48 protein-coding genes, 1 tRNA gene and 1 pseudogene (1 of these 50 running past the window's edge) are annotated in these 57,671 nt (G+C 55.8%); 18 read left to right on the top strand and 32 right to left on the bottom strand.

Annotated features, from left to right (window positions below; all coding sequences use genetic code 11):
- A protein-coding gene (locus ACQQ2Q_RS08105) for an FAD/NAD(P)-binding protein (protein WP_428186559.1) crosses the window boundary here: on the top strand, positions 1-647 show its 3' end. Its footprint begins 1,045 nt before the window's first position; the window shows 647 of its 1,692 coding nt (coding positions 1,046-1,692); the start codon falls outside the window, past its left edge; the stop codon is at positions 645-647.
- On the opposite strand, the gene ACQQ2Q_RS08100 is transcribed toward ACQQ2Q_RS08105, so the two are convergent.
- The 5 genes from ACQQ2Q_RS08100 to ACQQ2Q_RS08080 form a co-directional block, all read right to left on the bottom strand.
- Complete coding sequence (locus tag ACQQ2Q_RS08100; protein WP_428186558.1) at positions 632-1,372, bottom strand: MOSC domain-containing protein; 741 nt, start codon at positions 1,370-1,372, stop codon at positions 632-634. The genes ACQQ2Q_RS08105 and ACQQ2Q_RS08100 overlap by 16 nt on opposite strands.
- Before the next feature lie 133 nt (positions 1,373-1,505).
- Positions 1,506-2,993, bottom strand: coding sequence for a trigger factor (tig, locus tag ACQQ2Q_RS08095; protein ID WP_428186557.1), 1,488 nt, complete (start codon positions 2,991-2,993; stop codon positions 1,506-1,508).
- Positions 2,994-3,200: 207 nt separating this feature from the next.
- Positions 3,201-3,285: transfer RNA gene (locus ACQQ2Q_RS08090), tRNA-Leu, on the bottom strand.
- A gap of 140 nt (positions 3,286-3,425) precedes the next feature.
- Positions 3,426-4,016 carry a GDYXXLXY domain-containing protein gene (locus tag ACQQ2Q_RS08085; RefSeq protein WP_428186556.1) on the bottom strand — a complete coding sequence of 197 codons (591 nt, stop codon included), beginning with the start codon at positions 4,014-4,016 and terminating at the stop codon, positions 3,426-3,428.
- Positions 4,013-5,128, bottom strand: coding sequence for a DUF2157 domain-containing protein (locus ACQQ2Q_RS08080; RefSeq protein ID WP_428186555.1), 1,116 nt, complete (start codon positions 5,126-5,128; stop codon positions 4,013-4,015). Before ACQQ2Q_RS08080 ends, ACQQ2Q_RS08085 begins: the two co-directional genes overlap by 4 nt.
- A gap of 599 nt (positions 5,129-5,727) precedes the next feature.
- Here ACQQ2Q_RS08080 and ACQQ2Q_RS08075 point away from each other — a divergent pair.
- From ACQQ2Q_RS08075 to trmFO, 3 genes are all read left to right on the top strand, one after another.
- Positions 5,728-5,874 (top strand): DUF1127 domain-containing protein, encoded by a 147-nt coding sequence (locus ACQQ2Q_RS08075; protein WP_428186554.1) that lies wholly within the window; start codon positions 5,728-5,730, stop codon positions 5,872-5,874.
- 295 nt (positions 5,875-6,169) lie between these two features.
- The gene (locus ACQQ2Q_RS08070) at positions 6,170-6,313 is read left to right on the top strand and encodes a DUF1127 domain-containing protein (RefSeq protein ID WP_428186553.1); all 144 of its coding nucleotides are present in this window, start codon (positions 6,170-6,172) and stop codon (positions 6,311-6,313) included.
- Positions 6,314-6,593: 280 nt separating this feature from the next.
- Complete coding sequence (trmFO, locus tag ACQQ2Q_RS08065) at positions 6,594-8,021, top strand: methylenetetrahydrofolate--tRNA-(uracil(54)-C(5))-methyltransferase (FADH(2)-oxidizing) TrmFO (RefSeq protein ID WP_428186552.1); 1,428 nt, start codon at positions 6,594-6,596, stop codon at positions 8,019-8,021.
- A gap of 60 nt (positions 8,022-8,081) precedes the next feature.
- Here trmFO and ACQQ2Q_RS08060 read toward each other — a convergent pair whose 3' ends face one another.
- The 5 genes from ACQQ2Q_RS08060 to yajC all read right to left on the bottom strand — a co-directional run bounded on the left by ACQQ2Q_RS08060 (position 8,082) and on the right by yajC (position 12,934).
- Positions 8,082-8,534 carry a hypothetical protein gene (locus ACQQ2Q_RS08060; protein WP_428186551.1) on the bottom strand — a complete coding sequence of 151 codons (453 nt, stop codon included), beginning with the start codon at positions 8,532-8,534 and terminating at the stop codon, positions 8,082-8,084.
- A 173-nt stretch (positions 8,535-8,707) separates the two neighbouring features.
- On the bottom strand, positions 8,708-9,562 hold the full coding sequence (locus tag ACQQ2Q_RS08055; protein WP_428186550.1) for a phytoene/squalene synthase family protein: 855 nt from the start codon (positions 9,560-9,562) through the stop codon (positions 8,708-8,710).
- A 13-nt stretch (positions 9,563-9,575) separates the two neighbouring features.
- Positions 9,576-9,962, bottom strand: a complete 387-nt coding sequence (locus tag ACQQ2Q_RS08050; RefSeq protein WP_428186549.1) for an Mth938-like domain-containing protein — start codon at positions 9,960-9,962, stop codon at positions 9,576-9,578.
- 4 nt (positions 9,963-9,966) lie between these two features.
- Positions 9,967-12,522 carry a protein translocase subunit SecDF gene (gene secDF, locus ACQQ2Q_RS08045; RefSeq protein ID WP_428186548.1) on the bottom strand — a complete coding sequence of 852 codons (2,556 nt, stop codon included), beginning with the start codon at positions 12,520-12,522 and terminating at the stop codon, positions 9,967-9,969.
- A gap of 64 nt (positions 12,523-12,586) precedes the next feature.
- Complete coding sequence (gene yajC, locus ACQQ2Q_RS08040) at positions 12,587-12,934, bottom strand: preprotein translocase subunit YajC (RefSeq protein WP_428186547.1); 348 nt, start codon at positions 12,932-12,934, stop codon at positions 12,587-12,589.
- A 223-nt stretch (positions 12,935-13,157) separates the two neighbouring features.
- On the opposite strand from yajC, the gene ACQQ2Q_RS08035 reads away from it, so the two are divergent.
- Positions 13,158-14,036 (top strand): ATP-binding protein, encoded by an 879-nt coding sequence (locus tag ACQQ2Q_RS08035; protein ID WP_428186546.1) that lies wholly within the window; start codon positions 13,158-13,160, stop codon positions 14,034-14,036.
- Positions 14,037-14,099: 63 nt separating this feature from the next.
- On the opposite strand, the gene ACQQ2Q_RS08030 is transcribed toward ACQQ2Q_RS08035, so the two are convergent.
- From ACQQ2Q_RS08030 to ACQQ2Q_RS07965, 14 genes are all read right to left on the bottom strand, one after another.
- Positions 14,100-15,491, bottom strand: coding sequence for a peptidoglycan DD-metalloendopeptidase family protein (locus tag ACQQ2Q_RS08030; protein WP_428186545.1), 1,392 nt, complete (start codon positions 15,489-15,491; stop codon positions 14,100-14,102).
- 145 nt (positions 15,492-15,636) lie between these two features.
- The gene (locus ACQQ2Q_RS08025; protein WP_428186544.1) at positions 15,637-16,290 is read right to left on the bottom strand and encodes a protein-L-isoaspartate(D-aspartate) O-methyltransferase; all 654 of its coding nucleotides are present in this window, start codon (positions 16,288-16,290) and stop codon (positions 15,637-15,639) included.
- Positions 16,287-17,060 carry a 5'/3'-nucleotidase SurE gene (surE, locus tag ACQQ2Q_RS08020; RefSeq protein ID WP_428186543.1) on the bottom strand — a complete coding sequence of 258 codons (774 nt, stop codon included), beginning with the start codon at positions 17,058-17,060 and terminating at the stop codon, positions 16,287-16,289. Before surE ends, ACQQ2Q_RS08025 begins: the two co-directional genes overlap by 4 nt.
- Before the next feature lie 5 nt (positions 17,061-17,065).
- Entirely contained in the window at positions 17,066-18,349 is a 1,284-nt protein-coding gene (gene serS / locus ACQQ2Q_RS08015; RefSeq protein WP_428186542.1) for a serine--tRNA ligase, read from the bottom strand.
- Between the two features lie 114 nt (positions 18,350-18,463).
- The gene (gene tatC, locus ACQQ2Q_RS08010) at positions 18,464-19,291 is read right to left on the bottom strand and encodes a twin-arginine translocase subunit TatC (RefSeq protein WP_428186541.1); all 828 of its coding nucleotides are present in this window, start codon (positions 19,289-19,291) and stop codon (positions 18,464-18,466) included.
- On the bottom strand, positions 19,288-20,067 hold the full coding sequence (gene tatB, locus ACQQ2Q_RS08005) for a Sec-independent protein translocase protein TatB (protein ID WP_428186540.1): 780 nt from the start codon (positions 20,065-20,067) through the stop codon (positions 19,288-19,290). The genes tatC and tatB overlap by 4 nt, the downstream gene beginning before the upstream one ends.
- 65 nt (positions 20,068-20,132) lie before the next feature.
- Positions 20,133-20,327 (bottom strand): twin-arginine translocase TatA/TatE family subunit, encoded by a 195-nt coding sequence (locus ACQQ2Q_RS08000; protein ID WP_428186539.1) that lies wholly within the window; start codon positions 20,325-20,327, stop codon positions 20,133-20,135.
- Positions 20,328-20,374: 47 nt separating this feature from the next.
- On the bottom strand, positions 20,375-21,445 hold the full coding sequence (locus ACQQ2Q_RS07995) for an ABC transporter ATP-binding protein (RefSeq protein WP_428186538.1): 1,071 nt from the start codon (positions 21,443-21,445) through the stop codon (positions 20,375-20,377).
- A gap of 109 nt (positions 21,446-21,554) precedes the next feature.
- A complete protein-coding gene (gene scpB / locus ACQQ2Q_RS07990) occupies positions 21,555-22,202 on the bottom strand; it encodes an SMC-Scp complex subunit ScpB (RefSeq protein WP_428186785.1) in 648 nt (215 codons plus the stop codon).
- Positions 22,203-22,294: 92 nt separating this feature from the next.
- Positions 22,295-23,089, bottom strand: coding sequence for a segregation and condensation protein A (locus tag ACQQ2Q_RS07985; protein WP_428186784.1), 795 nt, complete (start codon positions 23,087-23,089; stop codon positions 22,295-22,297).
- 74 nt (positions 23,090-23,163) lie between these two features.
- Positions 23,164-24,180 carry a beta-N-acetylhexosaminidase gene (nagZ, locus tag ACQQ2Q_RS07980; protein WP_428186537.1) on the bottom strand — a complete coding sequence of 339 codons (1,017 nt, stop codon included), beginning with the start codon at positions 24,178-24,180 and terminating at the stop codon, positions 23,164-23,166.
- A gap of 118 nt (positions 24,181-24,298) precedes the next feature.
- Positions 24,299-27,319 (bottom strand): SPOR domain-containing protein, encoded by a 3,021-nt coding sequence (locus ACQQ2Q_RS07975; RefSeq protein ID WP_428186536.1) that lies wholly within the window; start codon positions 27,317-27,319, stop codon positions 24,299-24,301.
- A 59-nt stretch (positions 27,320-27,378) separates the two neighbouring features.
- Positions 27,379-29,139 carry an arginine--tRNA ligase gene (argS, locus tag ACQQ2Q_RS07970; RefSeq protein WP_428186535.1) on the bottom strand — a complete coding sequence of 587 codons (1,761 nt, stop codon included), beginning with the start codon at positions 29,137-29,139 and terminating at the stop codon, positions 27,379-27,381.
- A 62-nt stretch (positions 29,140-29,201) separates the two neighbouring features.
- Positions 29,202-30,419 (bottom strand): deoxyguanosinetriphosphate triphosphohydrolase, encoded by a 1,218-nt coding sequence (locus tag ACQQ2Q_RS07965; RefSeq protein ID WP_428186534.1) that lies wholly within the window; start codon positions 30,417-30,419, stop codon positions 29,202-29,204.
- A 216-nt stretch (positions 30,420-30,635) separates the two neighbouring features.
- Here ACQQ2Q_RS07965 and erpA point away from each other — a divergent pair, with 216 nt between their 5' ends.
- Positions 30,636-30,968 (top strand): iron-sulfur cluster insertion protein ErpA, encoded by a 333-nt coding sequence (erpA, locus tag ACQQ2Q_RS07960; RefSeq protein WP_428186533.1) that lies wholly within the window; start codon positions 30,636-30,638, stop codon positions 30,966-30,968.
- Between the two features lie 61 nt (positions 30,969-31,029).
- Here erpA and ACQQ2Q_RS07955 read toward each other — a convergent pair whose 3' ends face one another.
- Positions 31,030-32,400, bottom strand: coding sequence for a uracil-xanthine permease family protein (locus ACQQ2Q_RS07955; protein ID WP_428186532.1), 1,371 nt, complete (start codon positions 32,398-32,400; stop codon positions 31,030-31,032).
- Between the two features lie 246 nt (positions 32,401-32,646).
- Here ACQQ2Q_RS07955 and xth point away from each other — a divergent pair, with 246 nt between their 5' ends.
- Positions 32,647-33,438 (top strand): exodeoxyribonuclease III, encoded by a 792-nt coding sequence (gene xth, locus ACQQ2Q_RS07950; protein ID WP_428186531.1) that lies wholly within the window; start codon positions 32,647-32,649, stop codon positions 33,436-33,438.
- 212 nt (positions 33,439-33,650) lie between these two features.
- Entirely contained in the window at positions 33,651-34,277 is a 627-nt protein-coding gene (locus ACQQ2Q_RS07945) for a hypothetical protein (protein WP_428186530.1), read from the top strand.
- Positions 34,278-34,318: 41 nt separating this feature from the next.
- Here ACQQ2Q_RS07945 and exoR read toward each other — a convergent pair whose 3' ends face one another.
- The 5 genes from exoR to ACQQ2Q_RS07920 all read right to left on the bottom strand — a co-directional run bounded on the left by exoR (position 34,319) and on the right by ACQQ2Q_RS07920 (position 42,034).
- Positions 34,319-35,110: an exopolysaccharide production regulator ExoR gene (exoR, locus tag ACQQ2Q_RS07940; RefSeq protein WP_428186529.1), complete on the bottom strand. Its 792-nt coding sequence runs from the start codon at positions 35,108-35,110 to the stop codon at positions 34,319-34,321.
- Between the two features lie 544 nt (positions 35,111-35,654).
- Positions 35,655-36,830 carry an OmpP1/FadL family transporter gene (locus ACQQ2Q_RS07935; protein WP_428186528.1) on the bottom strand — a complete coding sequence of 392 codons (1,176 nt, stop codon included), beginning with the start codon at positions 36,828-36,830 and terminating at the stop codon, positions 35,655-35,657.
- A gap of 363 nt (positions 36,831-37,193) precedes the next feature.
- Positions 37,194-40,121: a valine--tRNA ligase gene (locus ACQQ2Q_RS07930; protein WP_428186527.1), complete on the bottom strand. Its 2,928-nt coding sequence runs from the start codon at positions 40,119-40,121 to the stop codon at positions 37,194-37,196.
- A 119-nt stretch (positions 40,122-40,240) separates the two neighbouring features.
- A complete protein-coding gene (locus tag ACQQ2Q_RS07925; RefSeq protein ID WP_428186526.1) occupies positions 40,241-41,083 on the bottom strand; it encodes a PopZ family protein in 843 nt (280 codons plus the stop codon).
- A gap of 300 nt (positions 41,084-41,383) precedes the next feature.
- Positions 41,384-42,034, bottom strand: coding sequence for a protein-L-isoaspartate O-methyltransferase family protein (locus tag ACQQ2Q_RS07920; protein ID WP_428186783.1), 651 nt, complete (start codon positions 42,032-42,034; stop codon positions 41,384-41,386).
- A gap of 2,515 nt (positions 42,035-44,549) precedes the next feature.
- Between ACQQ2Q_RS07920 and ACQQ2Q_RS07915 the strand changes: the two genes are divergently transcribed.
- The 8 genes from ACQQ2Q_RS07915 (at position 44,550) to ACQQ2Q_RS07880 (ending at position 53,656) form a co-directional block, all read left to right on the top strand.
- Positions 44,550-45,254: an outer membrane beta-barrel protein gene (locus tag ACQQ2Q_RS07915; protein WP_428186525.1), complete on the top strand. Its 705-nt coding sequence runs from the start codon at positions 44,550-44,552 to the stop codon at positions 45,252-45,254.
- Positions 45,255-45,621: 367 nt separating this feature from the next.
- The gene (locus tag ACQQ2Q_RS07910; protein ID WP_428186524.1) at positions 45,622-46,332 is read left to right on the top strand and encodes a YoaK family protein; all 711 of its coding nucleotides are present in this window, start codon (positions 45,622-45,624) and stop codon (positions 46,330-46,332) included.
- Between the two features lie 152 nt (positions 46,333-46,484).
- Positions 46,485-48,089, top strand: a complete 1,605-nt coding sequence (locus ACQQ2Q_RS07905) for a phosphoethanolamine transferase (RefSeq protein WP_428186782.1) — start codon at positions 46,485-46,487, stop codon at positions 48,087-48,089.
- A 373-nt stretch (positions 48,090-48,462) separates the two neighbouring features.
- Complete coding sequence (gene glf / locus ACQQ2Q_RS07900) at positions 48,463-49,638, top strand: UDP-galactopyranose mutase (protein WP_428186781.1); 1,176 nt, start codon at positions 48,463-48,465, stop codon at positions 49,636-49,638.
- Between the two features lie 132 nt (positions 49,639-49,770).
- A complete protein-coding gene (locus ACQQ2Q_RS07895) occupies positions 49,771-50,754 on the top strand; it encodes a hypothetical protein (RefSeq protein WP_428186523.1) in 984 nt (327 codons plus the stop codon).
- 195 nt (positions 50,755-50,949) lie between these two features.
- A complete protein-coding gene (locus tag ACQQ2Q_RS07890; protein WP_428186522.1) occupies positions 50,950-51,720 on the top strand; it encodes an ABC transporter permease in 771 nt (256 codons plus the stop codon).
- Positions 51,717-52,376, top strand: coding sequence for an ABC transporter ATP-binding protein (locus ACQQ2Q_RS07885; RefSeq protein WP_428186521.1), 660 nt, complete (start codon positions 51,717-51,719; stop codon positions 52,374-52,376). Before ACQQ2Q_RS07890 ends, ACQQ2Q_RS07885 begins: the two co-directional genes overlap by 4 nt.
- Complete coding sequence (locus ACQQ2Q_RS07880; protein ID WP_428186520.1) at positions 52,376-53,656, top strand: RkpR, polysaccharide export protein; 1,281 nt, start codon at positions 52,376-52,378, stop codon at positions 53,654-53,656. Before ACQQ2Q_RS07885 ends, ACQQ2Q_RS07880 begins: the two co-directional genes overlap by 1 nt.
- 15 nt (positions 53,657-53,671) lie before the next feature.
- Here the strand turns inward: ACQQ2Q_RS07880 and ACQQ2Q_RS07875 are convergent, their stop codons facing one another.
- Entirely contained in the window at positions 53,672-54,619 is a 948-nt protein-coding gene (locus tag ACQQ2Q_RS07875) for a DUF707 domain-containing protein (protein WP_428186519.1), read from the bottom strand.
- Between the two features lie 444 nt (positions 54,620-55,063).
- Between ACQQ2Q_RS07875 and ACQQ2Q_RS07870 the strand changes: the two genes are divergently transcribed.
- Both ACQQ2Q_RS07870 and ACQQ2Q_RS07865 read left to right on the top strand, forming a co-directional pair.
- Positions 55,064-55,768 (top strand): inositol monophosphatase family protein, encoded by a 705-nt coding sequence (locus ACQQ2Q_RS07870; RefSeq protein WP_428186518.1) that lies wholly within the window; start codon positions 55,064-55,066, stop codon positions 55,766-55,768.
- Positions 55,695-57,218 carry an N-acetylneuraminate synthase family protein gene (locus ACQQ2Q_RS07865; protein WP_428186517.1) on the top strand — a complete coding sequence of 508 codons (1,524 nt, stop codon included), beginning with the start codon at positions 55,695-55,697 and terminating at the stop codon, positions 57,216-57,218. The genes ACQQ2Q_RS07870 and ACQQ2Q_RS07865 overlap by 74 nt, the downstream gene beginning before the upstream one ends.
- Before the next feature lie 273 nt (positions 57,219-57,491).
- On the opposite strand, the pseudogene ACQQ2Q_RS07860 reads toward ACQQ2Q_RS07865, so the two are convergent.
- Positions 57,492-57,671, bottom strand: a pseudogene (locus ACQQ2Q_RS07860) (IS3 family transposase); the annotation flags it as partial.

The raw sequence follows: 57,671 nt of genomic DNA, 5'->3' as shown, positions 1-57,671 counted from the left end.
AATACACTGTGCCGTGGCGTTACTCGATTTTGCGCATGCATGAGATTATTGCCCGCGCGGTACCCCATCTCAACGAAGACGATCTGAAGCGCTTTCACCGTTATTTCAAAACCGTGTTCGTCGATAATTATGCCACCGTCCCGCATGCGTCGATCCAGCGGCTTCTGGCGCTTCACCGGGCCAACAAGCTTGAGATTGCAGCCCTGGGCGATGAATACGATATCCGCACCGACGGGGTCAAAACAGGTGTCGTGATTTCCCATCATGGCGAGGACCATGCATATGGCGCCTTTATCGACGCCACAGGTCAAAGCTCCCTGTCGGCCCGCGACCTTCCTTTTCCGACATTGGTCGCGCAAGGCGGCGTGCGCGAATCGGCAACCGCCAAAGCTGTCACCTGGCTGGACGTGGAAGCAGATGTGGAGATTGTGCGAACCGGCGGTATCGATCTGGACGACAGATTTCGACCCTTGCAGACGGGCAATCTGAGCAACAGGCTTTATTGTGCCGCCATCTCATTTCTGCTGCACAAGCTTCCCTTCGTTCAGGGCATCACCAGCGCGCGCGATATCGGTGAGGTGGTGGCTGCAGCCATCATAGAAGACGTCGATGCGACTGAGGCGCCTATGCTTCAGGCCTCGGCGTAGACGTCGAGGCCGACGGACAAGGTCGCGGCATTCTGTACGGCGCAATAGACACCGAGATTGCGCCGGTTATAGCGCAAGATGTGGCGCAAGACCTCCGGCTGCTCGGCAATGCCGGGCTGGGCGATCATTGTCATGCCACATCGCTTGGCAGGTTCCGTGACTTTCAGCACCGTGTCACCGATGTGGAGCGTCCGGCCGATCCAGTCATTTTCGACAAAGCCGTCCGCCTCCGGTGTCTCAACCAGAATGGTGGGGCGAAAGCGCCGTTGATCCAGTTCTGCAAAGGCACCGATATCCGCCAATTGCGTGAGCGATGCCGTGGTGACGATATGGATATCGCTCACATCATAGCGGTTGGAAACCACAGGCAACTGCCGGTCCAGAGGTTCGTCGGTTGCTTCATAAGAGCCGATATTGACGGAGAAGCCGAAATATCCAGACAGCGCATCCGGCAGGGCCGGGTCATTAAGCCTCATGGCCGTTTCGCCCGGTAGCCCAATGCAAACATGTCCCGTCTCATCATGTCCGCACGTGAGAAACAGGGCCGGGCGCCAACGCGGTTCGCGCTCCGGGGAAGCAGCAAGACCGGTCTCGGCATCGAAAAGCGCAAAACGCCGGTCACCGATGATACCGCCCGGCTGTGCATCCAGCGCCTGGCACAGCTCGCCTGGCAGCGAGCTTACGGGGTAGCGCCACAGTTCCAGAATACGGCCGATGCTTTTCATGAAATTCCTGCGCAGTTTGAAGCGATGAGGTGAGCATAGACCCAAGTGCTTGAAGCGCGGAAGGGTTCCCTCAATACATACGAAAAAGGCCGCCCCGAGGGACGGCCTTTTCAAGATAATGTTTGTCCGAAGATTACTCGGCGTCGGCTTCGTCAGCCTTCTTCTTCTTCGGAGCAGCCTTTTTCTTCGGGGCCGCCTTTTCGTCGCCTTCAGCGGCTTCTGCCTTGGGCTCAGCCTTTTTCTTCGGAGCAGCCTTTTTCTTGGCTGGCTTGTCGTCGCCTTCATCCTCGTCTTCGGCTGTCAGCTCTTCCTTGGTGACAGTCTTGTCGGTGACGGAGACTTCGCTCAGCAGGTGATCGACGACCTTTTCTTCAAAGATCGGAGCGCGCAGCGATGCCGATGCGCCGGGGGTGTTGCGGAAGAAATCGAGGATTTCCTTCTGCTGGCCCGGGAACTGCTGCAGCTGCGCGTAGAGGGCACGCTGCATTTCGTCTTCGGTGACTTCAACGCCGGCCTTCTCGCCGATTTCGGAGAGAACGAGGCCCAGACGAACGCGACGCTCTGCGAGCTTGCGATATTCGTCGCGTGCTTCTTCTTCGGTCGTGTCTTCGTCTGCGAAGGTCTTGCCCGACTGGGCAAGATCGGTGTTGATCTGACGCCAGATATTTTCGAATTCGGCATCAACCAGCTTCGACGGGGTGTCGAACTGATACATTTCGTCGAGCTGGTCGAGAACCTGACGCTTGACCTTCTGACGTGTGATGTTGCCGTACTGGCTTTCGATCTGGCCGCGAACAACTTCCTTCAGCTTTTCCAGCGATTCGAGGCCGAGATTGGTGGCCAGCTCGTCGTTCAGCTCAAGCGCTGCAGGGGCTGCCACTTCCTTGACGGTGATGTCGAAGGTTGCTTCCTTGCCGGCCAGATTGGCAGCAGGATATTCAGCCGGGAAGTTGACGGTGATGACCTTTTCGTCACCGGCCTTCAGACCAACCAGCTGCTCTTCAAAGCCCGGGATGAAGCGGTTCGAGCCGATGACCAGCTCTGCGTCTTCGTCCTTGCCGCCGTCGAAGGCTACGCCCTCGACCTTGCCGAGGTAATCCATGGTGACGCGGTCGCCGTCGGCGGCCTTGCCCTTCTTGGTCTCGTAGGAGCGGGCGTTTTCAGCGATCTTTTCGATCTGCTCGTTGACTTCGTCTTCGGAGACTTCAACGACTTCGCGGGTGACCTTGATCTTGTCGACCGGCTTCAGCTCGATCGGCGGGATCACTTCATAGGCAACCGTGAATTCGAGATCGGCCTGACCGTCGAGAATCTTGTTGGCTTCTGCCTCGTCCTCAGTCATCGCGATTTCCGGCTGGGTAGCGGACTTTTCGCCACGCTCGGAAATGATGGAGGTCGGCTTGTCGCGAACGATCTCGTTGACCAGTTCAGCCATGATGGATTTGCCGTACATCTTCTTGATGTGCGAAACCGGCACCTTGCCCGGGCGGAAGCCGTTGATCCGGACCTTGTCCTTCACATCAGCCAGACGCTCGTTCATCTGCTGTTCCATGTCCTTGGCCGGAATTACGACCTTGATTTCGCGCTTCAGCCCTTCAGCGAGCGTTTCGATAACCTGCATGTTCCTACCTTCATGTCGTGGCGACCGTGCCCGGACTACCATGTTGTTCTTAGAGCACGGAGCCGGAAACTGTTTCCCGGACGTGGCGATGCACATTCCAAAGCCATACGGCCAAAAGCCCATTGCCCCAGGAAGCCAATGCCGTAAACGGCGCGAACAGCATCGACTTCTTTCGAAGACCGATCGTCCTACGCCGTCTGGCATCCTTGGTGCGGGTAGAGAGACTTGAACTCCCACGCCTTGCGGCACCAGAACCTAAATCTGGCGTGTCTACCAATTTCACCATACCCGCGTCTCAAGACCGCATGCCACCGCATGCGCAAGGCCCCCTTCGGAGCGCGCGTCTCTATATCACCCGTTTTCGTGTGCGCAAAGGAAAAATGAAAAGGTTCAACCGGCATTTCACGAAAGGTCCGGCGGTATCGGCAGTATTCAGTACAGGGGCTCGTCATAGATAGCGGTGCCGTCCAGCATCAAGCTGCGGATCTGGGCCACGCCGGAGGAAGACACGCGCACGACAACAGAAACGCGTTGTTCGTTGCGCGCCTCTTCGATTGCCAGCCCCTCGCCTTCTGGCACATAGAATCGTTCAATGCCGTAATCGAGACGATAATTACCGTAGGCCTCGGCTGGATCGCGTCGATCGAAAGTCTGACTGCGGATGACCGCACTGCCTTCTTTCGAATACAGAGGCTCGAAGGAGGCTTCCGCTGCCTGCCAGTATCCATCATCGGCGGGCTTTAAGCGCACCCAGACGGAGCCCCAGCCGCTCTTGCCCTTGTCGGCGCTCAGCAACTCCGACGGTATCCTGCCAATGTCGTAGCTCAAGATCACGTAGTCCCCGCGCATCAGGTCGCGGGGATCGACGGGCGCTGTGCGCAACAGCACCTCAGTGCCGTTGCGCAGGATCGATGCACGGCTTTCGATCTGGAATGCGATGAAACCGGTCATCAGAGTGGCCACCACAAGGGCAGACAATAATGCGCGGCGTGCAGGGCTTGCGAGAGAAAGCGGCATCCTCATGGTCGTGCCCCTCTCCGTTCCGCCGCGCGGGCCGAAAACAGCTTCTCCAATCTTATGGCAATGAAAGCGAGCGCGGCGAGCACGAAGCCGGAGATAAAGAAGAAGCCGGATGTTTCGAGCATCGAATCGATCGTTTCATAGGAGAGGTAGAGAATTTCGGCAGAGAAACAGGCATAGGCGAGCGCACGGACTGCGCCATTGTCCCGGCCCGACACCACCAAGGCCAACACTGCAACGCCCAGGGTCACGACCGCCAGAACAACACTCGCCAGGCCGTCTCCATCGAAATCGACATGCAGAAAGAGAAGGCCCATCATGCAGGCGGCCAGACTATAGAATGGCAATGCGGGTCCGATCCTGGCCGCAATAGGTGACAGTGGCGAAGCTCTCAGCGTGGCAGCCAGAAAAAGCAGCAGCGCCACCAGAGCAATTGTCAGGGCGGTGCCCTCCCCGCCATTTGCGACGTAGCGCCAGAAAAGAAGTGCCAGCACCAGCAGATAGACAAAATGCTGCACATGGATTGCTTTCGTCCAGGCGATCAGTGCCGAGAGCAGCATGGCCGACAGGACCAGTATGCCAGCATATCCCGCAGACCAGTTGAAATTACTCTGGTCGATCACTGCGACCAGAATAGACCAGAGCAGAATACCGGCCATGGTCGTCAGGGCTATAGAGCGGAACAGCGCGGCCGAGAGCATCGTCATGGCAAACCATAACAAGGCTGCCTGCACCGCATCGCCCGACAGATGATATAATTGACCGACCAGCGCAATCGCACCGCCGAAACTGGCAGCGCCGAGCACAAGCAGCGCGCCGGCAAGGCGGACAAAGCCACGGGCGACGGCGAGTGCTGCTCCCAGGTGAAAGATCCAGATCATCGCCAGAACGGCAACGATCCGCGCAAGACGAGGTATCGTTTCCCAATTGGCAGCAATGACCATAGCGATCGAGGCCGACAGCAAAACCGCCGCCAGCATGGTGAGCACCGTGCCAATACTGAAGGCTGACTTGCGCGCATCATACTCGGCCAGCATCGCCTCAGCTGCGTCAGTCCGGATGATGCCCTGGCTCGCCCAGAGGTCGAGATCCCGTTTCAGTCTACCACGATACATCTCCGCCCCCCGGCACTGGCATTTGTCACAAGACACCGCATTTTAGTGAAGGCGGCGCGTAAAAGACAAGCATCAGAGAACCGCATGAAGAGGCCATGCTAAATCTGCATGGCTTCCATGAAATTATTGCACTGCACAAGTGGTGAGAACTGGGCTACATTCAAAATCAACAAGGGTCGGGAACGAAGATGTTCACCGAATATCTGATCCAGACCCAGAATTTCGCGTTGGCACTCCTCCTCCCAAAGGCCATCGCGATACGGTCGGCAGCACTCCTCCTCCCAGTTGCTGACCACCTCAAATGACGCCCACCGGATCTCCTCCCCCGGTGGGCGTTATTGTTTTCAGCCCTTCCCTGCTCGACTTCAAATTCCGTCCGCAGCGCAGGAGCCAAGCCAAGGCTCGCTACGGCGTCTTTTCGTCTCTGAAATGCTCAATTTTGAGGCGAACGAGACACAAGACACTCGCCGCTATGCAGATGACGCATGGGTGATCTACGGGATTAGCGCTTTTATTTTTCGCAGCGCAACATACATTAGCCCCATCAGATTGAAGCGCACGCAACGAGGGCGATGCGCACAACTCAAAAGAGGTACATCATGAACTTTGCACGCTCGCTCAACAATTGGCGCAAGTATCGTCAGACCGTCACAGAACTTGGCCGCATGTCCGACCGCGAACTTCGCGACCTCGGTATTGGCCGTGGCGAAATCAACCGCATTGCCCGTGACGCCGTTCGCGGCTGATCAGCGGACTTCCCGGCCCCACCCATCGGGTGAAAGCCGATCAAAAAGCCTCCCTTCCGGGAGGCTTTTTTTGTGCCTTGCGTTAAGCAGCCTCAGCAGAATGTCATGAGGTCATTTTTTACCCACCGACCCTAAGTCGCCTGTTTATTGCGCAAGCGCCTGCACAAATGCATGGCAGTCGCTCAAAAATTGCACTGCACAATTTATTTGTACGGGTGTATTACAGCGCTCAAGGCTGGAGCACAAAGAAACAGCCCAGCCACCAGAAAATCAAAAGTCTATAGAGGAAACACCCATGAACCCTGTACGTATCGCTAAGCATTGGCTCTCTTACCGCCGCACCATGTCGGAACTGAGCAACCTGTCCAACCACGCTCTGTCGGATATCGGTATCACCCGCTACGACATTCGCAATATCGCGAGCCGTTCTTACCGCTAAGACCACCGCGCTGCGGCACCGCCTGCGACCCAGCCCATCCTTGTTCAAGGTATGGCGCGAGCCGAAGATGACGAGGCAACGCAGATGGTCACAGAGCTGGAACCCGGCCTGGAAAACATCCAAAACGGCACCCTTGAGGTGCCGTTTTTCGTTTGAGGAGAAACCAGTCATTCCGCCTGGATCTCGCTCCCCCTCCGTCGCTTGCAAAAAATGCCGATCGTGCCTGTCTTTGTCGTGACGTGACTGACACTTTTCCGCGACATGCGCGAGATGACATGTTATGGCAGCCGCCATGCAAAACACTGAATATTCCCCCATTCACGTCATTGGCGGCGGACTTGCCGGCTCGGAAGCCGCATGGCAGATCGCGCGCGCGGGCGTGCCGGTCATTCTTCATGAAATGCGTGGCGTACGCGGCACGGATGCACACAAGACAGATACCCTGGCAGAGCTTGTCTGCTCAAACTCCTTCCGCTCGGATGATGCGACTTCCAACGCTGTGGGCGTTATTCATGCGGAGATGCGACTTGCCAATTCGCTGATCATGGCTTGCGCTGACAGGCATCAGGTGCCGGCCGGCGGCGCGCTTGCCGTGGACCGCGACGGTTTTGCTCTGGCTGTGCAAAAAGAAATCGAAGCCGAACCGCTGATTACGGTGGTGCGCGAAGAAGTACCGGTCTTGCCGCCGGAAGACTGGGACCAGGCGATTATCGCAACCGGTCCACTGACCTCTCCCGATCTGGCTGAAGCGATCCGGGCCAAGACCGGCGAGGAGGCACTCGCCTTCTTTGACGCCATCGCGCCGATCGTTCACCGCGACAGTATCGACATGGATATATGCTGGTATCAGTCACGCTACGACAAGGTGGGACCGGGCGGCACGGGCAAGGACTATATCAACTGCCCAATGGATGAGGCGCAGTATAATGCCTTCATCGATGCTCTGATCGAAGCCGATACAGTCGGTTTTCACGAATGGGAAGGCACCCCCTATTTCGACGGTTGCCTGCCGATCGAGATCATGGCGGCGCGCGGTCGCGAGACGTTGCGTCACGGCCCGATGAAGCCCATGGGGCTCACCAATGCGCATAACCCGACCGTCAAGGCCTATGCGGTCGTACAGCTGCGGCAGGACAATGCGCTGGGCACGCTCTACAACATGGTCGGCTTCCAGACGAAGATGCGCTACGGCGCACAAAGCGAAATCCTCAAGATGATCCCCGGCTTGCAGAATGCCGAATTTGCACGGCTCGGCGGTCTGCATCGCAACACCTATATCAACTCTCCGATTCTGCTCGACACATCGCTGCAGCTGAAGGGACGACCCGGCCTGAGATTTGCGGGCCAGATCACGGGCTGCGAAGGCTATGTCGAGAGTGCATCGATCGGGCTTCTTGCGGGACGATTCGCAGCGGCTGAGCGAAAAGGTGAAGCGCCCAGCCTGCCACCGGTGACAACGGCGCTTGGCGCGCTTCTCAACCACATTACCGGCGGGCATCTCGTCAGCGATGAGGAGCCGGGCAAACGGTCTTTCCAGCCGATGAATGTCAATTTCGGACTGTTCCCCGAGCTGGAGCCGGGTTCGATCGTCAAGCCGGAAGGCGTCAAGCGCTTCCGTGGCAAGGACAAGACGATCATGAAGAAGCAATTGATGGCGGAACGTGCGCTGAAGACCTGCCAGGAATGGCTGAGCCAGACCGCTTCATGAAAGCGATAAAGAGCGCGGCTGTCACTCAGACGCGCTCATTCACCTGAACGCACTCGCTGCTTATCCGGCAGATTTTTCCACCGGCTTGATGTCGGCAGCCGTCGTATAGTTGCCCAGCATCCACAGCGAGACTTCTGCCGCTTCTTCGGCAGAGGAGAAGACAAACTCGTCATTGAAAGCGGGCGCATCGCGAAACTCGATGGCAAAGCCGTTTCGATTGCTGGTCGGCTGAACGCGCACTGAGCCCGGTTCAATCACGCGACAGGCATAATGGTTGCCCATGTTGCGCATGATACCGGCCTTGTTGTCATGCAGGCGCAAGAAAACGACTTTTCGATCGGCCGTTGTCCTTAGCGTGCGAATGGCTTCCGCGGGAAATGCGCGCCCGAATTCGACAATCGCCAGACCTGCATCGCCAAAATCATCGCCCGTGTCTCGCTTGGCCATGCGTGTCGACCAATAGGCAAACATGACGACGCAGCCAATGATCAAGGTCCAAGTGAAGTAAGTCAAATTCAGCCCCCAGATCTGCCGGCGGAGCCGGCTTGCCTGCGCTTGTTACCGCGCGAGGCTTGCGCGAATTTTACCCTCCAGACAAGAATACCAAAAGGCAGGCGGCAGGAGAGTCTCTCAGCTGTACAATGGCTATATTAAACCGAACAGGGCGCGAGGAACAGCGCAGCTACTCAGATACTGCGTGTGGTGCTGGCCTTGAACATACGCCACTGACGGCGCCACTGGCTTGGTCGCAGATCTCGGGAAAAGACGCCAATGCCTGCGCGGCGCGCGGACTTCAACACGGGCTCGGCGAGGGAAGCTGTCAGAAATGCCGGCATCAAGGATGCCGGAATGCGCCCGGCCCGCCGTGCCTTTTGCAAATGCTCGAAGCCCAGGCCCGCGAAGGCATCAATTGACGCGGCAATTCTTGCTCCGTCGATGCCGGCCAGGAAACCATCGCGGTCAAGGCCGGTCGCCGAGAGGATATCCAGCGGAATGAAGATCTGGCCACGTGCGCGTTGTCTAGGCATGAGCAACATCTGACCGGCGACGGACTGGGCAATCCCGGCATGGCCTGCTATTTCCGCGCATCCGGCAGCCTGCGTCGGATCGAGTATGACGGCGGCGAGCTGGATGAGAGCAGAGGCGGTCTCTCCTGCATAGCCTTCAAACATCGACCGGCTTTCCATGGCGTCATCATAGAGGTCGAACAAACGTGCCTCGACCATGGCCTGCAACGGCTCGATAGGCAGTCGATAGGTTTCGACAGTATTCAACAGACCGGCGGCAATCGGATTGGCTTCCGTGGAGCCATGGGCACCGCCACTCAGAAGGTCTCGCCAATATTGCAGGCGGATCTCACCGGGCAAAGGCTCGTGCACCAGGTCGCGGATGCGGGCAAGCTCTGCATTGAAGGCATAAAGCGCCGCGAGCGCGCCGCGCTTTTCCTTTGGTGACAAGAGACATGCGAGATAGCGATCACGATCGATATCGCGCAGGATATCGAGGCAGAGCGTCTCTGTGTCTATCGGCGAATCGGCCAAGGTGCCGCCCCGATCAAACGGCGATCAGCGCAGCCGCAACGGCACGCTGTTCCGCCAACATGACATTATAGGTGCGAACGGCCGCGCCCGTGTTCATCGGATCGGACGAGATACCGGCCTGGCGAAAGGCGGCTTTCAGATCCGCCGGGATCGGACGCATCTGCTTGCCTGTGCCAAGGAGCAGAAACTCGATGTCTCCGGCCTCATCGAGTACCCGCTGAAAACTCTCGATTGTCAGCGGATCGCCTTCTTCGACCGACCACCCATAGATGCCCGAAGGCACCATCAGCAGCGAACCCCGATGCGACATGTCGGCGAAGCGGAAACCGCCATCGCCATAGGCATCGATCTGGGAGCTGCCGGGGAAATGCGCATCACGAATGACGATTCCCTGTGCCATGGCCTCAAACCTGCGCGCCGTCGGCGCGCACATTCTTCTTGTTTTCTTCTGCTTCCTGCATGCTTTCCGGGCGCAGCTTGAAGGCGATCAGGACAGGTGCGGCGATATAGATCGACGAAAATGTACCGACGGCAACACCGAACAGCATGGCGAAGGTGAACGAACGAATGACTTCACCGCCGAAGAAGTAGAGCGCCGCCAATGCCAGCATTGTCGTGACAGCCGTCAGAACGGTACGCGACAATGTCTGGTTGATCGAACTGTCTATCACCACGTCGAGCGGCATCTTCTTGTAGCGCCTGAGGTTTTCACGCATTCGGTCATAGACAACCACGGTATCGTTGAGCGAGTAACCGACGATGGTCAGCACCGCTGCAATACTGGTGAGGTTGAACTCGACCCCCGTCAGCACGAACAAACCGATGGTCAAGATGACGTCATGCAGTGTGGCGATGATCGCGCCCAGAGCGAACTGCCACTCGAAGCGGAACCAGATGTAGATGAGGATGGCCGCCAGCGATGCCAGGACGCCCCACGTCGCCGACTGGGTCAGTTCGCCTGACACCACAGGTCCGACCACTTCGACGCGGCGGAACTCATATTGACTTTCCAGCGCGCCGCGAACCTTTGCGATTGCGGACTGCTCCGCATTGGCGCCGCCGTCCTGCGACTGAATGCGGACGAGGACGCTTTGCGGGTCTCCGAAGCCCTGGGCCTGGATTTCGCCAAGGTTGAGGTCACTCAGGCTGTTTCGGATGTCGGCCAGATTGGCATTGCCCTGCTTCGACTTGAGCTCGATCATCGAGCCGCCCTTGAAGTCGATACCGAGATTCATGCCGACTGTCGTGAAGGCGATCACGGAGGCGATCGAAAGAGCCGCCGAGATGATGAACGTATAGCGACGGAAGCCCATGAAGGCGATCTGCGTGCCATCGAAGATACCGGTGCGAACACCCTTCGGCATCGTCTTTGGACGGGTACGGCGCACCCATTCGGCAAACATCCAGCGCGTCAGCGTAAAGGCTGTAAATACGGTGGTCATGATACCGACGGCCAGCGTGACGGAGAAGCCGCGCACGGGGCCGGAGCCGAGGAAGAACAGGACAACGGCTGCAATCAGCGTCGTCAGGTTGGCATCCACGATGGTGGAAAAGGCTTTCTGGAAGCCAACGTCAATTGCCTGAACCAAAGGCCTGCCATTGCGGTGTTCTTCGCGTATGCGCTCATAGATCAGAACGTTGGAGTCGACCGCCATACCGATGGTCAGCACGATACCGGCGATCCCCGGCAAGGTCAGCGTCGATCCGAGAATACTCAAGACCGCGAGGATCATCACCACGTTGGCCACGAGAGCGATCACGGCGATCACACCGAAGAAGCCGTAGAAACCGATCATGAAGACGACGACGAGTGCGGCACCGATGATACCGGCAATGATGCCCGCACGAATCGAGTCTGCACCGAGGCTTGGGCCGACCGTACGTTCTTCGACGACAGTCAGCGTTGCCGGAAGCGCACCGGCACGCAAGAGCACGGCAAGGTCATTGGCACCCTGGACCGTGAAATTACCCGAAATCTGACCGGAGCCACCGACGATAGGCTCGCGGATCACAGGCGCTGAAATGACCTGATCGTCGAGAATGATCGCGAAAGGCTTGCCGACATTCTGCTGCGTTGCCTGGGCGAAACGCTGCGCGCCGCGGCTGTCGAAGCGGAAGGTCACGACCGGTTCGTTGTTCTGCTGGTTGAAGCTTGCCTGGGCGTCCACGAGGTTTTCACCTGAGACGACGACGCGCTTTTCGATCAGATAGGGAACTGCGGGATCATCCGTCGAATACATGACTTCGGACGATGCCGGCGGACGACCGGTGATTGCCTCCTGCACAGGCATGGACAGATCGACCATCTGGAATGTCAGCTTGGCGGTCTGGTTCAGCAGGGACTTGAGGCGTTGAGGATCCTGAAGACCGGGAACCTGAACGATGATGCGGTCTTCGCCCTGACGCTGGATGACCGGCTCGGTCGTACCCAGTTCGTCGACACGACGGCGGACGACTTCAATGGACTGTGTGAGTGCCGAAGACAGGCGGTAGGCAATGCCGGCATCCGTGAGGTCCAGCTTCAGGAGACCGCCCTCGCCTTCCGTCAACGTGACTTCATTCACCGAGCCACCGGTCAGGCCACCGACGGAGACCGGCTCCGTCAGAGGAGCCAAGGCATCCTTGGCGGCCTGCAACTGGCTGGTATCGCTGATGCGAACCTGAATCGACTGCCCCGTTCCCGACAACCCTCTGTAGCGGATGCCCGCCTCGCGCAGATTGTTGCGAACATCCCCAACGGTTGCCTCAAGGCGTTCCTTGACGATATCGGAACGCTCGATCTTGAGCATGATGTGGGAGCCACCCTGAAGGTCGAGACCCAGCGTTATCTTGCCAGTCGGCAGGAAGGACGGGAACCGGTCCAGTTCTTCGTTGCTGAACAGGTTGGGTGCAGCGACGAGGATGCTCCCAAGAACGGTGAGCCAGATCAGAATCGTCTTCCAGCGCGAGAAATACAGCATGAAACTCTCGAATTCAGGGGTTATTGGCAGGCAAAGCGGGCGCTAGATGCGCCCGTTGAAGTAATCAGGATGCGGCGTCAGCCTTGACCGGCTCGCCCTTGACGCGCACTTCCGCGATATAGCTACGAACAGCGCGGATGCGCACGCCATCTGCGATCTCGACTTCGAGCTCGTTATCGTCGATCACCTTGGTGACCTTGCCGGAAATACCGCCGCCCAGAACAACCTGATCACCACGACGAATGGCCGTCAGTGTTTCCTGGCGCTTCTTCATCTGCTGGCGCTGCGGGCGGATCAGGAAGAAATACCAAACCACCATCAAAGGCGCGAACAGGAAAAGCATCTCAAGGCCGGAAGAACCGAAACCGGTGGCGGCGCCTGCGTCTTGCGCAAATGCTGGTGTAAAGAACATACGAAAACTCCCTAAAACGAACTGGATCACAACCTGCGATCGCCCTGCCACTGCAGGCCGCCGGAATATAGTGGCGAGCCGTGTGAATGCAACAAAAACAGCCGCAAAGCGTACCGATTTTCCGCCTCATACCCTTTCGAGCTGCAAAAGGCCATGCTAACCGCCGGTAAAATAACTTTGACGCATCAATATGCCGCTGAAATCAGCCGATGGAGCAAGCAAGATGTCCGACACGAACGACACCAGCACGGTGCTACTTGCGGAACTCACAAGGCTTGCCGACGCCATCGAACGACTGGCCGGCCCTGCCCCGGCGACCAATGACTGGACTGCTGCAGACTGTTTTGTGTGGTCGCCGGAGCGCGCTTATCTGCAACCGGTCCCGAAACCCAACCGGGTGGCGCTGACACTTATTCGCGGCGTGGATCATGTTCGCGACATCCTGCACGACAATACCGAACGCTTTGCCGACGGCTATCCGGCAAACAACGTTCTGTTGTGGGGCGCACGCGGCATGGGCAAGTCCTCATTGGTGAAAGCCGTCCACGCAGACCTGCTTCAGGCTGGTCACGACACATTGAAGCTCATCGAGGTCCATCGCGAGGATATTGCCTCGCTGCCCAAATTGATGGACGTGCTGAAGGCGGCCCCCTACCGCATCATACTGTTTTGCGATGATCTGTCGTTCGATCATGATGACACGGCCTATAAGTCGCTGAAGGCGGCACTCGATGGCGGCATCGAGGGGCGTCCGGACAATGTGCTGTTCTACGCCACCTCCAATCGTCGTCATCTGCTACCGCGTCATATGATGGAAAACGAACAGTCGACGGCGATCAACCCGTCCGAGGCGGTTGAGGAAAAGGTGTCACTGTCTGACCGCTTCGGTCTTTGGCTGGGATTCCACCAGTGCAATCAGGACGACTATCTGTCGATGATTGACGGTTACGCGGAGCATTTCGCGCTGTCGCTCGACCGCGATGCGATGCATCGGGAGGCGCTGACCTGGGCGACAACGCGCGGTGCTAGATCCGGTCGCGTGGCCTGGCAATATATTCAGGACCTCGCCGGACGCGAGCGGGTTCGCCTCAACAAGGAATAAAGCGCCACGAAAAAAGCCCGGTTTCCCGGGCTTTTCTCATTGTATTCCTTGAGACGCAAAACCTTAGTCAAGGAAAGTCATTGGGTCGACAGGCGTCGCATCCTTGCGCACTTCAAAGTGCAGGAGCGGACGTTCGGCGCTGCCGCTCATGCCGGATAGAGCAAGCTGCTGACCGCGCTGCACTTTTTGTCCGCGATTGACGGAGAGCGTGTCAGCGTGGCCGTAGACCGTGACAGTTCCGTCGTTGTGACGAACCAGCACCGTGTTGCCGAGCTCCTTCAGGCCATTGCCGGCATAGATGACCACGCCGTTTTCGGCAGCCTTGACCGGCGTGCCCGAAGGTACGGAAATGTCGATACCGTCATTGCGCTTGCCGCCTGCATTCTGACCGAAGCGCGACACCACCGCACCGGTGACCGGCCAGCGATACTTGCCAATGCCGGTTTCTTCTGGCGCCTTGTCCTTGGTGTCGATGGCTGCGACCTGCTTTACCGTCTGTGATGGCGGCGTGTAAGAGGCTGGCTCCGAAGCTTTGACGATCTTGACCGGCTTGGTTGGCGCCGATGCCGTCTTGACCTCGGGTGCAGGCGCTTTAGCCTGGACTGGCGCTGCGCCTGGGACCTTCAAGTTCTGACCGATACGAATATTGGAATTCGTCAGGCCGTTTGCCTGCTTCAGCGCATCGACAGACACGCCATTGGCACTTGCGATCTTGCCAAGCGAATCACCGGGTTGCACCTTGTAGGTTCCAGCCGTGCGATCATTGCCACCTGCGGAGGATTTGGACGGAACCGGCTGCGCCAAGGCCTGCTGCTTTTCACGCGTCTGCGCAGAGGTTGGCAGGACAGCGACATTGTCTTCCGGCTGACGACGCGGCGCAGGGGCTGGCAGCTTCGTCGGGAAGTTGGCGGGCTGTGCCGCATTGCGCGCGGAACTGCTCGGCGTGGAACCGGTCACGATCGCATCTTCTGGAACGATCGGCTGGGACTTCGGTTTGGACGCCGGCGCAGACGGGAACGGCTGAGCCATTGCCGTTTCCCGGCTCTGGGTCTGACGTGCTGCAGGAGCTGACGGCGCGGCCAGTTCGGCGCGCTCCACAGTCGATGGCTGCGTCGCCATGCGTGCCGGCGAGGCCGAACCACTGGCATCGTAGCGGGCGGGTGCCGACGGATAAGGCTGAGACATTGCCTGCTGGCGGTTGGAATAGTCCGGTGTCGAATTCGACTGAGCATAGCCGCCGGAGGAGGCAACATCGGCCGAGGGCACCGGGACGCCGCCGTTCAGGCCCGTGATGTTTCGATTTCCGATGGAGGCGGTCGTCAATGTGTCCTCGTTGAACACAGAGCTAAATCGTGTCGCATCCGAACTACAGCCGGTGGCGACACTCGCCAGGAGCGCTGCTCCTACGAAGCGGGCAACAGGCAGTCGAGATTTCGACAAGACACTCATACGCATGACTCGTATCCATAATTTTACGCAACTTGACATGCTGATTATTAAACCGCGTTAGTGTTACTGCGCGGTTAACCGTGTCGAATCCGAGTGAACTATTTTAGAGAATCGAGCTCGTATCCAAGCGATTTCGGACCCAGGTCGCGCCTCAGAGAGCCTGCGCGATGCGCTGCTCCAAAGGCAGATAGGGTGCCGGGAACAGGTCTTCCCGCTCGAAGCGGCTGCCTGTCTTTGTCAACCGCATGATCATGCAGTTTTCTTCCGATACCATGACCGGAACCACGACAACGCCGCCGGACACCAGCTGGTCGGCGAGGAAGCGCGGGAAGTTCGGGAATGCCGCAGTGGCGATAATCCTGTCGAAAGTCCCCTCGCCCGGCATCCCGATCGTGCCATCGGCCTGGCGGAAGGCAACATTGCGCAAGCCAAGGGCGTCGCAGCGTTGTTGGGCGGCCGTGATCAGCGTGCGGTAACGCTCAAGGGACAGCACCCGTTCTGCAATGCGCCCGAGAACGGCGGTCATGAAGCCGCTACCGCTGCCGATTTCCAAAACGCGCTGACCCCGTTTGACATTCAGCGCATGCAGCATGCGCACTGCCAGATCGGCGCCCTCCATGTAGGCACCGCAGTCGATCGGGATCGTTCGGCTGGAATAGGCCTGCTCTGAAAATTGCGAGGGCACGAATTTGGAGCGAGGCGTCTGCTCCACGGCTGTCAGGAGATCAAGATCGGCAATACCTTCCGCGCGCAAACGCAGAACAAGAGCGGCGAAGCCTTCCTTCTCGATCATGCCTGTCTTCAAATGCCGCCCCCGAAACCAAGCGCCCGCGCCACGGCATTCTGCGCTGCATAATCTGTCATGTCCAGCTTCAGCGGCGTCACTGAAATCTTGTCTGACTTGATCGCCTGAACGTCGGTTCCCTCGGGAAAACGCTCACCGCGATTGCCGAAGCGCAGCCAATAGTAAGGCAGACCGCGGCCATCAGCGCGTTCTTCCACCTCGAGGCCGAAATCGAGTTTGCCCTGCTGGGTCACCTCGACGCCTTGCACATCCGACGGCGCGCAACGCGGGAAATTGACGTTGAGGAATGTGCCGGGCGGCAGCTCGGCCTTGATCAGCTGAGACAAGAGATCCGGGCCCAGCGTTTCGGCCACGTCCCACGGAATATCGAGACCGGATTTGGCATAGTCGAACAGCTGGCTGAAAGCGATCGAGCGCACACCCTGAAGCGTGCCCTCGATTGCGCCGGCGACCGTGCCGGAATAGGTGACGTCGTCTGCGATATTGCCACCGGCATTGACACCGGAGAGGACCAGATCCGGCTTGCCATCCATGACTTCGCGAATGGCCATGATGACACAATCGGTCGGCGTGCCACGCAAGGCAAAGTGCTTGTCCGACATCTTGCGCAGCCTGAGCGGCTCCGAAAGGGTCAGAGAATGGGCAAGCCCGCTCTGGTCCGTTTCAGGGGCCACAACCCAGACGTCATCGGACAAGGTGCGCGCGATGCGCTCCAGAACGGCGAGGCCTTCGGCATGAAAGCCATCGTCATTGGTCAGAAGAATGCGCATTGGTCTCACGCTGCCTTTTCGATACGGGTCAGGCCGCCCATATAAGGCAACAGCGCGTCCGGAACGGTGATCGAACCATCTTCGTTCAGATAGTTTTCCATCACCGCAATCAGGCAACGACCGACGGCGGTTCCCGAACCATTCAGCGTGTGAACGAATGTCGTCGCCTTCTCGTCCCTGGCGCGATAGCGCGCATTCATGCGGCGGCCCTGGAAATCACCACAGACCGAGCAAGACGAAATTTCTCGATAGGTCTTCTGACCGGGAAGCCAGACTTCCAGGTCATAGGTCTTGCGTGCGCCAAAGCCCATATCGCCGGCACACAAGGTCATGGTGCGGAAATGAAGGCCAAGACGCTTCAACACTTCTTCAGCGCAGGCGGTCATGCGTTCATGCTCGGCGAGCGAGCTGTCGGCATCGGTGATCGAGACCAGCTCACATTTCCAGAACTGATGCTGGCGCAGCATGCCGCGCGTGTCGCGACCGGCCGATCCTGCTTCCGAACGGAAAGACGGGGTGAGCGCAGTGAACCTGAGGGGCAATTTTTCCTGCTCGAGAATTTCGCCCGAAACGAGATTGGTCAGCGTGACTTCCGCAGTCGGGATCAGCCAACGGCCATCGGTGGTCTTGAACAGATCTTCAGCGAATTTCGGAAGCTGGCCTGTGCCAAACATAGCCTCATCGCGCACCATCAGCGGCGACGACACTTCCGTATAGCCATGCTCGCTGGTGTGGAGATCAATCATGAACTGACCGAGTGCGCGCTCAAGCCTTGCAAGCGGTCCGGTCAGAACCGTGAAACGCGAGCCTGACAGTTTGGCGGCGCGTTCGAAGTCCATGTAGCCGAGCGCTTCGCCGATTTCATAATGCTCCTTCGGTGCATGGTTCCAGCCTGGCTTCTGGCCGACAGTATGTTTGACCACATTGTCGTTCTCGTCCATGCCGGCGGGAACTTCATCGAGCGGGATATTGGGAACGCGCGACAGGGCGTCGGTCAATTCTGCAGAGACCTGACGCTCCTCTTCTTCAGCCGCCGGCATGGTGTCCTTGATCAGGGCCACTTCGGCCTTCAACTTCTCGGCCAGCTCCATGTTCTTCTGGCCCATGGCCGCGCCAATCTCCTTGGAGGCGGCATTGCGGCGGGACTGCATCTCCTGGAGCGACTGCACCACAGAGCGACGCTTCTCATCGAGTGCGATCAACTTTGCAGCCATTGGCTCTGCGCTGCGCTTGGCAAGCGCTGCATCTAGTGCCTCGGGATTTTCTCGGATCCATTTAATATCAAGCATCTGCCATTCCAGGTCGTTGGTCGATCAAAACGCGACTAGCCTGGCGAGCGTTGCCAAAACGACATCCGAGGCCAGACGGCCTCGGATAACGCAAACGAAGACGAATGGAAAGCCTTACGTCTCTTCTGTTTCCGCCGGAACCGCAGCGTCGTCAGTTTCGGCGGCTGCCGCTTCCGCACGACGGCGTTCGACCATGCGTGCCGCGTAGATCGAAATCTCGTAGAGCAGTATGGTGGGCAGGGCCAGACCGATCTGGGAGACCGGGTCAGGCGGCGTCAAAACAGCAGCCACGACAAAGGCGACGACGATGGCGTATTTGCGCTTGTCGGCCAGCCATTTGCTGTCGATGATGCCGACCCGGGCCAGAAGCGTGGTGATGACCGGAAGCTGGAAAACCAGCCCGAAGGAGAAGACCAGCGTCATGATGAGGCTGAGATATTCCGACACCTTCGGCATCAGCGAAATGGCCACTTCGCCCTCGCCCGGCGCCTGCTGCATGGCCAGGAAGAACCACATGACCATGGGCGTGAAGAAGAAATAGACCAGTGCTCCGCCCAGCAGGAACAGGATCGGCGACGCGATCAGGAACGGCAGGAATGCCTGGCGTTCGTTCTTGTAGAGGCCTGGCGCCACGAATTTGTAGATCTGGGACGCAATGACGGGAAAGGCGATGACCAGAGCGCCAAACATCGACACCTTCAGCTGGGTGAAGAAGAATTCCTGCGGCGCCGTGTAGATCAATTCGCTCTTGGTGATATCGAGCCCTGCCCAGATGACCGCCCATTTGTAAGGCACCACCAACAGGTTGAAGAGATCCTTGGCGAAGGCGAAGCAGATAATGAAGGCCACAAAGAACGCCGCAAGCGACCACATCAGGCGGCGACGCAGTTCGATCAGATGTTCGAGAAGCGGCTGGGGCTGGTCGTCAGTATCGCCGCTCATGCGGAATCCTTCTTGGCACGAGATGCCGGCTTACGGGTCGAAGCGGCGGGTTTCGCTGCCACCTTCTGTTCAGAGGCTGCGGTCTTTGGTGCAGCTGGCTTTTTCGCGGGTTTCTTTGCAACAGCTGCACCGGACGGCTTTGCGTCAAGGCCCTTTGCCGCAGGCGCAGATTTCACGGCTGTCTTCCTTGCCGGTGCTGCAGGTTTTGCTTTCGCGGATGAACTTGCAACCTTATCTGCTGAAGCCGGCTTTGCCGCCGCCTTTGTCGTCTTTGCAGATTTTGGCGACGAGGCTGTTTTCTTTGCCTTCGTGTCCGGTGGAACGTCGGCCTTGCCGGGAATTGGATCCGGAAGCGTTGCCGGTGCCGCATCCTTGAACATGCCAGTATCGATCGGAGGCAAGGGCGACGACATTTCCGGCATCGGGGTCGACTTCTTTTCATCGACCGCAGCCGATGACTTGGCCGAATCAGGCGTCGCCGCCTTCTTCAGATCCGCCTTGATCTCCTCGCCCATCTTGCGCAACGGATTAACCGCGTCCCGCATCGCATTGGCCGGATTGAGGCTACGCACATCGCTTATGGTCTTGCGCACGTCATCGAGTTCAGACTCACGCAGTGCTTCATCGAACTGGTGGCGAAATTCCCCAGCAGTCTTGCGCAAACGTGATGTCATCTTGCCGAATGCTCTCAGCATCGGCGGCAGGTCTTTCGGCCCGACCACGACGATGAGGATCACCGCGACGACGAAAAGTTCGGTCCAGCCTATGTCAAGCATCTAGTCATGCTCCTGAGGCAGCGGCCAGAATGCCGCCGCCGGAACTCGCGCAAGCGAGATTTGCGTTACTTGGTCTCGTCGGCCTTGTGGTCGACAGTCTTGGCTGGCTCTTCCGGGGTATCCTCATCGGACATGCCCTTCTTGAAGCTCTTGATGCCCTTGGCGACATCGCCCATCAGTTCCGGGATCTTGCCACGACCGAACAACAACAGCACGATCGCGAGAACGATCAGCCAATGCCACATACTAAAAGAACCCATTTACTCCAGCTCCTAATTTTTTGTTTCACCCCGATGTAAGGGGTTTATTATGGTTTTTCAAACACCAAAATATCGCTTTGGTTTATGTTGACAGTGATATCGCGCAAACCGGGCGGCAATTGATCGGCCCGGATGCGTGCGCGTAGCGGCTTCTCGCCACCTGGAACGGCAATATTGAGCAGTTCGACGACGCCCAGAAAACGTCTGGACAGAATGCGTGCCGGGATTGCCCCGCCCTCCTGCGACACTTTGACATCCGACAGCCTGACGGCGATCGACACCTTGCGCCCACTGGATATGTCCGGGGCCGGCAATATGCCGAGAGGTGTGACCACCGAACCATTTTCAACCACGCCGGAAAACTCGTTGATCTCGGAGAAGAAGGCGGCAGCGAATAGATCGCGCGGCCGGCGATAAAGATCATCCGATGTGCCGACCTGCACCAACTGGCCGTCCCGCAGGAGTGCGATACGGTCTGCCATGCGCATCGCCTCTTCCGCGTCATGGGTCACAACGATTGCGGTCGCCCGCGTCTCACGCAATACATCGAGTGTGTCGGCGCGGATTGTATCCTTCAGCCGTGAATCGAGACCGGAAAAGGGCTCGTCCATCAACAGCACGCCCGGGCGGGGCGCGAGCGCGCGAGCAAGGGCCACGCGCTGTTGTTCGCCACCCGACAGAGAGTGTGGATATTTCTGTGCGTAATGGGCAAGACCGACGCGCTCCAGCGATGCCATGGCCTCGTTGATCGCATCCTTGCGCGGCATGGCCGTCAGGCCGAAGCGGACATTGTCGAGTATCGACATATGCGGAAACAGCGCGAAGTCCTGAAACATCAGCCCGATGCCGCGCTTTTCTGGCGGCAGGAAGACGGATGGGCCGGCCACTTCCCGATCATTGATCGTCAGACGTCCGGATGTCTGCGCCTCAATGCCAGCAGCAATGCGCAACAGCGTGGTTTTGCCAGAGCCCGACGGTCCGAGCAGGCAAAGCACCTCGCCCGGCTCCGCCGTCAGCGACACACCGCGAATGGTTTCCTTGCCGAAATAGCTGTGATGAATATCTTCAAAGGACAGACGCGCCGCAAAGGTTACACCTGCAGTCCGCCGTGCGCTCATCGCCGTTTCCGGCTTGGTTCCACTCTGCACAGCCATCATCTACCCAGAACTTCGGATCACTCCAGAAAGGTTCGGTCATTTGACCAATGCCCTTTACACAAACATGATCCTATTCGTCCGGTTCACCTCCGGGAGTCAAGAGGCCGAGCTCTTCGAGTTCCAGCTGGCTGATCGGATCTTCATCTTCTGTCAGTTCATCATCCATGGAGGGCAGCGGTATGTTGAAGTTCTGCGGGATGCGCCCTGACAGCATTCCGGCAGCCTTCAATTCTTCCATGCCAGGCAGGTCGCGCAGTTCTTCCAGACCGAAATGATCGAGAAAGTCGCGAGTGGTACCGATGGTGACAGGGCGACCGGGTGTCCGCCGCCTGCCCCGGAAACGGACCCAGCCCGCTTCCATCAGCACGTCAAGCGTGCCCTTGGACGTCTGGACACCACGGACCTCTTCGATTTCCGCACGGGTGACCGGCTGGTGATAGGCGATGATCGCCAACACCTCCAAAGCCGCGCGCGACAGTTTGCGGACCTCGGTTTCATCCTTGCGGATGGCAAAGGATAGGTCGGCTGCGGTGCGGAAAGCCCAATGATCTCCAACCTGAACGAGGTTGACGCCGCGCGGTGCGTAGTCTTCCTTCAGGCTCTGCATCAGGGAGTGAATGTCGACACCCTCTGGCAGCCGCTCGGCAATGAAGCCCTCGCTCACGGGTTCGGCTGAGGCAAACACCAGTGCTTCGGCCACACGGACGGCCTCGCGCATGGCGACCGGGTCGATCGGAGGAGCCTCCGACACCTGCTGGTCCACGACCACGATGTCGTGAATGTCCTCGTCCTCGATCACCGGCTGATTTCCTATTCCATGATGGCGGGCACTGCATGAGCGCCTGCACGCATGTAGATCGGTTCGAATGCGCCCTCCTGGCGGATCTCCATCTTGCCTTCGCGGACCAATTCCAGAGACGCGGCAAAGGCGCTGGCAATCGCCGTAACACGCTCTTCGGGTTTTGTCAGATAACGCAGGAGAAACTGGTCGAGCGCTGTCCAGTCCTTGATCTCACCGACCATGCGCGACAGGATTGCACGGGCATCCGACAAGGACCAGACGGTGCGCCTTGCAATCGTCACCTGGGTGGTCGACTGGCGCTGGCGCAGCGACGCATAGGCTGTCAGCAGATCGTAGAGCGAAGCATCAAAGGCAGATTCCACGCGATCCGGCATGTGTTCCGGTGCGCCGCGCGCAAACACGTCCCGGCCCAGTCGATTGCGGTTGATGAGGCGCGTAGCCGACTCGCGCATGGCCTCAAGCCGTTTCAACCGGAACGCCAGAACCGCTGCCATCTCCTCGCCGGAGGGGCCATCATCTTTCGATTGTTGCGGGATCAGCAGGCGTGACTTCAGATATGCAAGCCATGCCGCCATCACCAGATAGTCAGCCGCAAGCTCCAGCCGAATGCGGCGCGCGCTGTCGATGAAAAGGAGATACTGCTCGGCGAGCGCCAGAACGGACATACGCGACAGGTCCACCTTCTGGCCACGGGCCAGATGCAGCAGAAGGTCGAGCGGGCCTTCGAAGCCCGCAACGTCGATCACCAGCGCCGGCTCGGTTACCCCACGATCGGCGTTCACGTCGCTCCACAGTTGCTCCATGGGCGCCGGCTTGCGTGCGCTCCCATTGGCAGGTTTCACGCCCTGCGCATCCGTGGAACCCGACGTAGTCGACATCAGCTATAGGCTCCCATTCCGTCGAACTCCGCGCGGATGACAGACTCTTCGGCACCGTCATCCTGGCCAAACGCTGCTTCTACGGCCTTGGTGCGGCGTAACGCTTCACCCGCAAGTGGCCCCACTTCTGCAACGACTGCCCTCATTTCATCCATAACACCGTTGCAATGCAAGGTGATGTCGCAGCCATTGGTGGCGATCGCCCGGGCACGCTCGCCCAATGTACCCTTCAGAGCGTTCATCGAGGCATCGTCAGAGATCAGCAAGCCATTGAAGCCGATCGAACCGCGAATGACCTCGTCGATCACCTTGCGCGAGATCGTGGCCGGTCGATCCGGATCGATCGCCGAATAGACCACATGGGCACTCATCGCCATCAACGAATCGGCCATATCGCGGAATGGCGGGAAGTCATGCGCTTCCAGTTCACCAAGCGACGTCGACACAACAGGCAATTCGTGATGGCTGTCGGCCATACCCCGTCCGTGACCGGGAATATGTTTCATGACCGGAAGCACACCGCCCGCCGTCAATCCATCTGCTGCGGCCCGGCCCATGGCGCTGACCGTATCCGGATCGAAGCCATAGGCGCGATTGCCGATGACATTGCTTGCGCCTTCCACCGGCACGTCGAGCACCGGAAGACAATCGACATTGATGCCGAAGCTCTTCATATCGAAGGCATGCAGGCGCGACATCAACCAGGCAGCGCGCAGCCCCTGCCCGGCATTGCGCTTGTAGATCTCGCCAAGCACGGCTGCAGACGGATAACGCGGCAGAAGGGGTTCGCGGATACGCTGGACGCGACCACCCTCCTGGTCGATCAGAACCGGTGCATCCGGGCGGCCTACGGCATCACGCATAGAGGCAACCAGATCACAGATCTGTTCGCGCTCGGACAGGTTTCGTGCAAAGACGATGAAGCCCCAGGGACGCTCACCGGCAAACAAGGCTTTTTCTTCTGCTGTCAGTTGAAGCCCGCTGACGCCCAGGATCATTGCTTTTGATTCGCTCATGGCCTGACCATACGGAGCTTCTGGCCAAAGCCGAAGTGAGTCGCAGGTTAGTCAACAGAAAAAAATCGGCGAGATCCCGTCGATCTCGCCGCCTGCCTGTTTTGCTGTCGGTTAGTCTTTAGCGGGCGACGAGGCAGCTACCGCCGGCGGCCTTGAGGCTCTCGCACATGGAAATCGCCTGATCCCGTGTCCCGGCTGGAATGCGGACACGATAATAGGTGCCCTTGCCAGAGATATCGGCGCGTTTGATATCGACACCCCTGCCGCCAATGATGCTGGAATAGCGGGCAGAGAGATTGCGATAGGACTTCTGCGCTTCCGCTTCAGACGGCAGTGATGCGACCTGAACAACATATGTACCAGGAGGCAAGGCCGATGCTGTCTCGACCGGCGCAGGTGCCGCAGAGGCAGCAGGCGCTGTGGCTGCAGGCTGTGCGGCCGGTGCAGGCGTCTGGGTGACATTGCCCTGCTCCGTCACTGTTGCCACCACGTTGGCGGGCTGCTCAGACGGGCGCGCCCGCGGAATGGGTGTATTGCTTGGCGCAGGCGCCACCGGCTCTTCAGCGACGGCTTCCGGTTCCGAAGTCGCAGCAGTTTCGAGGGGCGCAGACGCCGCGGCGTCCGTGTCGGCACTCGTCGTTGCCGTTTCGGTTGACGCGGCCAGAGCCTCGGCCGCGCTTTCAACCGGAGATTCCGCAAGCGTTGGAGCGGCTTCGGATGCCGGTGCTTGTGGGGCAGGCTCTTCAAGCACATCCTGAGCGACCAGCGTTCCATCCGGACGAACAATCATGGTGCGCACCTTGCGCGGCGTGATCGTCACGGCATCATCTGCCTCTGATGCGCTTTCGCGACCGCCGTTTGGCAAAAGGCGCGGATCTTCCGTTTCCCCAACAGGCGTTGATTGAGCAGCATCCACATCGGCATCGGCGCCATCGTCCGGGGCGCTCTGCGGCAGAAGCGTGCGCTGAACGACGTCCACCGGCTCTTCGCTTGAAGAGATCAGGCTTTCCTGTTTGGGCGCAACGGCTGCACCTTCAACGCGATCATAAACGGCCTTGTCCTGATTGGGGACAGACGCACCGCCGCGGTTTTCAGGCACAACCTTGACCGGATCCTTGTCCGCAAGAATGACCACGGGTTCACCCGTTTCGATGAGACCTATGGGTGATCCCCCCATCCAGGCATAAAGACCGCCAGCGCCGATAATCGCGAGGAAAGCGACCGAAGCAGCCAAGAGCCAACGGCGGCTCGAGCCTTCTGCCGGCACCGCTTCGATGGCCTGCTGAAGGGCGATCTTGCGTGGACGCTGTGATTCACCCTGGGCTTCACCCTGCGAAGACTGGGCGAGGTCCTGGCGCAGAGCGCGCTCGAATTCCTGAAAATCCGGTTGCGCGGGCGCAGATGTGGCGGCGGCGACCGCTGCGGAGCGGCTTGACTGGCTCGTCGACGCTGGTTGTGGCGTCTCAGCGGCTGCTTCCGCGGCGAACATGGTTTCAAGCTCGGCATCAACATCGATGCCATAGTCGGGTTTGTAGTTCGGTTCCGCAGGTGCCTCCTGGGCCGGGAGATCCGGCACATCGAGGGTCGCCATCGTTGTCAGCGGTTCATCCTGTTCGGCAATTTGCGACAGATCGAATGGCATCGCGGCGCTGGTGTCCGCTGCGGGTTGCGGCGCAGGAGCGGCAGGTTGCATGACTGATCGTGGAGCCACGGCTGTTGGCGCGACGTCCGGCTGCCGGGCCACATGGGCCATGACGGGTGCCGGCTGCGTGCTCTGCACAGGCTGCGGGTCCTGTACTTTGGCTACGGGTTCAGGATCGAGGTCAGACAGATCGAGCTCGATATCATCAAGCGCCAGTTCGAATTCAGTGTCTGCAAAGGGATCGAACTCGTCCTCGGCAGCAAGCGCTGGTTTGGCCTCAGCAGCAGGCGCGACGAGCGGTGCCGGCGTGGATGGGGCGGCAATCTCCGGCGCCACCTCCAACTCGGCTTCCAGTTCGGCAAAGTCGACTTCCGGCTCGTGCCTCTCGCCCCCCTGACCTGCTTCTCCAGCTGGCTCTTGTGAAAACGCCGGGACCTGGGTCGAGTGAATGGCCGGTTCTACGGTCGGCGCCTCATAGGCGGCAGCGGGTGCGGTCCAGTCGAATGGCGTCTCCACCGCGCTTGCCTGATCGGCAAACAGCTCTTCTTCCGCAAAAAAATCTTCATCCGACAGGACAGGCTCTGGCTCGGAAGCCGACACAAATTCCGGTTCGGGCGCGGGTGCTGGCACCGGCTCAACATCAGGCTCGCGGCGAAGATTGGCGCGGCTGGGTGTAAAATTGGTCAAAGGCAGTCTGACGCGTGTCTCCGTGCGCGCCGGAGCATCGTACATTTCCTCGCTGACGATTTCAGGCTCGGGATCGAAAGCGACTGGCTCTTCATAGATAGGCTGCTCAGACGTCTGGACCTGTTCAGGCGCTGTCTGCAGTTCGTCCACCGGCTCGGCAAAAGCCGGCTCATACAGTTCGTCTGCATCATAGCCCGGCTCGACATGTGCCGGCTCCGAGGAGATGGGCTCAACAAAACTCGGTTCAGAATAGCTCGGTTCGGCATAAACAGGTTCAGGCGACGACTGCATCTCTGCCTGTTCGGCAAATTGCGGGAAGTCGGCGATTGCCAGTTCAAGCTCATCGGCGAGATCGGTCTGGCCGAACGCGCTCTGCTCTCGGGCGTTGCTATCGTCTTCAATATATGCCGGCTCAGGCGCGAAAGCCTGTGCCTCATAAGATTGCGGAAGCTCTATCGATTCGGGGTAATATCCATCTGCGACATCTTCAGCGGGTTGCTGTTGCTCCGGTGTCTCGAACACCTGCTCTTCCACGGAAGGGAGTGACAACGCTTCAGGCTGCGCCCGGACAGGCGCATATTCAGAAACGAACTGCGGCGCCGGAGTTGGCGCATCATAGGTTTCAAATTCGCGCAGAAGCTCGTCTTCCAGGTCGAATGCCGGCTCATGCCGTTCCGTTTCAACCGGCTTTGGCGAATGGGGCGTTTCGAATCCGACGATCCGGGCGAGTTCTGCGAGAGGATCGTCCTCAGCGAAGAAATCGTCCCCAGTTCCGTCTCGGAGAGCCGCCTGTTTCTGAACCATACCCATTCCACTCTTCTACGCGACAAATACATTTGCCAGCGCAATATGGGGAAATGGTGTCAATACTATCGCATTTCTTCCGGCGCGTCAGTGCCTGTAACTGACAGGCCCGACTTCAAAACCGAAGCGACGGCATGCACCAACCCAAGTCTGGCAACACTCAATTGTCGGTTTTTATCGTTAATAAAGCGTAATTCCGGGTGATCTTTACCTTTATTCCAATGACCATGGAAGGAACTTGCCAGATCATAGAGATAAAATGCAAGACGATGCGGCTCCTGTGACTGGGCTGCAGCCTCAATAACACGGGGATATTCCGCAAGCTTTGCCACAAGCTGAATCTCCGCCGGATCAAGCGTCATATCGCTGACAGCCTTCGCCAGATCGGCGCTGGAGGCTTCCAGTTCCGGAAAAGCTTCCTTGCCCTGACGCAGCACAGACATGCAACGCGCATGGGCATACTGCACGTAAAAGACCGGGTTATCCTTGGACTGTTCTGTCACTTTCGCGAAATCGAAGTCCAATGGCTCGGAATTCTTCCGGTAGAGCATCATGAAGCGTACCGAATCGCGACCGACTTCGTCCACCACCTCACGCAGCGTGACGAAATCGCCAGAGCGCTTGGACATCTTCACCGGCTCGCCATTGCGGTAGAGCTTGACCAGTTGGCACAGCAATACGGTGAGCTTGGACTTGCCCTCGGACACGGCACGCGCAAGCGCTTCCAGGCGCTTGACGTAACCGCCATGGTCGGCGCCGAGCACATAGATCATTTCGTCATAGCCACGATCGAACTTGTCCTTGAAGTAGGCAAGATCGGCGGCGAAATAGGTGAAGGCGCCGTCGGACTTCATCAGCGGACGGTCGATATCGTCGCCCACTTCAGTCGACCGGAACAGCGTCTGCTCGCGGTCTTCCCAGTCTTCGGGTAGCTGTCCCTTCGGTGGCGGCAGCTTGCCTTTGTAGACGTGACCCTTGAAGGTCAGGTCGTTGATGGCCGACAGGATGCGCCCGCCATTGCCCGCATGCAGGGTGCGTTCGGAGAAGAAGACGTCGTGATGCACGTTGAGTGCTGCGAGATCCTCACGGATCATCACCATCATGGCATCAATGGCCCTGTCCTTGACGATCGGCATCCAATCGTCTTCCGGCATCGTCAGCAGCCTGGTTGCAAATTCAGCGGCCAGCGCCTGCCCGACGGGCACGAGATAATCGCCCGGATAGAGACCTGCAGGGATCTCGCCGACATCCTCGCCAAGCGCTTCGCGGTAACGCAGGAAGACCGAGCGCGCCAGCACGTCGATCTGCGAGCCGGCATCGTTGATGTAGTATTCCTTTGTGACCTCATAACCGGCAAAGCCCAGCAGATTGGCCAGCGCATCGCCAACGACGGCGCCGCGGCAATGGCCGACATGCATGGGACCGGTCGGATTGGCCGAGACATATTCGACATTGACCTTCAGGCCCTTGCCCACAGCGGAGCGACCATAATCAGTACCCTCCTCGACCATCTGGACAAGCAGGCGGCGCCAATAGTCCTCTGACAGCCTCAGATTGATGAATCCCGGACCGGCCACATTGACGTCGGCAATGTCGGCATCCTCTTTGAGCTTTTGTGCAATGATGTCGGCCAGTGCACGCGGATTGGTGCCAAGCGGCTTGGCAAGCACCATGGCAGCATTGGTCGCTGCATCGCCGTGGCTCGGATCGCGCGGCGGCTCGACAATCACGCGGCCGAAATCAACCTCAGATCGCTTTTCCTTTATCAGATCAATATCTTCCAAAGCATTCTTAAGTCTGGCTTCAAAATCGGCAAAAAGATTCATGTCATCCGTCCTGGGCGCAAGACCGGGTGCGGCCTGCAAAGGTGTTCGTTCGGGAGGCGGCTCTATCGCAATTCCGGAGTCCGGTCAAACAGCTCGCTGTGGGCGCGAACTGCATAGGTGTCGGTCATTCCGGCCAGATAGTCGCCGACATGGCGGGCGCGCTGACCCTCGTTGAGGCCACTGATGTGGTTCACCCAGAAGTGGCTGCGCATGCGGGTCGGGTCTTCCATATAGGCCTTAAAGAGATCGGTGACGATCTGCGCCGCCCCTTCACGAATTCGCATGATATCCGGATGCCGGTAGATGCGGGCGAACAGCAGTTTCTTGATCTGCTTGTCCGTCTCGGCCATCGTCTCGGAAAAGGTCGACAGGGTGATCCCGGCATTGCGCACGTCGTCCGCGCTCTGAGGAGCCACCTGTTTCAAACGCGACTGCGTCACGCCGATCACGTCTTCCACCATGCGGGTAATCTGACGTCGCATCATCTCATTGGTAAAGCGATCCTCATCCAGATGCGGATATTTATCGCGGACTTCCTTCATCAGACCGGCCAGGAAAGGGACATCTTCCAGCATCTCGTAGGTCAGGAACCCGGAGCGCAGGCCATCATCAATGTCATGGGTATTATAGGCGATATCGTCGGAGATTGCAGCAACCTGGGCCTCAAGGCTGGCATGGCTCGACAGATGAAGGTCATGGATCAGGCTGTAGTCGCGGATCGGCAACGGTACAGGACCTTTGATCCCCTCTCCGTCCTTCGTCATCAAAGGACCATTGTGCTTGACCAGTCCTTCCAGCGCTTCCCAGGTCAGGTTCAGGCCGTCAAAATCGGCATAGCGGCGTTCAAGCTTGGTGACGATGCGCAATGACTGGGCATTGTGATCGAAGCCACCATAGGGTTTGAGCATTTCGTCGAGAGCGTCCTCGCCGGTGTGACCAAAAGGGGTGTGGCCAAAATCGTGCACGAGGGCCACGCCTTCGGCCAGATCCTCATCGAGCTTCAAGGCACGGGCAAGCGCGCGGGCAATCTGCGCAACCTCGATCGTGTGGGTGAGCCGCGTTCGATAGTGATCGCCATCCGGGCCGATAAACACCTGTGTCTTGTGCTTCAGCCGCCGGAAGGCGGTGGTGTGGACGATACGGTCGCGGTCGCGCTGGAAATCCGAACGAGTGGGACTGGAGGTCTCGTCAAAGAGCCTTCCACGCGAATTCCAGGGATCGGCGGCATAGATTGCACGCTGGCCGCTGCCGAATCCCAATGCACTGCTGTCGATCGTCATTGCTACTACTGCTCTTCTCTGCCCATTGACGTTGCCGCTTCGTCTACATACCTACTGGATGATTGTTTTAGAACAGCATCGGCGAAGTTTCCTTGCTCGACGCATCAATTCGAACCCTGAGCCCAAGGCAGGCTTTCTGCCACCCGCTCCTGTCGTTTGCCTGATGGCGTGGAAAACCCAGGAGATTTCGCGATCAAGCCATAGGCCGGAGGCATCATGAGCGAACCGAATGTGACCCTTTCCGAGGCCGCTGCGAAGCGTATCGCGGCTGTGATTGCGGGCGAATCAGGCAAGCAGGCGCTGCGCGTGTCTGTCGAAGGTGGCGGCTGCTCGGGCTTTTCCTACAAATTTGATCTGGCCGATGCGGCCGAAGACGACGATATCGTTCTCGAAAAAAGCGGCGCCACCGTTCTGATCGATCCAGTCTCGCTGGTCTATATGGCCGGCTCCGAGATCGATTTCGTCGACAATCTTCTGGGCCAGTCTTTCCAGATCAACAATCCGAATGCTGTCGCAAGCTGCGGCTGTGGCACAAGCTTTGCCATTTAGGGCGCGGCGACTTGTCCATCTTGAGGCGGCGGGTCAAAGGCCCGCCGCTTTTTTTTGAGGTTCAGGCAGGTTCCGTCGTTGCCGCACCGGCCTTTTCCGGAATGATGAGCGACAGGATGATCGCCGAGAGGCCACTCAACGTGATCGGGGTGGCAAAGACCTTCTGGATCAGATCCGGCATCTGCTTCATGGCGTCGGGCACGAGCGTAACGCCGAGGCCCAGACCAAACGAGATTGCCATGATGTAGATCTTGCGATGGTCGATCTCCTGCGAGGCCAGAATGCGGATACCGGCCACGGCAATGGACCCGAACAAGACCAGTGTCGCGCCCCCCAGAACGGCCTTCGGGATGAGCATGAAAACACCGCCGATGATGGGGAAAAAGCCCAATACAACCAGAATTCCGGCGATATAGAGCCCGACATGGCGGCTTGCCACACCGGTCATCTGGATCACGCCGTTGTTCTGGCTGAAGGTGGTGTTGGGAAAGGTGTTGAAGATTGCGGCCAGACCGGAATTGATGCCGTCTGCCAGCACGCCGCCCTTGATCCGCTGCATGTAGACCTCGCCCTCGACCGGCTCGCCTGAGATCACCGAATTCGCCGTCAGGTCGCCCGTCGTCTCGATGGCGGTGATCAGATAGACGAAGGCGATCGGAATGAAGAGCGTGATGTCGAAGGAAAATCCGTATTTGAACGGCATCGGCAGCGCGAAGATCGGCTGGGTGCCGAGGATCGAGAAATTCACCTTACCCAAAACTGCAGCGACGATCAGGCCGGCGATCAGTCCGAGCATGATGGCCGAAATCCGCAGCATCGGATTTTTCTGGAAGGTGAAAAAGACAATCACGGCGACGACGATCAGACCCAGCATCAGATTGACGGGTGCGCCAAAGCTTTCCCCTGCTCCGACACCCCCGGCAAAATCGGTAAAACCGACCTTCACAAGGCTGAGGCCGATCACGGTGATGACGATGCCGGTCACGGTCGGGGTGATGATGCGATCCATCTTGTCGATGAACTGGCTGAGGATCACTTCAACCAGGCAACCGACCAGGCAAAGACCGAAGATCATCGCCAGGATGTCTTCGGGCGTTCCCCCTTGCGCCTTGACGCCGAAACCTGCGGCAAGAACAGCGCCCAAAAAGGCGAAGCTGGTTCCCTGCAGGCTGAGCAGACCGGAGCCCACCGGTCCGATGCGACGGCACTGGATAAAGGTTGCAACACCCGACACGAACATCGACATGGCGATGAGGTAGGGCACGTGCTCGCCTAGCCCCAGAACGCCGCCGATCACGAGTGTCGGCGTGACGATGCCAACGATGCTGGCAAGAATGTGCTGGAACGCGGCCAGAAATGCTGGGCCGGGCGGCGGAGTATCATTCAAGTTATAAATAAGTCCGGGTCTTTTCGGCTCAATTGCGTCTGTCATTGTACTGTCCCCTTTTGCTCTTTTATGCTGCGAAGGCCTCCCCAAACGCTCGCAGATCTTCAATAGAGCCACAACCGTTGTGCGATGCAATCGCAAATTGGAACAGCCGCCGGAATTCCAGATGCGACCCGGCAGCTTTATCGTTGGGGGCTCGGCACAAAACGGGTTTCCTCGCGGCCACGGCTCCTCTAATAGTTGGCACGGCTGCATCGGACTTTGCTTGAGGGCCAGCCGAAAGGATCCCGTATGAAAATCGCCACCTGGAACATCAACGGCGTCAAGGCACGCATTGGCAATCTGTGCCAGTGGCTGGAACAATCGGCTCCCGACATCGCCTGCCTGCAAGAGATTAAATCCCAGGACGAGGGATTTCCGCGCATGGAGATCGAAGCACTCGGCTATCATGTGGAGACCCACGGCCAGAAGGGCTTCAACGGCGTCGCTCTGCTGTCGAAGATGAAACCTGATGAGGTCAATCGCGGTCTTCCAGGCGATGACAGCGATGAGCAGGCCCGTTTTATCGAAGGCGTATTTTCAGTCCAAGGCGGGGTCTTGCGCGTCTGCTCGCTTTACCTGCCCAATGGCAACCCGCCCGACGATCCGGTCAAATATCCCTACAAACTTGCCTGGATGGCCAGGTTGCAGAGCTTTGCCGAAAGCCGCCTTGCGCTTGAAGAACCTTTCATTCTGGCGGGTGACTACAATGTCATTCCAGAACCCTTCGATTGCTTTGATCCGAAGGTCTGGGAAGGCGATGCGCTGTTCCTGCCAAAGACCCGCAATGCATTTCGCCAACTTGAAAATCTTGGTCTCACAGATGCGGTTCGGGCAACCGATGACGAGAGCAAGCTTTACAGCTTCTGGGACTATCAGGCCGGTGCCTGGCCAAAGAACAACGGAATCCGCATCGATCACCTGATGCTGTCACCGGAAGCAGCAGACAGACTGACGGCGACCGAGATCGAAAAACACGTGCGCAGCTGGGAAAAGCCATCCGACCACGTGCCCGTCTGCGGCTGGTTCGATTTCGCGGCCTGACCGACCGCTTCCCATATATCTGTCTTGCTGACCGGCTTCTGGAAATCTGACGGGGGCCGAACGCATGCATGTGCGTGAACGCCGCAAGTTCCAGGCAATGATCGCTTCCTAGCCTTCAAACGCGCGGAGACTCGTCGCTCCCGCCGACGAAAGGCGCTTTTTTCAAGCCAATCCGTCGGTCCGAATTGTTTTGGAAAGAGGGTATTTGAAGCATGAATGCGATATCGACCGTCCAGACAACGGCTTCCAGCGTAATGTTGAGGAACATCCGCGAAACAGGTGATCAACAGGCAGGCGATGCTGCTGCTGCTGCCGCATATAATGGCGGGCTGAATGATCGGGCAACCTATTACAGCCGCAGTCTGATCAACAGCCTGAGCGAGGCCGCGACGCTTTACGATACCAGCCTTCGCGAAGCGGCGAAGAAAGAGGAAACGGTGTCATCCGACATCCGGACGGCATCCTTCATGGCGGGCCTGAAGACCAAGCTGCAAGACATGGCAGAGACCGATCAGGGATCGGGCAATCTCGGCGCCGATATGCTGGAGGCATTGGCGGACGGATCCTTGACGGTCACCGATGCCGAAATCGGCGTGACCATCACTGCGTGGGATGTGTCCGACCCGGAAGAACGGCTGACTCGCCGCAAACCCGGAGACACATTCGCACGTGAAAGCTGGACTTCATTCTTGAGAACGCATCTCAAGCGCGGCAGTGACGCAACTTTTGAGCAGACGGAGACAGGCGCCTATATTGATGTTGCGAATGGTGGAAACGCATACTTCGGACGTGTCGGCGATCACAACGTCTATCTGAACTGGCCCTCGGCAATGACCTGACGAGGGCCTTTGCGCACCCGTTCAGACCAAAGCCGATGATTTTACTGCGGACGTCCAAGCTGTGGTGCAAGGGCCACGGCAACACGACGATCATCTTCCGTCGCGATGGAAAAGGCCTGTTCCTGAAGATCCTGCATCCATTGGCAGTCTGAAGGGCGACACCGGTCAAGCGCGGCGGTCATGAATGCCAAGCCCTGTGCGGTCTGGCCTTCCTGGAAAAGGACGTTTCCGAAAACCGACATGGCGCCCGCGTGGCCGCTCTTGCGTGCCAGGTTGAGCCACTTCTTGGCTTGTTTCGGATTGGCTTTGCCGCCCTCACCTGCCAGCAGCATGCGTGCCAACTGGAACTGGGCTTCGGCGACACCAAAAGTCGAGGCGACCTGAAAATAAAGCTGACGGGCCTGTGTCAGATCCGCGGACACCTGAGTGCCGGGAATGCCAACGCGGTAGTAGCCGGCAAGCGACAAAAGAGCATTGACGAAAAATCCGGTATCGGAGGATCCAGGTTCGATGCCCTGATTTGCGATCTCCGAATAGATCTTGAAGGCCTCAAAATCGTTCTTCACCACACCGTCGCCGTCGGCATACATGTTGGCCAAGGCCCAACGCGAGCCCGTGTGACCCTTTTCTGCGGCATAGCGATAGGCCTCGATCGCATCCTTCTTCTGGCCAGCCTTGTAGGCCTTGAAGCCGAACTTGAAGAGGTCGAACGGGCCCGATTCCTTGCTGACGCCTGAATTGATATCGAACGCCAAGGCGGCGGGGGCGGCCAGAAGGCCGGCAACCAGCGCAACCGCTGTGCGTTTCGCAAATCTATACTCGGTATTCGCCATGGTCCTGTTATTCATCCATCCCAATGCGGACATCAACTGCGCTCGTGGATGAGGCGCAATCGCATTCTCCATCCACGAAAACTCTAGACGCGAAACCGTGAACAACCAGTTCATCAAGCAACCCGTCACACATCATTTCGGGTCAGGATTTCGCAAGCAACTTAGCTGCTGAGCACAATTTAGGAGGCATTTCTGGCGAGACTGGGGCTTTGGCCCTCTGCCTGCCCGCCGTCTCTCCCATGAAAAGCCCGGCGTCTCTGTATACCCCTTGGAATGCGCTATATTTCCTGTCCAAACCAACTTCGTCTTCGAGGTCAATCATCGTTCCAAAACGATACTCTTCCTCGCAGGTCTATTCTGCTGCGCTTCCTTTGTGGCGGGAAATGGACAAATTAGGGTTCTGCATGATAGCGCAATGCTGATTGTCGGCGCGTTGCAGATTTGTCACAATTTCTGTGTGTGCAGCGGTCAGACGCATGACCAGGCAGAAGAAAGGCCCGGACGAACCGGGCCTTTCGAAATGCGCGTCAGAGATAAATTGGACTCAGAAGCTGATTTTGTACGAAGCGGAAAGTGCGTAGGCCCAATCGCCGTTTGCTGTCGCGTCGAAATCGGCTTCTTTGGCGACCGATTGGCTACCAGCTGTCAGATAGGAGATAGCTCCACCCAGTCTCAACGTTCCTGGGCCAGCCTTTATGTCGGCACCCGCAGATACCGTCCACGTATCGGTCTGAATATCTGCGCCCGTTCCGACGCCACGATCCCAAGTCAAGCTAGCAGCGCCAGACACTGTCTCGTTAAATTTGTGACCCAGACCACCTGTAATGGTCCAACCGTCTCGCCAGTAGAAGTTCTTCTTCAGATCACCCAATCCCACGATATTGTAGTCTAAGGTCTGAAGCACGCTCCAGTCGGTCCACTTGACCGATCCGAAAGCAAGCCAGTCAGGCGCAATTCCGCTTTGCAAGCTGAATTCCATCGACTGCGGCAGTTTACCAGTTCCACTTGCTGTCGTCGTGGCTGGCAAAGTTGGAACATAAGCCAGCAGTGTTGGAGAAGGTGTAAAAACACCCTCTGTTTTTTGCTCGACTTCTGAACGGTAAAGCAATTGCGCGCGCAGCGCATATTCCTTGATTTCATAGGCCGCACCGATGCGATACCCCAGTGCGCTATCGTCCTTAAGATTCAGCGTGCCGAAATCTTTGCTTTCCGTATAATCGAAAGACTGCGAAAAGATGCCGCCGATAACATATGCTTCCCCTCGACCCACTGCAAAATTCACAGCGCAGGTCCCAGCATATTCGTCGCTATCGAACCCGGCACTTTTTACCGCATTGCCCGTGGGGAATGCCCAATCAACAGACACAAGGTCTGCGGCACGATCAGCGGCTTGTGCCTGATTGCCATATTCGCTATCTGCGCCAAATGGCTGAGTATAGCTGAGCGCACATGAAAAATTATCAGAGAAACGGAACTTTGCGGCGACGGACGGTATCGTAAAATTCTCTGTGAAATCACCGTCTGTCCCGTTTGCGATTCCGATCGAATCATAACCTCTCTGTGGCGCTACATAGGTCGCGCCGCCTCGAACCACAAAAGTGCCATCCTCGTATAGGATATCGGTATCCGCTTCGCCGCGGGAAAAACCACCGGCGTTGGAAACCGCTGTGAATGCGCATGTTGCCAACAGGCATGCGACCGTCGTTTTGATGATTGTCATCGCCGTATATCTCCCCACTCCAGGACTCCATGTTTCAGAGCTTAGCGATGCGGCGACGAATAACAATCTTCCGCGTCGTGTTCACTCTGCACAGTTGGAGCTTAATTTTTTACGTAAAATCTCTCAATCAACAGGAAAATCGGGCGATAATAGAAAAAATCACGCCCTGCACGGATACAGATTTGGCCAGAGTAGAATATTTTCCTCATCTCTGACCCATGTGTCACAAAAAAAGCACGACACCAAAAATCGCTTGCCCGAACTTTGGGCAAACGCTGAAAGTCTGATCACCAGAGAATATCGAGAAGAAAACGGATCGGTGGCGCGACAGCTATGCGGCGCCACCGACTCTCGCTTGTCAGATCAACCCGCCTCAGCCACACGGGCAAGTGCGACCGCCAGACTGGCGCGCTGCTGCTGCAGTTCCAGACGACGCTCGCGTTCAGCTGCGACGACTTCCGGGTTGGCGTTGGCAACGAATTTCTCGTTGTTGAGCTTTCCGTCGATACGACCCATTTCCTGATCGACCTTGCCGATTGCCTTTTGCAGTCGTGCCGTTTCTGCTGCAACGTCAATCAGATTGCCGAGCGGCAAGCAGACGGTCGCCTCGCCGATGACGATCTGCGCCGAGCCACGCGGGGCTTCCGGCGCTTCCGAAATATTGTCAACACGCGCGAGGCGCTTGATAGCAGCCTCGTGACGGGCCAGACGCGCCTGGGTCACGCCATTGGCACCGACCACGACCAGTGGTGCGATCGCACCTGCCGGAACGTTCATTTCAGAACGGGCGGAGCGGATACCGGTCACCAGATCGATCAGCCAGTTGATATCGTCCGCAGCACCATTGTCGGAAAACTCAGGTGCCGGCCAGTCAGCGTGGCACAGAAGCTTGCCGCGGCTGGTGCCTTCTGCAGCGGTATGCGCCCACAGCTCTTCCGTGATAAAGGGCATGAAGGGGTGCAGCAACTTGTAGATCTCATCCAGAACATAAGAGACGCAGGCCTGCGCTTCCGTCTTTGCGGCTTCGTCATCACCTGCAAAGACCGGCTTCAGCAGTTCGAGATACCAGTCACAGACCTGGTTCCAGACGAAACGGTAGAGCGTGCTCGCGGCATCGTTGAACCGATAGCTCTCGATGGCCTCGGTCACTGCGTTTTCCGTGGCGGCGAGTTCTGTCAGTATCCAGCGATTGACGGCAAGCGTGGTTGCCTCGGGCAGAAAATGCGGATCGCTCCTGGCGCCATTCATTTCGGCAAACCGCGTGGCGTTCCAGAGTTTGGTGCCAAAATTGCGATAGCCGGCGATCCGGGCAGGATCGAGCTTCACGTCCCGCCCCTGCGCCGCCATGACCGCAAGCGTGAAGCGCAGTGCGTCCGCACCGTATTCGTCGATCAGTTCCAGAGGGTCGATGACGTTGCCCTTGGACTTCGACATTTTTTGACCGTTCTTGTCGCGCACCAGAGCATGGACATAGACCGTGATGAAAGGCTCAACCGGATTGCCGTCTTCGTCCTTCATGAAATGAAGGCCCATCATCATCATCCGGGCAACCCAGAAGAAGATGATATCGAAGCCCGTGACCAACACGCTGGTCGGATAATATTGTGCGACTTCCGGCGTCTTGTCGGGCCAGCCGAGCGTCGAGAAGGGCCAAAGCGCAGAAGAGAACCACGTGTCGAGCACATCTTCGTCGCGCGTGAGGATCGAACCGGGCTCGAAGTTCTCAAGACGCTCCTCAACCCAGGCCTTCCACGGCCCTTCGTGGGCGATGTAATGCTGGATGGCGGCGTCAAGCGCTTCTTCTTCGGTCTTTTCAACAAAGACCTGGCCGTCTGGACCATACCATGCCGGAATCTGATGACCCCACCAGAGCTGGCGAGAAATGCACCATGGCTCGATGTTCTCCATCCAATCGAAATAGGTCTTGTCCCAGTTCTTCGGCACGAAATTCGTGCGGCCTTCGCGAACACTGGCGATGGCAGGCTCTGCGAGCGTCTTTGCGTCTGCAAACCACTGGTCGGTCAGCATCGGCTCGATGACGACGCCTGAGCGATCGCCGAAGGGCTGCATGATCTTCTTCGATTCGACATAGGGAATGTCATTGCCTTCGTCATCCTTGACGGTGACGGCAAGGCCCTCGGCATTGATCGCATCGACAATGCGCTTGCGCGCCTCGTAGCGATCCAGCCCGCGATATTCTTCGGGTACCAGATTGATGTCGTCGACCTCTGCCTCCGTCGGCACTTTGCCGGACTTGGCGATGTCGAGCGCCTGGGCTGCATATACGGCATAGGGCTCACCGTCGTCGCGCATGGCGGCAGTCACATCCATCAGGCGGTAGAGCGGAATATTGTTGCGGCGTGCGACCTGATAGTCGTTGAAATCATGAGCGCCGGTGATCTTGACGGCACCTGACCCGAAATCCTTGTCCGGATATTCATCGGTGATGATCGGGATCAGGCGGCGGTGTTCCTTCGGCCCTACCGGAATTTCGCACAGCTTGCCGACAATCGGCGCATAGCGCTCATCTGACGGATGAACGGCAACCGCGCCATCGCCCAGCATGGTTTCCGGACGGGTGGTGGCAATTGAGATATAATCGCGTTCCTCAGACAGAATGACGTTCCCGTCTTCGTCCTTCTCGACATAGGTATAGGTCTCGCCGCCAGCCAACGGGTATTTGAAATGCCACATGTGGCCGTCGGCTTCCTTGTTCTCGACCTCGAGATCGGAAATCGCGGTTTCGAACTTGGGATCCCAGTTGACCAGCCGCTTGCCACGGTAGATGAGGCCCTCCTTGTAGAGGGTGACAAAAACTTCGAGAACCGCCTTCGACAGCCCCTCGTCCATGGTGAATCGTTCGCGCGACCAATCACAGGAGGCGCCGAGGCGCTTCAACTGGTTGAAGATCAGCCCGCCGGATTCGTCCTTCCACTCCCAAACCTTCTCGATGAACGCCTCGCGGCCCAGTTCACGACGGGTGGGTTGCTTGTTTTCCGCAAGCTTGCGCTCGACAACCATCTGGGTGGCAATGCCGGCATGGTCCATGCCGGGCTGCCACAAAACGTCCTTGCCGCGCATCCGCTCAAAGCGAACCATGATGTCCTGCAGAGTGTTGTTGAGCGCGTGGCCCATATGCAGGGAGCCGGTGACATTTGGTGGCGGGATCACGATCGTGAATGATTCAGCGTCCGGCTTGGCATTGGCGCCCGCCTTGAATGCATCGGCCTCATCCCAGGCCTTGGCAATCTTCGGTTCGACAGCAGCGGAATCATAGGTTTTATCGAGCATTTCGGAACAAACTTTCTTTCACGAGACCGTGGGCTTTAAAGCCGGACGACCTTGCAGTGTCAACAGCAAAGCCGCCCCGGCGGCCGGAGCGGCTGATTGTCTGCATGCAATACGGTTTCTTAACGACGCGGGCCGCGCGCCACGCGCTCGATCTCTTCTCGAACCAGACGCTCGACCAATGTTGGCAAATTGTCGTCCAGCCATTCCTTGAGCATCGGGCGCAGCAGTTCTTCTGCCATTTCGTCCAGCGAGCGACGCTGCTCTCCATCGACAGCTTTCGCCAGATCACCGAAGGACCTTGCGACATAGGCGCCGGTCTCGGCTGAGATCAAGGCATTTTCGCGTGTCGTTTCGTCGACCGACTTTGGCAGAGACAGGGCCTCATCAGCGGCATCGCGAATGGCGTTGCGAATTGGCTCTTCGACCATGGACGGGCGAAGCGGTGCCGTCATCAGCGGCGCTTCGGAGCCGCGCAAACCTGCAAGGCTGTGGCTCACATGGGCAGTTTGCGGCACTGCGGCAGGCGCCGCTGCCGGCTCTGGCCGACGCATTTGCGCCGGTGGCACCGATGAAGACGCAGATGCTGGAACGCCGGGCTCGGCGCGATCAGCCGCCGCGCGAACGCGGGCCGCCAGATCAGCAAGTGAAATATTCTTCGGCGGTTCGGCGTCATTTGCTGACGGTTGAGCGAAGGACTGACGGCTGGGCTCCGGTGTGTAATGCTGCATCTCTGCACGAGGACGCTCATCATTGGCGGCGAAAATGGCGGCGGTCGCCATGGTCTCATCCTCGATCGTCAATTCCGCTTCATCGCCGATATCGCCACCCTCATCTCCATAGGCGTTGGACATTGGAGAGGAGAAGTCGCGCGGAGCCTCCGGATCGTTGCTTTCGATGATCTTGCGGATCGATGCGAGGATCTCTTCCATGGACGGTTCACGCGCTACATTTGGCTGTGCCATTTTCATTCCCGTATTTTCGAGCTCAAAGCGACAGTCGCCGCCGACAACTGCGTCGCGAATCACCGTAGGATACCGCGTTGCAGAAAAAAATCACGCCGGAGAGTTTCTCCCGCGTGATACACAGATTTATGAAGTGATGGTTAAATCAGCTGCAGCTGCAGCTGCAGCATCAGGCACAAAGCAATAGCAGCGTACGACCAGCGCTCAGGCGATTGCCCCTGCCCCTTCGCCCGATCAGTTCCCATCAGCCGACATAACAGCATTAAGCGCTGCGCCGCGTGAAAGATGGGACAGCGTGATTCAGAAGACGAATTCAGCGGCCCGACGAAAGCCCGGAAGCGGCTTTAAGGCAGCGTTGAAATAGTCGCTCTTGGAATAGGCGTCCTGCGAGCGGACATGCACGATTGCACGTGCCGCATTGCCATAGCCGACGACGGCTATCAGCTTGCCGCCTTCCCGAAGCTGACCGATCAGGGCTTCCGGAACGTCTTCAATAGCGCCATTGACGAAAATGATGTCATAGGGCGCCTCGGCAGCGTAACCCGCTTCCAAAGGCCCGGTGACGACGGCAACATTGTCATAGCCGAGTTCAGACAGGGTCTGGGTTGCTTGCGCGGCCAGTTCCTCGTCGCTTTCAACCGTCACGACAGAACCGGACAGAAGCGAAAGAAGTGCTGCGGTGTAACCGCAGCCACAGCCGATTTCCAGGACGACGTCTTCCTTGCCGATATGGGCCAGCTGCAAAAGCTTGGCGAGTGGTGACGGCTCCATGATGTAGCGGCCCGGCGCAATCTCGAGGTCTTCATCGATATAGGCAAGCCGGACCTTGTCTGCCGGTACAAAGGATTCGCGCGGAACTGCGAGAAACGCCTCAAGCACCGAATGCGCGGTGACATCGGTTGTGCGTATCTGGTTTTCCACCATCTTGATGCGCGCCGCTTCGAAATCCATCATGTCGTTGAGTCCCATTCCAGCCTGTCTGCCTTCTCTGTCTCTTAAATCCCCCGCGCCCGGCTTTCAAGGCTCGGTTTTGATCGACGAGGAAAAAGCGGGGAGCCGATGGATTAGCAGCGTTCTATCAGGATTGAAGCTGTATTCCAACGAGATGACCCATGAGTGGCCTCGCCCGGAGCAGATTTATCTATAGAGATCAATTAGCTGGCGGGCTCATTGAACACACATCGCGATTATAAAAATTTCAATGAAATCAACGCGCCGTGCCACACCGCGCCACACTTTTTTTGCAGGCTCCATCAGCAAGAATAGGTCGGCCGCAGGATGCGCAAGAGCGCTCTAAAACATCTCCCATCATCCAATATTTTCAGCCTGCGGCGCTTTCAGCTTTGAAGCAGTGGACAGCTGCCGATGTGGCCCGCCATCACCTGGCTGCGGGCATGTTGCATGCAGATGCCGAGCGATACCCGCTTTGGCTGACAATTGCTCAAATCCTGCTGGAAAGGAGTCAAATCCGTTGAAATTCGGCAGGAAGCTGCGCCAAACCAAGGAATGCCTGGAAACAGGAACTGCCTATGTCAATCTAACGCTACAAAACCCATCTTGGGGATATCAGTATAATGAAGGGGTTGACTTTAAGCTTAAATCAAAACGGAATGTCTTCATATTCGTGTGTTTCATTCAGCGCCGATTAGATCAATGGGAAAATACATTTAAATTTTGAAACAATATCTATAAATAGGCCTATTCAGATGAAGAGACTTTTAATTTCATTATATAAATATACCTCACGAGAATATAAGGCCTACTTATTTATATCGTTAGCCCTCCCTTTTGTAACATTCATAGAAATAATATCTAAACCGTCCCAAAATAAATATATATTTCATCTAATAATATTTTGCATAGGAACATCCGTTTGTTTTTTTATGATTTTTACGATTGTAAAGTCAGCAATTAAAAAAATGAAACAAGATTTAGAAAATTAATATTACAATTTGAGTTGTAGCGTGCCGCACAACACCCCAACACGTCTTGCGATCTCCATCAGCATCAACACTTCGGCCGTGGTGCGGGCTAGAGCGCTCGAGAACATCTCCCCTACTCGAATATTTTTAGGCTACAGCGCTTTAAGCTTTGAAGCAGTGGACAGCTGCCGATGTGGTCCGCCATCAGTTGGCTATGGGCATGTCGCACGCAAATGCCGAGCGATACCCGCATTGGCTGACAACCGCTCAAATCCTGCTGGAAAGGAGTCAAATCCGTTGAAATTCGGCAGGAAGCTGCGCCAAACCAAGGAATGCCTGGAAACAGGAACTGCCTATGTCAATCTAACGCTACAAAACCCATCTTGGGGATATCAGGCGATTGAAAAGCCACCACATCTATCCGAACTAAATTCGATGAGATTTTGCTGAACCATCATACTTTCCCTTTATTTTTTTGCCGACCTAAATATTAGAGAAATAATTTCCTGTGAAAAAACTATATTTACTGATAGAATTACTCCGTACTGCAAAATTTGCAGCGCCTCACCCTCGCCGACCTTTGGCGTGATATAGAATATCCCCAAGGTTGCAATTGATATTGACATCCACATTAGCGTTTTTACTGCAAATATAAAACTGTAATCGTCCATTCGACAGAAATCTACTGTATAGTTTTTGTCACGAACCAGATAAACAACCATTATAAAACACGCTATAAATATAGCGTGCTGCAACTTGAATGCCGTAAAAATAGAATACTGAGATAGAATGGTAAATAAAAATACGTTCAACAAAGTTGAAATTGAATACAAAACGAAAATATACTGAAGAACCTTTCTTTTATCTCCTTTTAAAAAATACATTTTTTCAACCTAACTGGAAATTTTACACAAACAACAATACGCGAATTTGCGTACTTTTTTGCACTGCTCCACCAGAAGGGGAGAGACGGCAAATGCTACGCCAAAAAGATCTTAAATGTCCTGATCACATGATCACTCAGAATTTCTTTTCATAACTTTACCATGCTCCACCCTTTTATCTGTTTTCGATGAGAGAACCGTCAGCTAATCGCGTACACCTCTAGGTGCAGCCAGTCAGTGTGGCACCGCCCCATCCCGACTGATAAGGCTTTGGGATCGACCTATTGAGTCAAATCAATGGGTGAGATCCCTCGCCCGGAGCAGTTTTGTCTATGAGGATCAATTAGCTATTGGGCTCATTGGACACACATCGCGATTATAAAAATTTCAATGAAATCAACGTGGCGTGCCACACCATGCCACACTTTCTGGACAGTGTTTTAGCCATTAGAAACTCAGGCGATAAAGATAACTTGAGCGCTGCGGACCATCCGGTCCGACCTGCCTGCAACCCTTGTTGCGCTACCACCTGCTCCAAATCCCATCCACTGCTTCAGTATTGGGCTTTGAACCCCTTATGTATTCAAATTTGGCTTGGTTGACAGCTACGTTAGCTGCGGCTAACTCTGAAAAATCAGTATACGTCTTAAGGGGGTGGCTATGAAACAATTTTTACCTGTTATTGCGCTTGGTTGCGGTTTGTCCCTGCTTGGCGAAGCGGCAAATGCCGAGGATCTTGGCTGGTTCACCGATATCAATGCAGGTGCCGCTTTTATCTCTGGTGATTCCGACACCACGACAGGTGGCCGAGACGGAGACGGCATTGTCTCCAAAGTGAAGTTTGACGACGAATTTGTTGTTGGCGGCAGGATCGGATACCGGTTTTCTGACCCTCTGGCGGTATTCATCAGCTACGACTACCTCGGCAGCAATGTCAGTTGGGCCGGAACTTTCCCAGGTGGACCCGCTTACTTCGATGGCCGCGCGATATCCAATATTGTGCTGGCGAATGTCAGCTATGGGTATAACATTACCGAAAACACACGCTTGAACGCCACTGCGGGCGCTGGCGTGGCCATTAACCAATTGAACGATATCGATGAGGCATCGTTTAAGGGGGCTACGCCATACGCAAATTTGGACGATGGCACGCATACAAGCTTTGCTGGCCGGGCAGGACTTGAACTGCAGCACAACGTCACTGAGTCCCTTTCGCTGAATTTGGGCGCAAATATCAGCTATCTGGGCTCATACGAATCAGGCAACGGACGCGATCGGTCCGGACTCTACGAGCCAATCAATGCATATGAGCTGAGCCCAATTTGGGCAGCGACGATCACAGCTGGCATCCGCTTGAAATTCTGAACCAATCTGGAGGACGTCTTTGTCTCAGGCTGCCTGAAGACGATACTGAACTCATAGGCAACTGGGCAAAAGGCCGCGGATCGCAACGAGTTTCTCTTCATTGACAAGAAAGGGCGGTCTCCGGGCCGCCTTTTTTGTATCGAGTTATCGCGCTTCACCGTGATTAAGTCGTCGCTCTCTCCTCGCGAGGAGACTGTCCCTATTTTTAATCCCGGATGGCGAAATCAGCCTACGTAAGCAGATACGTTGGAGGACCTCCAAAGCATGTCTGCATTCAGATATATATGCGGCACGACATCTGAGTCGAACAGACATCCAGCCCGCGACGCGCCGTGACATTCTTTCCTTCAACACCTGAAATGCGCCCATGCTTATTCATGACGGACAAACACGAGAGCTGAAGTCCGACCTCACGCTCGGTGGGATCCTCGCCTTCATTGCCGGCGGAGTGAATAGTGCCGGTTATCTGGCCTATGGATATTTCTCCGCCAATATGACCGGAAACGTATCCATGGTGTCCGAACTCCTGTCAGTCAGGCATTTTCAGGCGGCCGGAGCATTTTGTGCGATTGTGGGCATGTTCATCTTGGGGGCATTCGTCGCCACCTCTCTCATTCAGGCGGGCAAATCGCGTGGTTACAGCAACATCTACGCTCTGACGCTCATCGTCGAGGCGGTGGTGCTTGCCCTTGCGGGGCTTTGGGTGTCCCTCTCGTTTGAACACATCAATGGGCTGGCGCTTGTGTCCGTGCTCAGCTTTTCAATGGGTGTCCAGAATGCCGCTTCGACGCGCATATCGGAGAGCCGGGTGCGCTCGACGCATGTCTCCGGTATCGCAACAGACATCGGCGTTGGCCTGGCACTTCTTACAGGCAATGTGTCGCGCTCGCAGCGAACAATGGCGATGGAGCGTTTGCGTCTGCACGCGGTCACGATCGCCTCCTTTGCGCTCGGCGGCATTGCCGGCGCTCTTACTTTCGAGACCGTCCAGGGATTGGCATTTTGCCTGTTTTCAGGCGCCCTGGTTTTGCTGAGTATGCGCTACATCCGGATCGGAAAACGTCCGCTTGATAGCTGAGCCTTGACTATGCAATCCGGACACACCCCATTCAGCGTTTTCGCGCATATTTTCAGGTTTATGTCAGCTTCCCAAGTTTAAAGAGCGGACTCCTGAGTCCATTCTAAGCGAGGAAGCGCTTGTCCAAGCCGCAATTGAAATACAGGCCATCGATGCGCAGCGAGTGGTTGTGCATACTCACCGCAGCCTACCTCCTCCTTTTCATGAACGTGACTTTTTGGGAGAAAACGTTCGTCTATCTCGATGGAAATGTCTTGGCCCTGCTTGCCATTGGCATCGGTCTGTTCGGGGCATTCACAGCGCTGATGCTCACCTTTTCGGCGAAATACGTCATCAAGCCAGCACTCATTTTCTTCATCCTGGCAAGTGTTGGCGGCGCCTGGTTCATGGATCGGTTTGGTACCATCATCGACAGCGAGATGATCCGCAACGCCATGGAAACCAGCCAGGCAGAGGCAGGTCATCTGATCACGTCCGCATTCATTATCCACATGGTGCTGTTCGGGCTGATGCCGTCGCTCTTCATCGCCTCGGTGAAACTGGTGCACCGCCCAATCCTGAAGAAGATGACGGTCAATATGCTCATCATCGTGCCGTGCCTGATCGTCTTCGGGCTGGCCGGCCTGTCGAATAGCGGGAGCTTCATCTTCAACATTCGCCAACATCGAGACTGGTTTCGCACACTTAACCCGATCTTTCCGGTGGCAAGTGCTGCGGGGTTCTTCATCGGAGCGGCCAAGGAAGAGGACCTCGTCGTCCAACCGCTTGGAACCGACGCGAAGGTGGTGAACAAGGCACCGAAAGCGCAGCGCAAGCCGCGTGTGACGATCGTGGTCGTCGGCGAAACGGCACGGGCGCAAAACTTCCAGCTTGGCGGCTATGCGCGGGAAACGAACCCCGAACTGAGCAAGCGTGACATCGTCTACTTCGATAACGCCTCGAGCTGTGGAACCGCGACAGCCGTCTCGGTACCCTGCATGTTCTCAGTCTACGGCCGGGCCGAATATTCCCACGCTAAAGCGATGGGGACGGAAAACCTCATGGACGTGCTCAGCCATGCCGGAATCAAGACCGAATGGTGGGACAACAATACCGGCGACAAACACGTGGCCGATCGGATCCAGAAAACAGAATTCTTCAACTCCAAGGATCCGCATTATTGTTCGGACGGAGAATGTCTCGACCAGATCCTGGTCGATGGGCTTGATGGCTGGCTGGACAAGGTCGATGGCGATGCCGTTCTCGTTCTGCACCAGCTCGGCAATCATGGTCCTGCCTATTATCTGCGCTACCCCAAGGAATTCCAAAAATTCGTCCCCGATTGTCACTCCGTCGAGTTCGATACCTGCACGCCGCAGACGATCACCAACGCCTACGACAACGCCATCCTCTACACTGATCATATCCTTGCAGAGGTGATCGACAAGCTGCGTGCGCACGAAGACCGGGTGGACAGCGCCATGATCTACATGTCGGACCACGGCGAGTCTCTGGGTGAAAACGGCCTGTACCTGCATGGCGCACCTTACCTATTCGCACCAAAGGAACAGACACATATACCATTCGTCCTGTGGACCTCCCCTAGCCTTTTGAAGTCAGCTGGTATCGATCGCGCCTGCCTCTCGGCCGAGGCGAGTGCACCGCATTCACATGATAATCTGTTCCACAGCTTGCTTGGCCTGATGCAGGTTAGGACGGCGGTCTACCAGCCCGCGCTGGATATTTTCGCGGGGTGTCGGAGTGGAGCGGTGTTGTGATGCACAGTTGCAGATTTGCCTGTAGGAGACGTTTAGCTTCTGCTTCTCAATCATACTCATTCAAATTCCACAATTGAATCGGCTCAATGGCTGACGATTTTGCCCGAACCAAACGACCTCAACCGGATCAAGTACGTAAAAAGCATCTGAATCACCCCAATCGTTTTGAAAAATATCGAAAAATCAAAGATAAACGCCACACGGCGACAGACAATAGTTGACGACGGTTGACTGCCTCTTCTCCGCCTTCCTGTGTAGGGAGCAGCTTTCGTGCCAACGAAGGCTTTGCGAAGACACATTGAAACGCTACCACTTACCAAAGGTAAATTGACAACCTCGCCGCTATCAGAGGACGGGCGATATTATGTTGAAGATGGGCAGTGCAGGAGAAAACAGAGTGAAAAAAAAGCTTCTTATGGTCGGCGCTGGTTTGTCCGGCGCTGTCATTGGTCGCAAACTCGCGGAAGCGGGTCATGAGATCACCATTATCGACCAGAGAACTCACATCGCGGGAAACTGCCATACCGAACGTGATGTCGAATCCGGTGTCATGGTTCATGTTTATGGACCACACATATTCCATACCGATGACGAAGAAGTATGGAACTACGTGAATGGGTTTGAACGCTTCATACCCTACGTTAACCGCGTGAAGACAACGAGTGGTGACAGGGTTTACCTGCTGCCGATAAATCTCCACACCATCAATCAGTTCTTCGGGAAGACTCTTCGGCCTGATGAGGCGAGAGCTTTTATCGCGTCGCTCTCAGAAGGCACCAATGAAGAGCCGAAAACCTTTGAAGAACAGGCGCTCAAATTTGTTGGACGCGATCTTTATGAGGCATTCCTCAAAGGTTACACCGTCAAACAATGGGGATGCCAGCCAAGCGACCTTCCCGCGAGCATCCTCAAGCGGCTTCCGGTTCGCTTCAACTACGATGACAACTACTTCTTCCACCGTTTCCAGGGCATGCCTGAAAATGGCTATACTGCCATGGTCGGCAAAATTCTGGACCATGAGGCCATAGAGGTGCGACTTGGCCACACCTTCAAAAGAGACGACCGCGGGGGCTATGACCATGTCTTTTATTCGGGTCCGCTTGACGGTTACTTCGACTTTTCGCTCGGTCGCCTGGGATATAGAACGCTAGATTTTGAGATGTTCCGTCATGACGGGGACTATCAAGGATGTGCGGTGATGAATTATGGCGATCAGGACGTGCCATTTACACGCATTACGGAGCACAAACATTTTTCACCGTGGGAAACGCACCAGAAAAGCGTTTGTTATCGGGAATTCTCCCGCGCTTGCGGTGAGGATGATATCCCTTACTACCCGATCCGCATGACAAAAGAGAAGGAACTGCTGGCCCGGTATGTAGAGTTAGCCCGCTCGGAAGTGGGCGTCACATTCGTGGGTAGACTTGGAACCTATCGCTATATTGATATGGATGTAACTATTAGAGAAGCGCTTGACACAGCCGGCAGGTTCTTGGCAACGCTGGCTGGCGCTAGCTTGATGCCATCCTTTCACGCGGAAGCAATATGAACATTAGCGGTTCAGATAGGCGCGATCTCATAAGAGCGTGTTCGACCACTCCAAGACATGCAAGACAGTTCTTATCAACGACTGCACCGCGTGAGTGCGAATTCACCACTCAGCCGAATTAGGAGCAGCAGAGTGACTTACAGGAAAGGCAAGATTGCGGTCACATCCTCGGGGATGTTGGCAACCCCTAATCTTGCTACCTTGCTGGGGGCCGAGATCTGTCGCCCGCCGCTATTTGGACGCGGAAACTCGATCAAAGCCGTGGCGGGCTGGGGAATGAGACCGAGCGGAATGCGTGCGGAGGCTATCGCAAAGCGACTGAATGTCCCGGTCCTCCACCTTGAAGACGGCTTTCTGCGTTCAATTAATCCAGGTCGCGGCTCCCCTCCCTTGTCAATTATCAAAGACACTGAAGGCATCTATTATGATAGCTCACGACCGTCGGCTCTAGAACGATTACTGAACTCCGACGCTAACTTGCTTTGTGGAATTGAAAGTGAAGTTAAACAAGCTCGGCAACTTATTAACCAACATCGGCTCAGCAAGTACAATCATGCCCCCGATTTATCGCCCGGCCTGTTGAGAATGACTGATAAACACAGAGTTTTAGTTGTCGACCAAACTGTCGGTGACAACAGTGTGGCACTCGGAGGAGCCAACGCGGGAACCTTCAAACTTATGGTCGACGCCGCGATTAGAGAAAACTCAGACTCTACGATTTACGTCAAGACGCACCCCGAGGTCAGCCAAGGCTCAAAAGGTGGTTACCTTACCGATTATGAACCACCCGAAAATGTGGTCATGGTCAGACAACCAGTCAATCCAGTAGACCTCGTGCTGCACATGGATAGAGTGTATACGGTCGCTTCGACGATGGGCTTTGAGGCACTGCTAGCTGGGCGCTCAGTTACATGTCTTGGAATACCTTGGTATGCAGGCTGGGGCGTCACTGATGACAGACAGACCTGCGCCCGTCGCAACCGACATCGTAGCGTTGAAGAACTTTTCGCAGCGGCCTATTTCCACTATACCACCTACATGAACCCCCGACAAAATGTTATCGGTAATATCTTCGATGTGATATCGTTTTTGGCAGAGAAAAGGAAGCGCTCCTAAGCCTTGGATTCGGTTATGACGTGCGCTTATGTCTCTGGATGAGCCGACGCTCAAAAAACGAAGGCGCTTCCCTATTGAGATCGACAAATTATATGATAGCAATTGACGCCAACGTTCGAGCGCAGAATGGACTAGGTGAAACCTAGCGTCTGAGAATTAGCCGTTCACGCCCCGCAACTTTCCATCGGACTGCGCATGTTGCTGCTCAAGCACCTTAGAATTGTATCGGCTTTACTGATTCGAGAAATGGCGTCTCGGTTCGGCGATAAGCCAGGTGGATATGTCTGGGCATTTCTAGAACCAGGCGGTTATGTGATGATGATGACAGTTGTCTTCCAAGCGATCACACATTCACCGGCGCTCGGAAACAGCTTCCCGTTGTTTTTCGCGTCCGGATACATGGCATTTTATTTCTATAATGCTACGCTCAACTATGTTGGCGGCGCCTTGGCCGGAAACCGCGCGCTTCTAAATTACCCCACTTTGGCACCAATTGACACTGTGGTCTCTCGTTTTCTGTTGCAAATGTTCACCAATTGTTTTGTCGCAATACTGGTGTTTTTTCTGATAATACATTTCGAGATGAAGAGGCCACCAAATCTAAACTGGGCTCCCCTCTTAGAAGCAGGCGCACTAGCTAGCTTCCTCGCCCTAGGTGTCGGGATGAGCAATACAGTTTTATTTCTCAGGTTTCCTTTTTACGAAAGCGTGTATGGCATTATTTCACGCCCCCTGATGCTTATATCTGGAGTATTCTTTATTCCCGACAACCTCCCCCACCCCTATAGAGATTTTGTTCTCATAAACCCAGTTTCTCATGTGATAATACTGTTCAGGAAAGGTTTCTATCCTGAGTACAGAGCGACCGGCTTAGACATGGGCTATCTATACGCATTTGTACTCGCCAGCCTACTAAGCGGTACGATGCTTTTCTTTCTGGCCGCCAAAACATTGAGAAACCAATGATTCGCCTAGAGAATGCCAGCAAGAAGATGCAAATTAAGGGCTCCAGCAAAACAATTCTGGATGGCGTATCATTCGTCCTAAAGAGAGGGAGAAGTGTCGGGCTACTAGGGCGCAATGGCGCGGGTAAATCGACGCTACTGAAGCTAATCGCCGGGACTTTGCGGCTGGATTCGGGACGAATCATTCGCCAAGGTCGGATCTCCTGGCCACTTGGATTCTCAGGCACATTCCAAGGAAATCTAACTGGCGAGCAAAACGTTCGTTTTGTGGCAAGGGTTTATGGAGTAAACACAGATGAGCTTATCGACTACGTCACCGAATTCGCGGAACTTGGTCCCTTCTTTCGCGCTCCTGTAAAAACATATTCATCTGGAATGAAGGCACGGCTCGCATTCGGCCTTAGCATGGGCATCCAATTCGACTATTACCTTGTAGATGAGGTGACCGCCGTTGGTGATAGCAATTTCAAGAAAAAATGCCATTCAGCTTTCAAGGAAAAGCTCTCAGACTCAGACGTTATCATGGTTTCGCATAGTACCGAGACCATCCGAGAATACTGCCAGACCGGAGTCGTTATTGAAAAAGGCAAACTCACCTTTTTCGAGAATGTGGAAGATGCCATAAGAGTGCACGATCAAAATATGGAGAACGGCTAATGGCCGACTCGGAGAAAGCGTTGAATACGAAAAACAAAGGAGCGCCTACCCACGCGCCCGAGACCAAACATCCCAATATAAGAGTTCTGGAGGGTTTGCTCCAGAAAAGCAAGAAGCAAGGCAAACGCAAGGCAACTTTTCGCTTTAGGCACTTAGTTATAGTAAGCTCTTTTCTGGCGCTCGTAGTCGTACCAGGTAGCGCGGCGTCTTTTTATATGACTTTTATTGCAGCTGATCAGTACGAAAGCACTGCATCTTTTACGGTCAGAAGCATAGACTCCAGCCCCGTCGCCGGCGACATATTGGGTATGTTTTCTCAAACAGGCGCAACCAGCACTGTATCAGATTCGTATATCCTCTCAGACTACCTCTTAAGTGAAGCAATGGTTAGAAAGCTCGATGAGAAGTTCGACCTGACAACGTTGTTTGCGGTACGTGGAGGTGACTTTATTTTTGGCCTAGATAAGGATGCTTCCATCGAAGAAAAGCTGTCGTACTGGAGAAGTGTTGCTACGGTTGACTATGAACACGCATCCAACATTATCGAACTCAGAATTAGAGCATTTGATCCTGCAGAGGCACAGCAAGTAGCAGATTTTGTGCTCGCAAGTTCAGAAAACCTGATAAATGACTTGTCGGATACGGCTAGAACTGAGGCACTCCGCTCGGCAAAAGTGGAAGTGGGAGTTGCAGAAAAGCGCTTGGCCGATGCTCGACTAGCCATCTACAGCTTTAGAGACCGCTCTCAGGAAGTCGATCCCGTTGAGGGTGCGAAACTTGCGATGCAATTGGTTGCCGAAATGGAACAGCGCCTCGTGAGGCTCAACTCTGACCTTGCAACCGCTCGCAATCAAATGGCGGAGGATACGCCAAGGATCCGCGTCATAAGGGCCCAAATAGAGAGCCTCGAGCAACAAATCACGCAGGAACGACTTAGACTTGGAGGGGGGGCAGAAGATGGATCAGGTGGGGGACGCACAGGGCAAAACGCACCGCTTGCCGATCAATCCGTGTCAAACCGTCTTCAGATCTATGAAGGCTTGGAAACTGAACGAGAATTCTCACAACAAGCCTATACAGCCGCACTGGCAAGTTTAGAAAAAGCAAGAATTGAAGCAACTGGCAAGGAACGATATCTTGCCACATTTATACAACCAACGCGATCAGAAAAGGCAGAATATCCAAGACGCATTTTGACTGTTCTATTGGTGGTCTTGGCCGGGATATTCACATGGGCAATACTAACTCTGGGCTACTACAACTTACGAGACAGAGCATGAGAAATATAAATAGCATTATAATGGCTGAACAGCTCTGGATGAAGACACACCATCAATAGACTTCTGTTTAAAGACCTTTAGATATCTCTCGTGATCATAACAAGGTTTTTCAGGATCTGTAGAAACCATTTCGTACAGCATGAGTAACATTTTGGTTCGAGAACACTGAGGGCGACATATGCGCTTCCGAACAGATGACATCCCCAGAAAATACATCCACCACATCAAAAATCCACGGCCAACCTCTTTCCCATACGTTGTTTCAGCTGAAATTATTGTTGCACCGACCCAATAAATAGAAAAGTACTCGAATGTTTTCTGCTTTTCCGACAGTATGTCTATTTGTTGCTTCGACATAACGTTCTTCAGATGTGTTTGTCTTGGCCTGTAGTGCCCCATAGGCGTGGCGTCAACAATTGCCACATCACGCATCGGATTGGGGGCGAGTTTATGCCAAAACAAATCAATTCCAAGTGCCGCATGCCTGTCCGCAAACAGGGGTAACACTCGACGCAGGAAAGTAGCACTCATCAAAGGCATCATCAGCTCAACAAAGTTCGTGCGCCTGAACCTGAAACGCGAGTTTGTAAGTGTAACACGGTGTGCATAGTAACTATCAATGGTCAGGGAGGGCTGCGCGATTGCAAAGCGTTCATCCCTGCATAATGCTATGAATTCACGAGCGATATCAGCTGAAGTCTCAATGTCATCATCTGGAAACCAAAAGTAGTCATACTTATCAAGCAGATGTGGATGACTTCTAATGAAATCGTATATCGCGATCCATTTTCCGCCAACAAAATGATGGCTAAATTCGATCTTCGTCAAATCCCCATCAGGACATTCCGTATCGTTGTATGTACTCACGGCCAGATCTACGCCTTCATCACCTGCAACAGCGAGAAGCCAAGGCTGAACACTCTGATAAGTTGGCGTCCGAACAACCACCAGTATTGAATTCAATTTTGTCCCTCCCAAAAAAGCGGCATCAGAGCAACGTGGTTCACTTATCTGAAGCCTTCTAATACCTAGCTGACACATTTTTTCAATCGATGATCGCAACGCTATTTTCGAGAGCGAACACGCCCGTTTGGATGTTTCTGGGATCTGAAACAGTTAGGCGTTAGTTGCCTGCGGAAACTTTTACGACAATCGGCCGGCAGTCCCTCACCCCATATTTCGGTGCTCGCAGTGGGGCGAAACTCCGTTGCGGTTCTTGCCGCTTGATGTGGCGGGGAATGCCATGTCGTGGCACCGGTACAGCCCAGCCTAAAATAAGATCGGTACCTAGCATTTGCTTCCAACAAAGAATCCCAGTGTTTTTTTTGGGTAATTGACGCCATCAGTTGTCATCCATGCTGCAGGTAGGGTACACAGCATGGCTCCAACCAGATGAAGCTGGATAGTATGGATACTAGTGAACTTCTCCAAGACGTCGCGAGACTTATCAATTCAGAACTTGAACAGGTAAAGGAACGCCGTTTTGATGTGGAATGGAAGGCAGACGGAAGCCCAGTTACGGCAGCAGACCGCTACCTTGAGCAACAGATTGCCGCGTTCCTGCGCTCCAAGATCGCCGATTTGGACTTTATTGGCGAAGAAACATGGGTACCTGGAACGACTATCGGCTCAGGCTGGCGCGCTGTACTCGATCCGATTGATGGCACCGAGAATTTTTGCTCCGGTTTGAAAGAATGGGGCACATCTTTATCACTATGGCGTGGGGAAACTCACGCGGGCAGTTTGTTAATGATGCCAGAGCTGTATGAGGTGATGACGACAGGAAACGTTCCTTTTGTGCCACGTTCGCGAATCGTCGGTTTCTCATCCTCGTATCACCCCAAGATTGGAGAAGGCGTAGCTGCCCTTCCTGAAGCGAGAATAATGGGATGTGCAGTCTACAATCTTTTCAATGTGATAAGGGGCTCATTTAGCCGTTTCATCAATCCTAAAGGTGCAAAGTCCTGGGATCTAATAGCTGGCGTAGCACTCGCGAGGGAGGCTGGCTGCGACGTTTTTGTGAATGACGAGGAATATAATGGTCAGTTTCTCACGCCAGATCAGCGACATCGCGTCGATATACGCCACCGATACGATCTTCATTCTAGGTAAAGGTCCATCTGCAGGCGAAATACCCCCCTCAATCTTCGATGGCTCTTTGGTTATCGGGGTAAACGATGCCGAGCGCATCCAACCTACAGATATTTCAATATTTCACGCTGATTGGGTTAAGGCTGCGCTCGAAGCATCGGGCCCCAAAGCTCAACTCTACCTTACGTCAACTGACTATCGCCCAACCGAAGGTAAGGTAATTCGCGTACCGCATGAGTCGCTCGGACAGGAGAGTGGCGACTTGATGATGCAGAGACTTTTGTCAGGACCGCTCGTGATTGAAGACGTTCTGTTCATCTCAGCTCTAAAAGTTTGCCTTGAAGTGGCGAAAGTCCGTGAGCGGGCACAAAAAGTTTATATGATTGGCTTCGATTTCACCCCAGAAGCCGGTTACGCGGAAATGGCTGGCGGCCATTTTGAGACTGGTGACATACAGGATCGACGATTAGTCATTGGGATGCAGGAGAACTTCCTTCTGAATGCCCTCTACATGCTGCAGGGCAGCCAAATTGACGTGATTCATGTCGGCAATCGCAACTATTCAGCCGCATCAGTAGCCGACATTGTCGAACGAGATTTCCCAACTGCGAGAGCACAAGCAAGTTCACAATCCAAGGTCGCAGTAGTCGCCGAACTCACAACCAATCACTTCGGCGACAGGGATCGATTAGAACGGATGGTTAGAACTGCCAAAGCGGCTGGAGCCGACTATGTGAAAGTGCAAAAGCGCGATGTTGCGACGTTTTACAGTACTGCGCAGCTCTCCGCTCCATACCGATCACCCTTTGGGCAGACCTTCGGCGACTACAGGAGGAAGCTTGAGCTAACAGCAGATGACTTTGATTTTTTGGACACCTTGTGTAGAAAACTGAAAATAGATTGGTTTGCGTCAATTTTAGATGAAGCTTCTTTTAACTTCATTCGTGACTTCAACCCTGCACTAATCAAGCTCCCATCAACAATTTCTGAGCACACTGATTATTTGGCCAAGGTGGCGCGTGTAGCAGATAGAGGCATTGTTCTGTCAACAGGAATGACGGATAAGAATTTTGAAAGCTGGATCTTAGAAACCTTCAAAGACGTGCCGACGTTATATCTGATGCAAGCAAATTCCGCGTATCCCACGCCCGCGCGCGACTGCAACATAGCGGTCGTGCGGCACTACCATACACTCTCAACAACGAACCAACACATTGTTCCAGCTTATTCAAGCCACGACGAAGGCTCGATAGGGTCGATGCTGGCCGTAGCTGCCGGCGCTAGGATGGTCGAAAAACATGTTAAGCTGGGCAACAGCGAATGGGCGCATTTCGACGCGGTTGCGCTCGACATGACGTCTTCAGACTTTTGCAATTACGTGAACAAAATTCGGGAGGCCGAAATCATGATCGGGTCTGAAGTGAAAACCGTGGCACCGAGTGAACATCATAAGTATCGCAAGGCACCGTAATCGCACGGCAACTTCGATAAGCACAGTCTAAGGCAATTGCTTTATCGCCAATTGGGCGTGATTTGCGCTTTAGAGAGCCTTATATATCCCCAATTGGGTTTCGTAATTCGACGCAGAACAATTGCTTCCCCGCTACTATTTCAACCAATACAAGGCAGGTCAACAAATAGCAGTTTGTTGATTTCCACTGAGAGCTGACCCGGCGTTTCCACCAAGAATTGACCCGCCTTTAGGTATCGTTCGTGTTGTTGGTCGTGACCTTGCCCCCAAGTTTTATCCAGTTTTGAGTTTGCTCCGGCGGTTTTGGGTTTCTGTATTTGGTGCGCTAGCGACCGGTTGCGGTGCGGAGCCATTCCGGCTGCGTAGCACTGCATCACGTCTCGGGTTGATGGTCTGGGCGAACTCGGCAGGCGTCAGCCAGCCGAGGCCGGAATGCGGTCGATGGTCGTTGTA

Source organism: Agrobacterium sp. ES01, assembly GCF_050320885.1.
In the GTDB taxonomy this organism is placed as follows: domain Bacteria; phylum Pseudomonadota; class Alphaproteobacteria; order Rhizobiales; family Rhizobiaceae; genus Allorhizobium.
The sequence above is the reverse complement of the archived record's forward strand: the minus strand, read 5'-3'. Positions and strand labels throughout refer to the sequence as shown.

Bases quoted from the DNA above. Each gene is read 5' to 3' on its own strand.
- yajC (WP_428186547.1), bottom strand. From the start codon at position 12,934: ATGTTCTTTACACCAGCATTTGCGCAAGACGCAGGCGCCGCCACCGGT.
- surE (WP_428186543.1), bottom strand. From the start codon at position 17,060: ATGCGCATTCTTCTGACCAATGACGATGGCTTTCATGCCGAAGGCCTC.
- ACQQ2Q_RS08030 (WP_428186545.1), bottom strand. From the start codon at position 15,491: ATGCGTATGAGTGTCTTGTCGAAATCTCGACTGCCTGTTGCCCGCTTC.
- ACQQ2Q_RS07915 (WP_428186525.1), top strand. From the start codon at position 44,550: ATGAAACAATTTTTACCTGTTATTGCGCTTGGTTGCGGTTTGTCCCTG.
- ACQQ2Q_RS07880 (WP_428186520.1), top strand. From the start codon at position 52,376: ATGGCCGACTCGGAGAAAGCGTTGAATACGAAAAACAAAGGAGCGCCT.
- ACQQ2Q_RS08035 (WP_428186546.1), top strand. From the start codon at position 13,158: ATGTCCGACACGAACGACACCAGCACGGTGCTACTTGCGGAACTCACA.
- ACQQ2Q_RS08100 (WP_428186558.1), bottom strand. From the start codon at position 1,372: ATGAAAAGCATCGGCCGTATTCTGGAACTGTGGCGCTACCCCGTAAGC.
- ACQQ2Q_RS08000 (WP_428186539.1), bottom strand. From the start codon at position 20,327: ATGGGTTCTTTTAGTATGTGGCATTGGCTGATCGTTCTCGCGATCGTG.
- ACQQ2Q_RS07870 (WP_428186518.1), top strand. From the start codon at position 55,064: ATGGATACTAGTGAACTTCTCCAAGACGTCGCGAGACTTATCAATTCA.
- ACQQ2Q_RS07910 (WP_428186524.1), top strand. From the start codon at position 45,622: ATGCTTATTCATGACGGACAAACACGAGAGCTGAAGTCCGACCTCACG.
- ACQQ2Q_RS08085 (WP_428186556.1), bottom strand. From the start codon at position 4,016: ATGAGGATGCCGCTTTCTCTCGCAAGCCCTGCACGCCGCGCATTATTG.
- ACQQ2Q_RS07920 (WP_428186783.1), bottom strand. From the start codon at position 42,034: ATGGATTTCGAAGCGGCGCGCATCAAGATGGTGGAAAACCAGATACGC.
- tatB (WP_428186540.1), bottom strand. From the start codon at position 20,067: ATGCTTGACATAGGCTGGACCGAACTTTTCGTCGTCGCGGTGATCCTC.
- scpB (WP_428186785.1), bottom strand. From the start codon at position 22,202: ATGCGCGAGGCCGTCCGTGTGGCCGAAGCACTGGTGTTTGCCTCAGCC.
- secDF (WP_428186548.1), bottom strand. From the start codon at position 12,522: ATGCTGTATTTCTCGCGCTGGAAGACGATTCTGATCTGGCTCACCGTT.
- ACQQ2Q_RS07865 (WP_428186517.1), top strand. From the start codon at position 55,695: ATGGTCAGTTTCTCACGCCAGATCAGCGACATCGCGTCGATATACGCC.
- ACQQ2Q_RS07935 (WP_428186528.1), bottom strand. From the start codon at position 36,830: ATGACAATCATCAAAACGACGGTCGCATGCCTGTTGGCAACATGCGCA.
- ACQQ2Q_RS07965 (WP_428186534.1), bottom strand. From the start codon at position 30,419: ATGACGATCGACAGCAGTGCATTGGGATTCGGCAGCGGCCAGCGTGCA.
- glf (WP_428186781.1), top strand. From the start codon at position 48,463: ATGGGCAGTGCAGGAGAAAACAGAGTGAAAAAAAAGCTTCTTATGGTC.
- ACQQ2Q_RS08050 (WP_428186549.1), bottom strand. From the start codon at position 9,962: ATGGCACAGGGAATCGTCATTCGTGATGCGCATTTCCCCGGCAGCTCC.
- trmFO (WP_428186552.1), top strand. From the start codon at position 6,594: ATGGCAGCCGCCATGCAAAACACTGAATATTCCCCCATTCACGTCATT.
- ACQQ2Q_RS07885 (WP_428186521.1), top strand. From the start codon at position 51,717: ATGATTCGCCTAGAGAATGCCAGCAAGAAGATGCAAATTAAGGGCTCC.
- ACQQ2Q_RS08080 (WP_428186555.1), bottom strand. From the start codon at position 5,128: ATGTATCGTGGTAGACTGAAACGGGATCTCGACCTCTGGGCGAGCCAG.
- ACQQ2Q_RS07985 (WP_428186784.1), bottom strand. From the start codon at position 23,089: ATGGAGCAACTGTGGAGCGACGTGAACGCCGATCGTGGGGTAACCGAG.
- ACQQ2Q_RS08070 (WP_428186553.1), top strand. From the start codon at position 6,170: ATGAACCCTGTACGTATCGCTAAGCATTGGCTCTCTTACCGCCGCACC.
- ACQQ2Q_RS07930 (WP_428186527.1), bottom strand. From the start codon at position 40,121: ATGCTCGATAAAACCTATGATTCCGCTGCTGTCGAACCGAAGATTGCC.
- exoR (WP_428186529.1), bottom strand. From the start codon at position 35,110: ATGGCGAATACCGAGTATAGATTTGCGAAACGCACAGCGGTTGCGCTG.
- ACQQ2Q_RS08075 (WP_428186554.1), top strand. From the start codon at position 5,728: ATGAACTTTGCACGCTCGCTCAACAATTGGCGCAAGTATCGTCAGACC.
- ACQQ2Q_RS07995 (WP_428186538.1), bottom strand. From the start codon at position 21,445: ATGAGCGCACGGCGGACTGCAGGTGTAACCTTTGCGGCGCGTCTGTCC.
- ACQQ2Q_RS07975 (WP_428186536.1), bottom strand. From the start codon at position 27,319: ATGGGTATGGTTCAGAAACAGGCGGCTCTCCGAGACGGAACTGGGGAC.
- xth (WP_428186531.1), top strand. From the start codon at position 32,647: ATGAAAATCGCCACCTGGAACATCAACGGCGTCAAGGCACGCATTGGC.
- ACQQ2Q_RS07890 (WP_428186522.1), top strand. From the start codon at position 50,950: ATGTTGCTGCTCAAGCACCTTAGAATTGTATCGGCTTTACTGATTCGA.
- serS (WP_428186542.1), bottom strand. From the start codon at position 18,349: ATGCTTGATATTAAATGGATCCGAGAAAATCCCGAGGCACTAGATGCA.
- nagZ (WP_428186537.1), bottom strand. From the start codon at position 24,180: ATGAGCGAATCAAAAGCAATGATCCTGGGCGTCAGCGGGCTTCAACTG.
- erpA (WP_428186533.1), top strand. From the start codon at position 30,636: ATGAGCGAACCGAATGTGACCCTTTCCGAGGCCGCTGCGAAGCGTATC.
- tig (WP_428186557.1), bottom strand. From the start codon at position 2,993: ATGCAGGTTATCGAAACGCTCGCTGAAGGGCTGAAGCGCGAAATCAAG.
- argS (WP_428186535.1), bottom strand. From the start codon at position 29,139: ATGAATCTTTTTGCCGATTTTGAAGCCAGACTTAAGAATGCTTTGGAA.
- ACQQ2Q_RS07945 (WP_428186530.1), top strand. From the start codon at position 33,651: ATGAATGCGATATCGACCGTCCAGACAACGGCTTCCAGCGTAATGTTG.
- tatC (WP_428186541.1), bottom strand. From the start codon at position 19,291: ATGAGCGGCGATACTGACGACCAGCCCCAGCCGCTTCTCGAACATCTG.
- ACQQ2Q_RS07925 (WP_428186526.1), bottom strand. From the start codon at position 41,083: ATGGCACAGCCAAATGTAGCGCGTGAACCGTCCATGGAAGAGATCCTC.
- ACQQ2Q_RS07905 (WP_428186782.1), top strand. From the start codon at position 46,485: ATGCGCAGCGAGTGGTTGTGCATACTCACCGCAGCCTACCTCCTCCTT.
- ACQQ2Q_RS07955 (WP_428186532.1), bottom strand. From the start codon at position 32,400: ATGACAGACGCAATTGAGCCGAAAAGACCCGGACTTATTTATAACTTG.